The sequence below is a fragment of the Halorhabdus amylolytica genome, assembly GCF_004944975.1.
Taxonomy (GTDB): Archaea; Halobacteriota; Halobacteria; order Halobacteriales; family Haloarculaceae; genus Halorhabdus; species Halorhabdus amylolytica.
Genome location: NZ_SPQG01000014.1, coordinates 1 through 57,307, shown reverse-complemented (window position 1 = coordinate 57,307; position 57,307 = coordinate 1). Strand labels below are relative to the sequence as shown.

The following is a 57,307-nucleotide window of genomic DNA, read 5'->3' as shown; positions in this document are numbered from 1 at the left end:
TCGAACCCGGCCGTGATCGCTGCACCTTTCCCGCGGCGATAGGGGGCCGCGTTGACGTCCACGCCGAGCGACTCGACTCGCTCGATCGTCTCGTCGGTGGGGACGTCGATCTCGATCCGGATGGTGGCCGGCTCGACTCCCTCCTTGAGGGCGTTGACGTATGATTCGAGCGTGGGGATGTCCGGGCGGTAGGCCGGCACCACGACACCGACAGACCGACTCATTGCGTGGAGGTTCGCGGGCGCGAGTAAAAGCAGTTCGACTTCGATACAACTGGATTGGGGTTCACAAGACGTTTAGGTGACTTCTACGTTACCCCGGGTGATGGAATTCGGGCTCGTCGCACTGTGGCTTGCGCTCTATCTCGCGTTGTTGCTGGCCGGGAGTGTCGTCACGGGCTGGTTGTTCCCCCGCTTTGAGGACTACGGGTCCGGCGTCGCGATCCCACTCTCGGTGACGGTGATCTGGCTCGTCACGTTCTTCGTCGGCCGACTGTCGATCACGATCGGCATTTGGCTCGGCGTCGCTGTCCTGGCCGGCCTCACGCTCCTGTCTGGCTCTCGGGGAACTGATATCGATCTCCGTCGCGTGGGAGAAACGTACGTCGTCTTCGCGGCTGCGTTTCTCTTTTTCGTCGGTGTCCGGGTGTTCGCGGCCCCGTTCGGCGCGACAGATCCCGTCATCGCTCCGCTCCCGCTGTCGATCGGCGAGAAGATGCTGGACTTCGGGCTCCTGAAGTCGTTGCTCCGGGCCGAGACGCTCCCCCCGGAGGACATGTGGTTCGCGGGTGAACCCGTTGCTTACTACTACGGAGGCCACCTCATTGCGGCGATCCTCTCCCGACTCACCGGGACGGCCGGCCGTTTCGCCTACAATCTCGCGCTGTCCGGCTTTTATGCGATGCTCGTTACCGCCGCGTACGGCATCGCGAGTAACGTCGCAGCTGATCGACCGATCCCGCGCCGCCTCGCAGGCGGCCTGAGTGTCTTTGCAGTCGGGATCGCGAGCAACCTCTCGACGCCCGGCCGACTTCTGCTTGCCGTCTTGCCGGACGGCGTGGCATCGCCGATCGCCGACTTGCTCGGCGTCGAACTGCGGAATCTGGCGACCGGAATCGGGAACTTCTATTATTTCGATGCGAGTCGCGTCATCTCCGATCGGCGGGCCGACTTCGCGTTCCAGTTCCCCAATGCCGGCCCGGAGGCGACTTCGCCGACGATCAACGAGTTCCCATTCTTCGCGTGGTTCAACGCTGACCTCCACGCGCACATGATGAGCACGGCGTTTCTCCTGCTTGCCGCCGCTATCTGTCTTTCGTATTACCGAACGCCGGAACGGGAGGTCTGGCGACGCCGGGCGCTGCTGGTTGGCGTACTGCCACCGGTCGCGGGATTGCTGGCCGTGACGAACACGTGGTCGTTCCCGACGACGGCCGGCCTCGCCCTCCTGACGGTCGTCCTCTCGCCCTCTAGGGCACGTTCGTTGCTTCCGTCTCGATACGCGAATCACTTCCCCGATACCGGTCTCAGACGGGAGGGAACGTCGATCGTTCTGGGGATCGGCGTCGCCATCGCGATCGTCATCCTGGGCGTTCTCTGGTCGCTGCCGTTCTGGCTGGGGCCGGCCAGCGGACGGACAGTGTCGATTCTCCCGGATCGGTCCTCCCTGGGGGAACTCCTGCTCGTCCACGGTCTCTTTGTGGCGGTCTTCGGCGCGTATCTCTACGGTCGTTCGCGACAGGTGTTGGGCGACCGCGTCAGGAGGGACGCGTTTGCGGCCGTTGTCGTCGTGATCGTCGGCGGGCTGGCAGACTTCGCGGCGCTTGGCCTGTTCGTGCCGCTCGTCGGCGTGAGTTGGTTGCTCGCTCGCTATCGCTCGGACGATCAGATCCCCGTCGTCGGGAGTGTCGACTGGATAGACGACGGGATACACAGCTCGGACCGTGATTTCGTCGGGTTCGAAACTGTCCTTGTCGTGGCGGGTATCGGGCTCGTGACACTGGTGGAGTTCGTCTATCTGAAAGAGGGGAGCGGGCGGATGAACACTGTCTTCAAGGTATACATGCAGGTGTGGGTACTCTGGGGCGTGGCGTTCGGTCCGGCCCTCGCCTGGATCCTCTCGAAACACTTCTCTCGACCGAGTCCGAGCCTGGGTCGCTTGCGACCGACCGGACTGCGGATCGCGCTCGTGGTGCTCGTCGTCTCCTCGGGGATCTACATGCCGCTTGCCGTCTCGAACAACTTCAGTAGCCAGAACCCGACCATCGACGGCCTCACGTACCTCGAATCGGAGTATCCCGAGGAAGCGGCGGCGATCCACTGGCTCGACGATCGTGACGGGCGGCCGGTCGTCCTGATGGATGCTCCCGGCGGCTATACCTGGGATCCGGACAACGGCGAGGGATCGAGTGCCCCGGCGAGTCTGACGGGGCTGCCAACTGTTCTGGGGTGGTTCCACGAGGCTCAGTACCGCGGCGACGGACCGTACGAGCAACGGCTCGAAGACGTCGAGACGATGTTCACGGGAGACCCGGACGAACAGCGATCACTACTCGCGAAGTACGACGTCGAGTACGTCTACGTCGGCCCGATCGAGCGGGACGCGTATCCGGACATGACTGTCACGGAACTCCGGGCCGTGACCGTCGAGAAACAGTTCGAGGGGACGACGATCTACCGGGTCGACCAGTCGGCACTCGACGGCTGAGCGGACAGGAGAGAACGTGGGTAGCTGTCGGCGTCGATCAGGCCGGTTCGACGACCGAGATCGCTCCGGCATCGGCCGAAAGCGTTTCCAGGTGCATCGGGACGAAATTCCGCAACTCGAAGTCCTCTCGGTCGTCCTCGCTGCCGATCGTACACCACAGTTGCGGGCGATCCGGCCCGTGCCAGTCGCCCTGGCGAGCCACCCCGAAGCAGACGTACTCTTCGCCGTCGTACTCGATGACCGCGTCCTTCCGGATCCCGGGGTCCCCGTGGACGATGAGTCGTTTCATGGACGCCGCTTGGCCCAACTGGGCATTAAGAGCTTCGGAGCCTGCAACGAGAGGCCCACGCTGGGGTCGTTTCCACCGTCTGTGAGTGGATGACGGCCCGCTGACGGCGTTGAACCAAACGGGTTTTAAGCGGCGCTGTCCAACCCACCCGCAAGGTCGATATCATGGAGATGCCACGCCGGTTTAACACCTACTGCCCCAACTGCAACGAACATCACGAACACGAGGTCGAGAAGGTCCGACAGGGTCGGGCCTCGGGCATGACGAAGGTCAACGGTCGCCAGCGCGAACGCCAGTCGGGCATCGGGAACGACGGCAAGTTCTCGAAGGTTCCTGGTGGCGACAAGCCGACGAAGAAGACCAACCTCACGTACCGCTGCTCGGAGTGTGGCAACGCCCACCTCCGTGAGGGATGGCGCGCCGGTCGACTGGAGTTTCAGGAATAACCATGCCCGGGAGCTTCTACAGCGTGCGCTGTCCGGACTGTGAGAACGAACAGGTCGTCTTCGGTAAGGCCGCAAGCGAGGTTGCCTGTGCCGTTTGCGGGCATACCCTGGCCCGTCCGACGGGCGGCAAGGCCACGATCGAAGGCGAGATCGTCGAGACCGTCGAGCAACGATGAAGTTCAGCGGCTGGCCCGAACCGGGCGAACTCGTCGTCGGACGCGTCGACGAGATCGAGGACTTCGGCGTGTTCGTCGACCTCCAGGAGTACGAGGACAAACGCGGGCTGGCCCACATCAGCGAGGTCGCCTCCGGCTGGATCAAGAACGTCCGCGACCACGTCAACGAGGGTCAGACCGTCGTCGCGAAGGTCTTAGACGTCGACGAGAGCGCCCAGCAGATCGACCTCTCGATCAAGGACGTCAACGACCACCAGCGCAAAGAGAAGATCCAGGAGTGGAAAAACGAGCAAAAGGCCGACAACTGGATGACCATCGCCTTCGGCGAGGACATCGAGGACGACCGCTACGCTTCGATCGCCGAGGGACTCATCGCCGAGTTCGGATCGATGTACGACGGTTTCGAGGCGGCAGCCATTCACGGTGACGAAGCGCTCGCGGACACCGATCTGAACGACGACGAGATCGACGCGATCGTCGAGGCCGCTCGGGAAAACGTCTCTGTCCCATACGTAAAGGTCACTGGCTACGTCGACCTGGAATGTCCCGCACCCGACGGTGTCGACGCGATCAAAGAAGCCCTGCAGGCCGCCGAAGGGAACGGGCAAGTGCCCGAGGAGATCGACCTGAAGGTCACGTACGTCGGTTCACCCGAATATCGTATCGAGGTCCAGGCTCCGGACTACAAGACGGCCGAATCGGAACTGGAAGCGAGCGCACAGCGCGCGAGCGAGGAGGTCGCCGAGCACGGGGGTACCGCCGAGTTCCACCGCGAGCGCAACGTCGAAGAGGAATGAAAGCCGACATCCGGGTGTGTTCGGCCTGGGAGGACGAACACGATCGCCCGGTCTATACGCTTGCTTCGGATTGTCCTGCATGTGGCGCGCCGACCGTCAACAGTGCACCTGCTCCGTTCTCACCGGAAGATCCCAACGGCGAGTATCGACGCGCACTTAAGCGGCGCAATCGGCAGTAGGCGGTATGGACGACTACGAGATCGAGGCACTCGCCGAGGTCGACCTCGATTCGCCGGTACTGGTCGAGGGACTCCCTGGCGTCGGACACGTCGGAAAGTTAGCTGTCGAGCATTTGCTGGAGGAACTCGACAGTACACTCGTCAGGCGCGTCTACTCGACGCACTTCCCGCCACAGGTATCCGTCGAAGAGGGTGACGTCGAACTCGCCAGCGCAGAGTTCCACGCCGTGACACCCGAGGAGGGTCGTGATCTACTCGTCCTCTCGGGCGATCACCAGGCACAGGACAACGGTGGCCACTACGGGCTGGTCTCGACGTTCCTCGACGTGGGTGAATCCTTCGGCGTCGATGAGATAATGGCTCTGGGGGGCGTCCCGACGGGCGAACTCATCGAAGAGTACGACGTGATCGGGGCCGCGACGACAGACACAGTCATCGAAGAACTCGAAGACGCAGGCGTCGAATTCCGCGAGAACGAACCGGCCGGCGGGATCGTCGGCGTCTCCGGGCTGTTGCTCGGACTGGGTCAGCGCCGTGATCTCCCCGCGTCGTGCCTGATGGGCGAGACGTCGGGCTACCTGGTCGATCCAAAGAGCGCCCAGGCAGTCCTGGAGATTCTGCAGGAGCTGTTGGGCTTGGAGGTCGACTACGGCTCCCTCGAGGAGCGGGCCGACGAGATGGAGGAAGTCGTCCGGAAGATCCAGGAGATGGAACAAGGCCCCTCCAGCCCGGCCGACGAGGACCTCCGATACATCGGGTAAGTCGTCAGTACTTCATCGTCTTCTTCCGGACGTCTCCTCGATCGCTGTCGCTCCCTTAGATTCCTGTACTCATCAGGTGGCTCCGGAGGATGTCTGCCTCGGCGGCCACGGCGAGTGGATCGACCACGAGGACGGATTCGCTCGGCCCGATCTCTCCCTCTTCGATGAGCGAACTCACGCCTGCGAGGGCAACGCCGCCGGTCGCGCTACACTCGACGCCCGCCGTGGCGTTCGCCTCGACTGCGACAGCGAGCGCGTCGTCGTCGGAAACGGCGATCCCACTGCCATCACTGTCTTCGATAGCTTCGAGTGCGACCTGACCGAGTACGGGGTCCGGAACCTCCAGTGGACCGACGATCGTGTCCGGAGCGGCATCCGGTTTGATGTTCGAACCCGGTTTACAGGCAGTCACGATCGGATCGCAACCCTCGGGCTGGGCGGCGTACAGTCGGGGCATCGCTTCGATCAGGCCGGCGTCGACCGCTGCCCGGAGCCCCGTCTCCAGGCCGGCGATCCGGTGGCCGTGACCGACTGGAAGAACGATCACGTCGGGGACAATCCAGTCGAGCCCGGCGAGTAGATCCCAGGCCAGGGTCACGTCACCGAGGCGGCGGAAGGGAGACCGCGGATCGACCGGGAATCCGTGCTCGTCGCTGGATTCGTAGGCCGCGAGTGCGTCGCTGTATCGTCCTTCGACGACCGAGAGGTCGCCGCCGTGGACGTTCGCCATCGCCTTGTTGAGGAACGGCGTTCGCGAGGGGACGTACGCCAGCGACTCGATGCCAGCCCGACCGGCGTAGGCCGCCGCGGACTGTGCCGCGTGGCCGGTCGAGGGAAGGACGACCCGTTCGGTGTCACGGTCGGCCGCCGCCAGAATCGCGAACGCCATCTCCCGATCTGCGGTACTCCCGGTCGGGTTTCGCCCTTCGTCAGCGATCCAGAGCGTCTCGACGCCCGCGTCCGCCGCCAGCGAGGAGCACTCGACGGGCGTCGAGCCGCCCGCGGCCAGTCCGCTGGATTCCGTGGGGTCTAGCCCGAGCAAAGCGGCGAATCGATCGAGTCCCGATCGTCCCGGATCACCCAGTTCGTCGGGCGTATCGGGGAGCACGCTCGGATCGAGTCGAACCCGTAGTATCCCCCCACAGTCGGGACAGGTCACGGTCACGTTACGACACTCGACCAGCTCCGCACAGTCCGGACAGTACAGGCTGGCGGGGGCGACATCGTTCATACGTGCCCATGTGGGCGGGGGCGACAAGTGCTGTCCGGTCGGCCCGAACGCGAGTCCAAGTGCAGTTTCGGCCCCTGAGGATTTTCCCGGTCGGGTACGTAGGGCAGGCCATGACAGGAGTGGTTGTCGCCGGGGGCGGACTCGCGGGACTGGTCGCGGCACGTCACCTCGCGAAGTCGGGTCTGGACGTGACTGTCTTCGAGCGCGAGTCGAGCGTCGGCGGGCGCGTCCGGACGACGCGGGAGAACGGCTACACGTTCGACCGGGGATTTCAGGTGCTGTTCGACAGCTATCCGGCGGTCAGGCGCGAACTCGATCTCGACGCGCTTTCCCTCCGGGCGTTTTCGCCCGGCGCGACGCTGGCGCGGCCGGGTAAGCGCTCGGTCCTGTCGGACCCGTTTCGCGATCCTGGCGCGCTGACGGAGACGCTGTTCAACCGGGAGATCCGGCTCGCGGACAAACTGCGGATCCTGAGGCTCCGCCGCGAACTCGCGAACGCCGACCCGGCGGCGATCATCGACGGCGATCGGCCAAGCCGAACGATCGAGTCGTCTCTGGCTGATCGTGGCTTCTCTCGGCGGTTCGCTGAACGTTTCGTAGCGCCGTTTTACGGTGGGATTACGCTCGATCGGTCGCTCTCGACTGACGCGCGCGTCTTCGAGTACACGTTCAAGATGCTTGGCGAGGGTCGGGCGACGGTCCCGGCCGAGGGCATGGAGGCGATTCCTCGACAACTCGCCGAACGCGCCCGCGGCGCTGGCGTCCGTATCGAAACTGACGCGACCGTCGAGGCGGTGGAGGCAGACGCCGTCACTGTCGACGACGAGACGATCGGCGCCGAGGGGGTCGTCGTCGCGACGGACCCGAAGACAGCCGGGGAACTCACCGGCGTCGACACGCCGGACGGCACGCGGGGCTGTGCGACGGTCTATACGAGCCTGCCATCGTCGACCCCACTCGACACCGGGAAGCGGTTGCTATTGAACGTGGTCGACGATCGACCCAATCAGGTCGCTCAGCTGTCGACGGTCGCGCCGGAGTACGCCCCAGCGGGCGAACAACTCCTGGCAGCGACGTTCCTCGGCGTTCCGGAGACGGACGACGAGGCACTGTTCGAGGAAACCCGCGACACACTGTCGTCGTGGTACCCCGAACGGACCGTGGCTGACCTCGAACATCTGCGAACCGAACGCGTTCCCTTCGCGCAGTTCGACCAGCCGCCGGGATTCCGGGCCGGCTTGCCAGACCCGGACGCACCGGACGGGCAGGTCGTCCTGGCCGGGGATTACACACGTTGGTGTTCGATCCAGGGGGCACTCGAAAGTGGCCGCGTTGCCGCGCGGACCCTCCAGGATAGGATGGGCGTCTGAGCGTCGTCACTGTCTATCGTCGGGGCGGGGACAGGAGTCAGTGTTTGGCGGGTTCCTCGGCGAGCGTCTTCGGGACGAGCCAGCGGGTCAGGACGATCAAAACGCCGATCACGAGCAGCGATACGAGCAGGATGGCGACGGCGGCTTCCATGTGTGTCGATACTCTACCCGGCACCAAAACTGTTGGCAGCACTCAGACGGATTCTTGTAGATTCTTTCCGGATGACGCCGACCCGGGGGGTCGACGGATACCGGTACATCACTCCAATAATCCGTATCAGAGGTGTTCGCGCAACGATCCGAGTGGCGGGAATTCGAGGGTTTCCCCGGATCGTTCGTCACGGACGATCGGCCGGAACGCGTCGGCGTTCCCGATCAGCGGCGAGTGGAAGTCCGCCGTCGTCAGCCCGTTGATCCGGACGCCGGCAACGAGTTCGTTGAACGCCGGCAGGACGAGGACGTCGGCCCCGCGATACGCACCGGCGCCGCGGAGATAGCACGGTCGCTTCTGTCCTTCGATCTCGATCGCCGGATGATCGTGACCGACGACGTACCGGTCGGCGTCGGTCTCGGGGAGTTCGTGGCCGTGAAGCACGACCGTATCGGTGTCTTCGAGTTCGTACTCCGCGGGGGTCGGGCCGTCCCAGAGGGCATCGAGCATGATATCGTGATTACCCGGCGTGACGATCAGGCGACAGCCGTACTCGGTGGCACAGTCCTCGATACGCCCGAAGGCAGACGCGACGCCGGGAGGGAGGGAGTCGAACGATTCTAAGACGTCACCGGCGATGACGACTTCCGTGACGTTGTGGATATCGAGCAGATCGCCGAGGCGTTCGACGATCGCGCGCTCGGACCCCATAGATAGCTCGACGTTAGAGGACTGTTCCCGTCCGAGATGGAGATCGGCGAGGACGAGCGTCTCCCCGAGGATCACCGCACGGTCCCGGTAGGTCGGTCCCATCCTCGGAGGGAAGGGTGACCGGCGGGGTAAACGTGTCGTCGTCAGGGGCGGGGCCCAACGTGTATCCCTCCGTCGATAGGGATAGCGGGGCCCGGCGCGTGTCCATTCGTCGATAAGGATCCCGGCGCGTGTCCATTCGTCGATAAGGATGGCGGGGTTTATAGGCCAGCGTGCCGATCTGCCGGGCATGATCGATGTCCTCGACAACAAGCGGGCGGCGACCCGCTTTCGGATCCTGGTCGAGATCGCCGAGCGCCAGCCAGCGGTCAGCCAGGGCGAGATCGCCGACGCGGTCGGCGTCACCAGCCAGGCCGTCAGCGAGTACATCCGGGACCTCGTCGAGGACGGATTCGTCGAGAAGGAAGGGCGCTCCCGGTACCGGGTCACCAACGAGGGCGTCGACTGGCTGTTCTCGGCGGCCACCGATGTACGACGGTTCGCCGACCACGTCACCGAGGACGTCCTGGGGAGCGTCCAGGAGGACGCGGCGGTCGCCGTCGAGGACATTGCGGAGGGCGAGACCGTCACGCTGTTCATGGACGAGGGGCTACTCCGCGCGAGACCGGGCGAGGACGGCGCGACCGGCGTCGCGACGACCGACGCCGCCGCCAGCAAAGTCGTGGGCGTCACGGGTTTCGAGGGTGTCATCGAACTCCAGCCCGGCGAAGTCGATATCATCCAGGTCCCGCCTGTCCGTTCCGACGAGACGCCCGACAACGAGCGGATCCGCGACGCGACAGGGTCCGCCGACCTCGTGACGGCGGCTGGCGTCGAGGCCGTGGGCGTCCTCCGCGAGTTGGAGATCGAATCCCGGACGCACTTCGCGGCCGGAGAAGTTGCCGCGGACGCCGCGAGCCGCGGGCTGGACGTGGTCGTCGTCGCGACGACCGACGCCGTCGGGCGGGTGACCGACGCGTTGCGGGACAGCGAGATCTCCTATGCCGTCAGGTAGCGTTCGATCGCGTATCCGAACGCTTGAGGCGATGCCGTTCGGAGAACAGGACATGAGTGACGTCGAATCCGCAGTCGAACAGTTCCTGGCACAGTCCGACGCGGCGTTCGAGGACTACGAACAGGGATACACGGACGCGGACGCGACGCTTCGCGTCCTCGAATCACACATCGAAGACCTCCGAGAGACTGTCGAGTGAGCGCCTGACAGCCGGTCGCTAGTGACTTGCGGTGTCGGCCGAACGTGATGCGCTACCGTGGCGAAAACCGGCGTCTGTGCCGGGAACGCCGTCGTTTTACGCGCCGACCCGCTATCGGTTTCCAATGAGTCAGGAGAGCGAGCGTTCCCCGGGCGATCTGACGGCGACCGGAATGGCGCTCAGACACGACCGCGAGTGGGACTACGAGCTCGATCGGATCAGCGACGCCGTCGCGGAGCGAAACGCAAACACCGTCGGATTGCAGTTTCCGGAGGGACTCAAGCGGCGTGGGCCGGCCGTCGCCGACGATCTCCGGCGGACGCTTCCGGATGACGTGACAGTAATGCTCTCGGGTGAGCCCTGTTACGGTGCCTGTGATCTCGACACCGAGTTGATGCGCCACAGCGACGTGTTCGTCCACTTCGGCCACAGCCCGATGAACGAGTCCGAGCAGATCATCTACGTCCCGCTGTTCTCGAACGTCGACGTCCTCCCGATCATGGAGGAGTCTCTCGCGGAGTTCGACGATCCCGACGAGGACGAGGATATCGGGCTGGTCACGACTGCCCAGCACATGAACAAGTTCGAGGAGATGCGAGAATTCCTCGTGGATCGGGGCTATGAGGTCCACACTCGGCGTGGCGACGAACGTCTGACCCACGAGGGCCAGGTGCTGGGGTGTAACTACGCCTCGGCGGACGTCGCGGCCGACCAGATCCTCTACGTCGGCGGCGGGAAGTTCCACCCGCTCGGACTGGCGATGGACCACCCCGAGAAACGCGTCGTCATCGCCGACCCCGTCAACAACGTCGTGGACATCGCCGACGCGGAGGCGCTGATCAAACAGCGTTACGGGGCGATTCACCGCGCGATGGACGCAGATACCTGGGGCATCATTTACTCGACGAAGATCGGCCAGGGTCGCCTCGAAAGGGCTCGCCAGATCGTCGAAGAAAACGACGACGCCTACCTCCTGACGATGAACAACGTCACGCCACAGAAACTCACGAACTTCGGGCTGGACGCGTACGTCAACACGGCCTGCCCCCGGATCACGACCGACGACGGCCCGCAGTTCAAACAACCGATGCTCACACCCGGCGAGTACGAGATCGCGATCGGCGAAAAGCCACTCGACTCGCTCTCGTTCGATACCTTCCACGGCACCTGGTGAGTGGCAGTATCGAACGGTCGGCCGTCCGTGATAGATAGTACCGGAAAGATTATCCTCTATCACGGTCAATTATCGAGGTGTGGCGAGCGTCGCGCGATTCGGCGCCGCTCTCCCGGAGGGAACATCAATGGCAACCTGGTACTGCATGGACTGCTCGGAGTACATCGACGAGCGCATGGCGTCGTGGCACGAATCGCAGGATCACGAGGTTCTCGGGTATCGAGCGCCGCAGTCGATGGAGGACCGACACATGTGGAGTAGCTGAGGCGCTCACCACGAGGTGCTGGCGGTCTCGACGGTGGTCGATGGAGGACCGACACGCTGGCGTCGTGGAGTGGTGGACTGTGGCCCGGTGGGGTCGTCCGGCCGTTTCGATCGGCGGTCTTCCGTCGTCGAAGACTTTTCCCTCGACGGGGGCAACACTCCGACAGACGCGTCGATCGGCGCGTCGGTGACTGATGAGCACGAAACGGCAACTTGCCCAGCAACTCGGCGTAGTCGTCGGGTTCGACAACCCGCAGGCGGACCTCGAACAGTACCGCACGCCGCCGGCAGTCGCATCGCACCTGATCCACCTCGCGGACCTCAACGACGACCTTGACGGTCGGACTGTGATCGACCTGGGCTGTGGGACGGGGATGCTCGCACTCGGTGCGGCGCTACGGGGCGCTACCCGCGTGGTCGGTGTCGACCTCGATCCCGACCCCCTGGAGACGGCCAGGGAGAACCGCCGCCGGGTCGGGACGAACACGGCCGTCTCCTGGCTGCGCGCCGACGCGACGCAGGTCCCGCTGTGTCCCGATGACCCGGTGACAGTCGTGATGAACCCGCCCTTCGGCGCACAGGCCGGCAACGAACACGCCGATCGTACCTTTCTGCGGACAGCCCTGGACATCGCGGACGTCTCCTATTCGATCCATAACGCGGGCAGCGTGGACTTTGTCGAGGCGTTCGCGGGGGACAACGGCGGCACGGTCACGGCCGCCTATCGGTCCTCGTTCGACCTGCCCCGGCAGTTCGAGTTCCACGACGCCGACAGCCAGGAGATCGACGTGGAACTGTTCCGCATCGAATGGATCTGACGTCCGGTATCGAAGGCCGACTGAAAATTGTGTCGGCAGTCAGTCTGACCGGGGATCGGGTACTTTCAGGCGTCCTCTCATTGCCTGGTCGGTGGGACCCGACGGCTGGCCACGCGGAGTTGCGTTCCGTTGATCGATGCGTAGAGTTCCTGGCTGGATCGGTCGAACCTGATCCCGCCGACTGTGACGTTCCCGCCGTCGTCCGGGAGCGGTCGGGCGCCGAGGGTCTCGTTGTCCCGGGCGACGACGACCTCGAACGCTTCCCTAGCCGGGCGGATAGTGACGGTTCGATTGGATAGTATCACGTCGGCGATAGCAGGGTTCGACGTGTAGACCAGCCGTTCGTCCCCGCCGCCGGGACGGAGAAACACGCGATAGGTGACGTTACCGCCGATGACCGACCAACCCGCCCGATAGGCCGCGACGTCCTGTCGCCAGCCGATGCCGCCCAGGAGGACCCGTTCGCTGCCCCTGGCTTCGAGGGCCCGCTTCGAGACCACCTGGTGCCAGAGGTTCCGTTGCTCGCTGTAGACGACGACGCCGCTGGTCCGGACCGCTGTGACCTGATCGAGAAAGGGGACGTCCACGACTGCGAGTTGCTGGTTCGTCACGTTCTCGACGTAGGCGACCTGATAGTCGCGGATTTCGACGGCGTTCTCGGGCATGTCGACCCCCGACGGCGCCGAGAGGTTGACAGCGGCACCGACCATCGACATCCCGATCAGCGAGAAGACGATCACGCCGGCGGCGATCCGCCGCCCCGACGGAAATTCGAACTGCCCGGGACTGACGTCTATACCGGGGAAACGATCGAGTAGCGGGCGATCGGATCCGGAGACTGCGAGGACGATCAGGCCGGCGAGGATGAAGAGAACTGCCGTCCCGATCCCTTCGAGTCGGACGTACTGGTTGTTTCCCAGATACCAGTAGATGCTCCAGAGACCGTTGGCGATGGCGTATACCATCGTCGCCAGCCAGATCCGACCGGGATCGGCCGATCTGTCGCGGCGTCGGATCACCACTGCGGCGACGAGGATCCCGATGAGGAACCCGAATGCGTGACCCTGGACGGCCGTGTTTGCCCACCCTACTCCCGAATACCGGACTGTGGGCTCGGCGATCGAATAGGGGTCGACGAACGTGCCCCAAAGGTGCCAGAGATGACTCCATCCGGCGACGGCGACGATTGTCGCGATCGGATAGCAGACGAGCGCGAACCCGGCCAGGGCGTAGACCACACCCGAAAACCCGATGATCGGCCCCCACGAGAAGGCGGCGGTCACGAGTCCGGCAAGCACGATCCCGCCGGTGAACAGGCCGATCCTGACGAACGGGTTCGACAGACGGACTGTGAACGACTGGGAACCCCGATCGGTCGGGTAGTGACTCCAGGCGTACTCCGCTATCGAGCCGTACACCAGTCCGGAGAGCAGGTTCCCCAGAAGATGGCCCCACCCGAGATGAGAGAATCCTGCCAGCAGCACACCCAGCGGGTACGCGTATGATGTTGCACGGAACGGGAGACTCACCGGATCGTACTGGTTCCCCAGGCCACCCTGGACGAAGAGATAGACGATCACGACGACACCGAGGCCAAGGAGTGTCCCCCACGGGAGTCCGAGGACGAACCGGGTTCGGAGGCGTTGTCCCCAGCGACCGCCTGGGCGGGCGACGCGATACAGGATGGCGATCGAGACGGCGACCGCGCCGAGCAGGATCGCCTGCCAGGCAAACAGGGGAATCGACTCGATCAGCGAACGGATCTCCAGGGCAGCGACGACGGGATCGAACGGGCCGGGAGACGGCGTCGCCGACATGGCCCTCACAACGGCCCGGCGTGGTATAGCACTGACGGCGATCGCGGCCCACAGGATTTTACAGGGAGGGGGGCCGTCTGTATACCTGATGGGAGTGCGTCCACCAGCCGACGATGATCTCAGCGAACCCGACGTCATCGAGTTCGGCATTCCGGCGCTCGACGCTCGCATGGAGAACGTCTCGTTCCCGGCCACGAGCGAGCAGTTGCGATCCGAGTACGGCGACCTCGAAGTGCCGTACAACGCCTCCGGGAGCACGGTAACGCTCCGGGAGGTCCTCACGGAGGTCGATCGTCAGTCCTTCGAGAGCGAACAGGAACTGCTGAACGCTGCACACCCGGTCTTCGAGCGAAAGCGTGCCCAAAATCCCAGCGGCCTGCTCGGTCAACTGCGAGCGATGTTCCCCTTCTGAGGACGATTGGTCGCATTCAGGTCTTTTCGGATCTGTCTCGCGTCCACGTCGGCTCCCCCATGCCACCGACGTCTCGTGACAGCGAGACCAACGATGAGCCGTTCACACCTCGTCGGTTTCCCGATGCTCGCTGGCTTCTGTCTTCGAGACGGTCGGCGTCTCCTCGCCTCTCCCGTACTCGATCGGTCGTCCGGGTTCCTGTTCGAGTCCGTCACTCGTAGACCCGTCTCGATCGTCGGTCAACGCCCGATCGAGTTGGTGCATCTGTTCGCGGTGGAGCTTGACGATCATATCCGAGAGAGTGCCGAACATGAGCAACTGAACACCGAAGATGACTGCGATCCCACCGACCAGTGCGAGGACGTTGTGTGATATCCCACGCGTGACCCACTCGACGACGACATACACTCCGAGGCCGGCGCCCGCGAACAGACTCGCGATGCCGACGCTCCCGAAGTAAAAGAGGGGGTTGTTCGTCTTGGCCATCCGGTACAGCGTCAGGAGGATCACGCTGCCGTCTCGGAATGGGCGCAGATTCGTCTCGGTCTCGTCGGGCCGGGACTCGTAGCGGATCGGCACGACAGCCGTCGTGACGTTGTGTTTGACGCACTCGACTGCGAGTTCCGTCTCGATCCCGAACCCCTCCGACGTGAGGCCGAAACGGTCGACCGATTCGCGGGTGAATGCCCGGTAGCCCGAGAGGATGTCCTGGAGGTCCCGCCCGTGGATGCGAGCGAACGCGCGATTGATGAGACGGTTGCCGACGCGGTTGAGTCGCGTCATTGCCCCCGGTCCCATGTCCGCGAAGCGGTTACCGATCACGTGGTCGGCTTCGCCCGCGAGGAGCGGTTTGAGGAGAGCGTGTGCATCTTCCGGTCGGTACGTGCCGTCGCCGTCCACCATGAGGATGTACGGTTCGTCGATGAGCCGGATGGCCTCTCGAACGGCCTGACCCTTGCCCGAGCCCGACTGCTGGACGACGCGTGCCCCGTGTTTGGCGGCGATGTCCCGCGTGTGGTCGTCGGAGCCCCCGTCAATGACGAGGACGTTCTCGAGACCCTCGTCGTGGAAACCCTCGACGACGTCGGCTATCGCTCCCGCCTCGTTGTAAGTCGGGATCAGGACGCAGACATCGTCGTAGCCCGCCATTGTGGGTTTGTGTGTCGGCGGGGTGGAAAAGTGTGCGGGAATTGTTTTCCGGGCAAGAAGATATCCTCGGTCGTCTCGGGTTCCTTTAGAAGTTTATGTACGAGAAGTGTGTCGTGGTTGTGGTGTGCATGGTTGAAAACGAGCACATGAAAACGGTAGATACATGATCAGAGCACCAGTGATTACTGAACCACAATCATTATGTGAGCTGTTGGACAGAAATTGATGATGGGTCTCAAAATGATATTGTCGAGTCGGAGACGACGGGCGAGTACGGCGTTGTTCGCTGGAATCGTCGCAGGGGTTCTTACTGCCGTATTCTTCGCTCTGTTGCGCCCGAACCCGCCGACGACGTTCGACGTGTTTTACTTCGCGGCGGAGAAGAGCATGTCCGGCCAAGTTGTCTACGAAACTGGACATGGATTGTGGACGTACACACCGGCATCCCTTTTGTATTTTTACCCATATGCACTCCTGTTCGAGTACCAGTCGGCTCTATTCGTCCATCGTGGGTTGAGTATCGTTGTCACTGTGGGCTATGCGTATGCTCTCGTGCGGTTTCTCGGTCGACGGATCGACCTCCAGCGACTGGACCGGATCGCGATCTTCGGGTTCGCGTCTCTGAGTGTGTATCCGATCGTCAACGTGATCAACGCGTCGTTCGTCGGCGTCTTCGCGACCTTCCTCGGTATGGGCTGGCTGTTGATCGAATCGGACTACGATGACGGTGGTTCACTATGGGCACTGGCAGCGATCGTGAAGGGATATCCAGCGTTCTGGGGGGCGTATCTGGTACGAGTCCGTCGCTGGCGAGCCGTTGGTGCAGCGATTCTGACCGGAGTCAGTGCGACGTTACTCGGAGTACTCGTTTTCGGTTTCGACGCGTATCGGCGGTTTTTCACTGTTGCAGGCACGAGTCGCGTCCGCTACGATCAGTTTAGCGGTGGGGCAAGTCCCGACAACGAGGCGGTGACGCCCCTCCGTGCACTCAGTCAGGTGTTTCCGAACGTGGACCCGGCGGTGTGGACCCCTGTGATTCTCGTTGTTGTCGTCTGTATCACGTTGATCGTATACTACCTCGTCCCTGCCGACTCGTTGAGCGACCGTGCGACGCTGTTGCTAGTCACGATTCTTGGCGTCTGGTTCGTGATGCCGACGTCACAAGATCTGGACACGTACATCATCTACGCTCCGCTACTCGTATTGCTTTACGTTGAACGACATCGGACGGTTCAGGCCCTTTACGCTCTCGGAACTATCGTACTCAGCTACAACTTCGGCAGAACTGAACTCCGTGCCGTAAGTGAACTGTTCGGTGTTTCCGACGTTGTCATGCTGGTGGGAGAACCGGTGTTGTCTTTCGCAACAATGCCGATGTACGGATTGGTGATACTGTATCTGGGATGTCTGCTCAAGGCTTGCATCCGTGGCCGAGAGAGTGAACGGACGGAGCGACTCCGAAAGGTCGTCCCGACTCGTGGATGAAAGCGCTTCGCGTAGGCGTTTCGGCCGCGGTATTCCCTGTGTTTGATAGCTCTCAGACGTGTGTACTGACGCCACCGCAGGCGGTAATGGATCCCAAAAATTTTATTCACCCGATACATCGTCTATTGTTCTATGTTACTCGTTCAGCAGTTGTACGACCGACTCCTCCGGCCACATCTCCCGCGAAAAATCGGGGTATTCAATGGCGTCGCCGTTCGTCACCCGAAACTGCTTGACGCGACGGACGAAAACTGGGCTCACAAACCGGGGATGGTAGAAGGGATTGCCCGAGTCGTCGATCCATGTGACACTGTCGTTGAGATAGGCTCCGGAATGGGCGTATTGACTGTTCGAGCGGCCAGAGAAACGACCCGACACGGGAGAGTCTACGGCTTCGAAGCGGGGAAAGACCGCGTGTCGTGGGCTCGAGAAACCGTGGAACTCAACGACGTGGACGAGTGGACATCAGTCACTCACGGACTGGTTGAAGGCGGAGACATGGTCTGGGGGAAAATGGGGGAGCCGAAACGACTCTCAGTCGAGGAACTTCCCGACCATGATGTGCTCATTACTGACTGTGACGGAGGTGAACGGCCGATCCTCAATGGACTCACACCAGATACTGTCCCCGACGCAGTGGTGATTGAGTCACACGGGATGCACGGTGTGCCGACCGAATGGGTCCGCGATCGACTTGCAGCTCTGGGCTTTACAGTCCAAAACGTTCGCCCGACCTCTACGGAAACATCTCCCGACGAAGATAATATGGCAGTTGTGGCAACCCGGGAACGATCAGAGAGACAACAGTGATGCTCCGGGGGAGGGAATTACGAACCTCGTATCGCTACACTCACCAACAATGGTCGTGAGAGGAGAAGGGTGAGTGCCGGAGAGGATGTCAGCCATAGCGTGAGGGGCACAGTCGATGATGTCGAGTTGTGGCTCTGACATACTCGGACACGCGAGGGAGCACGAGCAGGAAGCGTAGCGTGGGAGGAGAACGCAACAGACTGCCACATTGGTACGACTCTTTGTGCCATGCTGGGACGCTTTCGGACGCTGTGCGTCCGCCGTGACACGTGGGGAACGGTCCTTCGTCGAGTCGTATCTCTGCCTATCACATACCGAACTAGACGTTTTCTAGCCGCTTCCCGTCCACAGCTGCGAGAAAATCTGTCGATCGCCGGGCCAACATATCCGACACAGTCTACAATGTCGTCGTACAATTCCCTAGGTCCCAGTATCCGTCAAGGTCATAACCGTTCACTCAGGAGTCCATACCGTACCGATGAATCGCAACGTCGTCCTGCTCGTGCTGGATACTGTCCGGAAAGACGTATTCGACGAGCGGGCTAGCGGTATCCGTGAGCGGTCAACGCTCTCGTTTGAACGGGCCTACGCCCCCAGTTCGTGGACTGTTCCGAGCCACGCCTCGATGTTCACCGGTCGCCTTCCCCACCAGCACGGTGTTCATGCACATAATCCCGATTACCGCGCCCTTTCCCGTGAGGATACATTTCTCTCGGATCTACCTCACCGCCACGTAGGGGCCAGCGCAAACAGTTTTCTCTCGGAACGGTTCAGTTTCGATGCGTGGTTCGATGACTTCGCCCACCTTCACGGGATGGAGGACCTTCTCCCGGGCGGAATCGACACGGCGGAGTTCATTCAAGAATATGACGGTCCTGCAATCAGTCGCCATCTCGCGTATCTCGGTGAGGCCCTCCGAGAGTCGTCTCTGACCCCCAGTCTCGCCAATGCTATGTATTTGAAAATGAACAACGCCACCCTGGGCCGGCCTGTTCCCCGACTGGGGGACTACGGGGCGCGAGCGACACTTCGGGCCGGTCGTCGACTTGCGACTCGTGAGGAACCGTTCTTTCTGTTCATCAACCTCGTTGATGCTCACGCCCCTCACGAGAGACTCCGGTCATACGATACGAGCGTTTCACTTTCTTGGACATCGCGCAAACACAGCGTTTGGGAGGTGAACAATCGTGGGCTGGAACAGTTCCCGCAGTATCTAGACCGGTTTTCCGAACTGTACGGCTGTGCCGTAGAATATCTTGACCGACGGGTTTGTCATTTTTTGGATCGCCTTCGTGAGGCAACTGCCGAGGATACCACTGTGATCGTCACTGCTGATCACGGGGAAGAATTGGGTCGTGAGTCAGAACGAACGTTGGGTCACAAGATACCCTCCGCAGCGATCACCCACGTTCCCCTAGAGGTAATCAATCCGCCGAAGGCGTTGGAGATGGGCACTCTCCAAGAGGTGGTCTCGTTGCTCGATATAGACGTGTTGGTCTCCGGAATCGTGAACGGAGAACGGATATCACTGGAGCGCAAGATCGCTCCGACGGAACGCCTCGGTGACGTTCATCCGCCCGAGCAGCGTCGCGAGTTCTGGAACCGCGGTATTCGAGTCGCGTATACTGACTGTGATTCCTACGAGTGGGATACAACTGGCGCACGCCACCGGTATCGCGTCGAACGGAGCACTGAACACCGTATCGACGACGAGGCGAAGATCCCCTCGTCTGTGTCCGACGAGTACGTCACGGATCTTGAAACCGCAAGGAGAGAGGCCACTTCCGGTGGTGGCCGACTTGCCGACGCTGTCGACGATCGTACCCGGGATCGGCTGGAAGATCTTGGCTATATGTAATTCTATACTCGAACCTGACTGAGCCAGTCGAATCCATATACCCATCTATCGCGCGTATTCTCCTGGAATTTGGGGGCATACCAATCACCGAGCGTCGTGTCTACTTGTACCGTTCTAGAAAGTCCGAGAAGATTCCAGAGGCGGTCACTCGAAGAGTCGGCGAAACAGTCAGCAACACTACCACGTAAACAAGTCCACCCACACCGACAAGCCCCACCACCTTGTACCACTGGTTGAGAGTGAATAGCTGGCGACTGCCCCATACAATTGCACCCATCACCATTCCAGCTCCGGCTTGTTCGAGGAACGGTCGAGTAATCAGAATCGGCCTGTCAGTCAGCTTCGTGACGACGTAGGTCCGGCTCAGATATACGAACGTTTGTGTCAAGACCGTCGCGACGACAATGCCTATCGGTCCGTACAGGTACAGGAGGCTGATGCCAAGACTCACGTTCAACACGAGCCCAGTCAAGGAGATACGAAAGTTCGTTCCGGGTCGGTTGAGCCCATGGATGACCGAGGTCCGCGGTGTCGTTTGCGTGACCAGTAACTGGTACAGTGTGAGACCGGCAAGGAAGAGTCCTGCCCCAGCGTACTGGTTGCTGTAGACAGTCACGACAATGGTTTCGCCGAGTACGACGCTCCCAATAAAGAGGGGTATCGCCAGGATACTGCTAAACGACAGTGCGTTCCGGAGATCAGTATTCCACCCCTCCCCACGGGATTCAAGATTCGATATTCGCCCCATCAGACCCGTCGTGATGACTCCCGAGAGGAAGATAGCGGGCATCGAAAGCGACAGTGAGACGCGGTAGTCCCCAGCGGCACTCGCGGTTGCCAGCCACCCCAGCAGGACGATGTCCATCTTCGAAAGAGTGGTGCTGACAAGTCCATTTGGAATCGACCACTTGGCAAACGTCATGATCGATCGAAGTGAATCGACTGAAGGCCTTCTCGGCCGGACGTTTATCCATCGATAGATCAGCGGAATCGTCAGGAGGGCGGCGAACGCCGTCCCAGCGATCATCCCCCAGACCTCTAGCCCGAGGAGGACGAATCCGACCTGTAAGAACACTTTGAGTATCGTTCGGACGACTTTCGACCATGTAGATAGCGAGAAGTTCTCACGACCAGTGAGGATGGTCTTCAGTGCTCGATATGCAGACATCGGAACGAGCAGAACAGGGACTGCTAACGGAAGCAACGCATTTTCACTTACCAACGTTAGCACGACGAACGCGAGCGGGGCACCGAATACGGCTGTTACCGTCACTGTCAGGAGCACTGATCCTATCGCCTCGTGTTCGTCGAAGCTCGTTTCGGTAAGACGTTTCTTGCAGGCCGCGGCCCAGCCGTTGACGGGATTTTCGAAGAAGTTAGAGACAGCGAGGGCGACGTAGAAGAGACCGTATCCGCTTGGGCCAAGCGTACGGGCGAGAATCACAGAACCGGCGAGACCGACAACGGCCGTCACAACCTCACCGACGAACCCAAGACTCACCTGCAACCCGAACTCAGTATCACCGACTTCTTTGTCACTCATTGGTTCACATTCGGTCCATCAGAACCGCTATAACGGCCGTTTCTCAGAGGCTATACAGTCACTGGTCCGTACCGGTAGTACAGACCGTTTCGTCGGCGATACAGCCTTATCTTCGAATATTTCGATTGTACGCTCGTTTGTGTCTGCGTTGTCGTACGTCGGGAATCCGACGACGAAGTGCGTCGGTCTTTCCTTCCGGGAATTCATACCTTGTACCCGAGGCCGCGGAGTCGTTCGTCGACGACCTCTTCGTCGGTTTCGACCGACGTGACCGAACCCGTCTCGACTCGCCGACGCTGGCCGTGTTCCGAGACGGCCCACGGGACTGTCACCAGATCCGGATGCCGTACTCTCGACGGATGCATGTAGCCTCGGATGGGGAAGGGACATAGCCACTCTCCGAATAGTTCGCCATGGTCTGCGGTGAATATCGACCGTCCACTAAGTTCCTCGGCTAGCTGTGTCGCGTAGTGGTAGACGTACTGGAGGTTCTCCTCATAGGCTTCCCAGACCTCTTCCCGTGTGACTTTTCCCTCGCGGATGGCACCGGGATGGAGGTCGTCGTCTATTTCTTCACGTCGTGTACCATCGGCGTTCCCACAGACTGGCGCATGGGGCTGGAAATAGTGAACGATGAGCCGTTTGTTGGGATACTGTTCGTGCATCTGGCGGGCAACCTCGTTAACCCTATCGGGGTGGACAGTCCCGTTCTCAGCACTGTCGACTTCCCCAAGGACGATGTTACTCTTGAGTTCCGACTCGTCGACGTCGAAGTCGTCGACCCAGATATTGACGAGGTCGTGGAAGTTGTCCGAGGCAGTCTTGGCAATCCAGGGATTACCCGAAAGATAAACCGTATCGGGAAACTTTCGACCAGTGAAGGTTGCTTCCATCCATTCCGGACTAGACGATCCCGGTGAGACGACGCGTTCGTACTTGTCGAACTGGTCGATGCCGATGGTATCCTCGAACATATCCGCGCGGCAGGCATCGAGAATGAGGAGATTGTCCCAGTCTTGGTCCATGTAGTTGATACCACTTTGCCTGTGTATCTTCCCGATAGCCGGCCCAGCGACGCGGGAAACGAATCGCGTGTGCCACCACCCAGGATCCCTCCAGTGCTTCCGTATCTGTTCAAGTGCGTATCTTACCTTCATGATTCAGTCCCGACGACGTGCACCATCATCCCGCTCCGCCAGCACTCACGCTGCTTCACGTTCTTTGACGTCTCGTTCACTGCGTAGGAGAGTTTCATACGATCACCCTATTACGTCGCGGCTTTCTAATCACGATTGTGAGGGAAGTAAGTACTGAGTCAATAGATACTTTTCTAATCACGGCGAAATGAACAGTGGGTGCCGGATCAAGAGAAATGTCACAGACAGTCTCCGTCGTCACTCCAGTCTACGACGATCACCACCTGCTCGACAGGGCCGCAGAGAGCATCCAAGCCCAGACGTACGACGATGTCGAGTGGGTTATCGTGGACAGTTCTGGTGAGGATCACGTCAAGTCGCGTGCCGATACATACATCCATCAAGCGCCGCGTGGTGTCTCGGCAGCCAGGAACGCCGGGATGCGTGCGGCTTCGGGTGAGTACATCGCCTTCCTGGATGCGGATGATTGGTTCACGGAGGAGAAACTTTCACGATGTGTCGAAGCGGATGCAGATTTCGTCTACACCGACGTGATCGAACATACTGGGGACACCACGGAGTTTCGACCAGCCATGTTACTAGACTCTGAGGATCCTCACGTAGACTTCTTCGTGAACGACGGTATCACTGGAAACATTGCAACATCCTCGATCGTCGTAACAGCCGATGTAGTCGATGATAAACAGTTTCCCAGTGATATCAGTGGTGGCGAGGACTACCACCTGTGGACCCGTGTGCTCCGTGACGCTGCCACAGTAGCACACATTCCGGAGGCGCTAACCCACGTTCGGATGCGGGACCGCTCGCTGAGCTCCGATGTGGAAATGATGTACCGCAACCGGATGAAAGCGATAGATTCACTGGAAGAGCAACTCCCCGAGATCGAGGCGTCCTCCGACGACCGACGGATCGTCGAGCGACGATCTCTATCACGTCAAAGTATTGAACTTTCTAAGCGTCCGCACCGTGACGTTCTCCTCAGAAACATACGGGAGGGTGACATCAAGTCGGCTGTCCTACTGCTCATCACGTTTCTCCCGGCCTACAGAGCAGAAATTCTCAGAAGGCTCAGCTAACTGTAGAGGTCCTTGTGGACCTCCGCCACTCTACTCATCGAGTGTTCGCTCCGATAGCGCTCGATCTCGTCAGTGAAATCCCGCTCCAATGCCTCACCCACCGTGGTGAGTCCTGCCTGGATATCGCCCTTCGGATAGGTCAACGGGAAGCCATACTCGGATTCTAGCTGCTTGAACCGATCAAGGTCCGAGGTGACCACCGGGACGTCGTACGCGACACACCAGTTGATGATCCCGCTCTGGGTAACGACATTGTACGGCAGTACGGCGACGTCCATGGCACTAAACAGCCTGTGGAAGTCATCTTCGTCCAAGACCCCGGTCATCTGCATGCCGTCCGGAATCCGTCGACGGATACCGTCGGCGTAGCTCCGGTGGGAGTCGTCCTGGGCGCCGCCACCGATCATGAACGTGTACTTGTTGGACTCCCGGGCCATCTCCACTACGTCTTCGAATCCCTTTTGGGGACGGACGTAACCCGGTCCGACAACGAGTGTCTCGTCTGGATCGACGCCGAAGTGCCGTTTCGCTTCCGCCTCGTCGGTGTGACGGACGTCAGTCTGTACGCCGTGCGGGATCACCCGTGCGTTCACGTCGGCTGTCTTCCGGAACTCCTCTAGCGTCTCCTCGGAGAGAAAGAGGCCTTCGTCCGTGATCGCCGCGAGCAGTCGGTTGTTCGCGGTGACGTAGATCCGTTTCAGGTTCTCCAGCGGCGGATCGACCGTGTCGTCGGACCACGCGCTATGGAAGGTAGTGATTACGGTGACGTCGTCGATCTTTCGTTTCGCCCAGATCGCCAGCAGAAACGGCCAACTCCAGACCGATTTCGGGCCGTAAATTCCGTATTCGTGCTGGAGGTGAATAGTGTCGCTGTCATCGCGGAAGATAGCGATGCCACGGCGGATGTAGTCCAGCGGGTTCCGCGACCGGAGTGGGACCCCGAATCGCTCGATGTCAACGTCCATGGATGACTGTAGAGACGACGTATACGTTTCGATCCCGCAGTCCTCCCTCTCGGCCGTCGCAATCATCGTCACCTTGGGTAGGGACATCAACCGATCACCTCCCCGGTCATGGTCTGCAGACCCTGTTCGGTTCGAATCCGTCGAATCGATCGCTCACACGGATCAGACCGCCGAGCGGAGTTGAGGGTTGTTCCGCGGCCCCCCCACCACGCCCCGGAGCATCGCGGTCGGTGTCCGATACAGCGATACGTTGTATCACCGTCCATGAGATTCCGCTCATAGCATAATAAGGGTTCTGCCAATATGTATTTGGAAGCGAACGATGTGTATATCCCTTCTCTGGCATAGGTGTGGGGCCATCGCAAGCAATTCTGTTCATGATACAGGGAACCAGTGGCACAATAGCCTGTGTTAGCCTCTCCAATAGAACGCCGACAACTGGTTGTCGATCGACTTCCGCAATCGTGTTTCAAAACGACCACTACCGAATTGATCGTCTATCCTGGCAGGTTCAATGGTTACCTCTTCGTTTTCCAGGCGCCGTATCGCCGATCGAATGTCGCCCGAAGACCCGTCGTGCGTATACCCGTTTTCCCCATCAGTGACGTACATCTCGGGGAATCCTTCGTCCCGAGCCAGCACGGCCTTGCCGCTGGCGTTGGCCTCGATTGGGACAATACCGAAGTCCTCGTTGCGCCCATTGAATACAACTGCACGACAGTTGGCCAGCAGGTCGTACTTCTCGGACTCCGGAACGAAACCGTGGTACTCCATATTCTCGGCGCGGTGGATGCGGTCGAGAACGGAGTGTTCGACGTCACCTTCGCCGCCGGCGAAGACGATTCGATGGTCCGTCCCGTCGAACGCCTCGACAATCTCGGGAACGCCTTTTTCCTCATCGAGTCGACCGAGGTGGAGGTAGTACCCTTCGTCTTCACCGACGTAACATGCCTCAAGATCGACAGGAGGATAGACGACTGTCGAATCCCGTTCGTAATATTTCCGGAGTCGACGGGCCACCACGGGACTGTTCGCCAGGTAGTGGTCGACACGCGGATCGATCGCCACGTCCCGCGTTCGGAGATGTCTGATGAGCGGTCGGGCGAGCTGTCCGACGATCGAATCCTTCCGATCGTGATAGAGGTCGTAAAACCACCGCGGAGGGGAGTGGCAGTAGTTCAAATGCAGCGTGTCGTCCGGCGTGATGACTGCCCGGGTCGTCGAGCCTGACGTGATCAACACGTCGGGATCGCCGAAATCACGCCAGTCGATGTCTTCCCACAGCGCGTATTCGAAGACCCGATCCGCGCGGCTCTGGAGACGACGCAACGGCCATGGGGACAGCGACGGCAAGACATCGTGGAAGGACACCTCACCATACGGATTGGGGGTATCCGGTGACGGCGTTCCCATAGTATAGATCGTGTTCACGTCAAGCGCGTCGGCCATCTGGGTCACGAGGTACTCGGCCCCTCCCCACGTGTTGACGTGCCAGTGGGCAATAGCGATATTGAGGTCCTCAATCGAGAGATCGGCCATATCCTGATCTGTACCGGTCGATCAAAAAGTCTGTCGTCAGCGATACTTCGTCATCCCATAGAGGTAGCCTGTTCCAACCACGGCTGTCAACACGAAGAGCATCAACAGCTGTACCCCTTTCTCGACTGAAGGGTCCTTGAGAAGTTCAGCGATACGGTCCGGAGTGTATTCCCCGAATAATGCCCCGAGAAAGTCCGATTCTTCGTCACTCGACTCTCCAATAAGGACTTCCATCGCTCGCTTCGAGTACCCCTGCCAGAATGCTCGATCGAGCAACCACTTCGGATCAGTCCGGTATTCGAAGACCTTGTGTGCGACTTCGGCCCGCGGATTGTACCAGACGCTCTGCCCGTGCTTCTGCCGTAAACGCGCACATAATTCAGTTTCGCCGCCCTGGAGATTAGCGTCACCCTGGCGACCCCCGATCTCGGTATCGAACCCGGCGAGTTCTAGAAAGACGTCACGCCGAAAGGAGATGTTCGATCCGAACGTGTTGCGCACCTCGCCAACCGCATCCCTGTCACCGTCAGGCCCGAACCCGCGATGGGTTACTCCAACGAGCCAGTAGAACTCCTCGGGCAGATAGTCGGGCTTGCCAGCTACCCATTGCGGTACCATTTTGCCGCCGACTGCGAGTGCATTCTTTTCCTCGTATCCTCTGACGAGTCGCTCGATCCAGTCAGGTGCGGCAATCGCGTCGTCGTCGAGGAAGGCGACTACCTCGCCGGAGGCCGCCTCGGCCCCAGCGTTTCGGGCCTTGAGCAAGCCCTGATTCTCCGTAAGCCTGACGAGCGTTACGTCGTCGTCCTCGCCGAAATCAGTCCGGAACTGTTCGAAAACCGCATCGCTGCCGTCGCTGACGAGTACCAACTCTACGTCGTCGTACGTTTGGGACTGGACGCTCTCGGCCGCTTCGGTGAAATCGTCGTAACGGTCGAGCGTGTGCGTACAGAGGACGACGGAGACACGCATGTACTGTGATGGGCCAGTCTACGAGATAATGGTTGGCTTTCGACGATCCAGGCGGTCTATCGATCCAACCCTCGATATGACCATCCGGGGACTTCATAAGGCTTATGCGCGCGTTGGCAGTTTCCACGCCTAATGAGTCTACGGAGGGTCTTCGATAGATGAGTGTGCTGGACGAGCGGTTCACCGACGATTCGGTCGCTGGACGGGCGGTCGACTGGCTGTCGACGTGGTATCACGTCTTCGTCGTTGTCGGCCTGTTCGGCTTCATGTTCTGGCTGCGGGCGCGAACGTGGGAGAATTTCGTCGTCGACGGCAATATCCTCTTCAGTGGTAACGACGCGTGGTATCACCTGCGGCAAGTCTCCTATACGGTCACGAACTGGCCGAACACGATGCCGTTCGACGCCTGGACGGAATTCCCCTTCGGCACGTCAGTCAGCCAGTTCGGGACGTTTTACGATCAGCTCATCGCCACCGCTGCCCTGATCGTCGGACTGGGCAACCCCAGCGATCAGTTGATCCGGATGGTCCATCTCTTCGCACCGGCAGTCTTCGGCGCGGCGATCGTCGTCCCGACGTATTACCTGGGGAAACACGTCGGCGACCGGATCGGAGGTGTGATCGCCGCGGTGCTGGTCGCGCTCTCGGGCGGTGAACTGCTGCGACGGAGCCTCGTGGGGTTCTCCGACCATCACGTTGCGGAGGTTTTCTTCCAGGTGATCGCCGTTCTTGCCATATTGATCGCCCTTCGCGTCGCCCAACGGGAGAAGCCGGTCTACGAACTCTTCGTCGACCGGGACTGGGAGTCGTTGCGTCGTCCGCTTGGATGGAGTGCGATCGCGGGCGCGGCACTCGCCCTCTACATGTCTGTCTGGCCACCGGGCACCCTCCTCGTCGGCATTCTCGGAGTGTATGTAACTCTCCAGTTGCCGCTTGCCTATCTCCGCGGTGAGAGTCCCGAACACGTCGGAATCGCCGCTGGTACTATCTTCGGCGTCGCTGGCCTCCTCTCGTTAGCCAGCTTGGATTCCGTCGGACTCGGGATGACCGAAACCTCGCTGGTCCAGCCTGGCCTGGCGATCGCCGGTGTGCTGTGGGTCGGTGCCCTCTCCTGGTTAGCCCGTGTCTGGGACAGTCGAGATCTGGACACCTGGCAGTATCCTGTGACCGTCTTTGGCAGTCTCATTGTCGGTGTCGGTCTCGTCGCAGTCCTCTTGCCGGACGTGTTCTGGTACTTCGTCGATCAGCTTCTCCGGTTCGTCGGGTTCGCCTTCAATCCACACACCGGGTCGGCCGTCACCGTCGGCGAAGTCCAGCCGCTCCCCATCGGACAGGCCGATACGTTGATCTCCTGGCTTGGGATCACGCCACTGATCGCGGGGATCGGCGTCGTGCTCGCGCTCGCCCACCAGTACACCGACGACGAACTCGACCCGGCGTACCTGTTCGTGGCCCTGTGGTTCGTGCTCTTCGTCGCCGCGACGTTCACCCAGCAGCGCTTCGCGTACTACTTGACCGTCCCGGCGGCGACGATGACGGCGCTTGTCGTCACGCGACTGTTCCGGTATCTGCGTTCGTTCAGCGAGACCGACGGTGTCGAAACGTACCAGCTATTGGTCGTCGGCAGTGTGGTCGTGGCACTCGTCGTCCCGATGGTCTTTCTCGCTCCGACCGCCCTCGATCGCTCCGCACAGAACGGTCCCGGTGGTATCCAGGGCTGGCAGAGCAGCCTCGAGTACATGGAAACCGAGACGCCGGCAGTCGGCAACTACGGCGGCGCCGGCAACGCCGATCAGATGAACTTCTACGGAACCTACGAGCGCACGGACGACTTCGAGTACCCGGATGGCGCCTACGGCGTGCTGTCGTGGTGGGACTACGGGCACTGGATAACCCAGGAGGGGGAACGGATCCCGGTCGCAAACCCGTTCCAGGGGAACGCACGCCAAGCAGCATCGTTCCTTATCGCGCAAAACGAATCCCAGGCCAGTGACGCCCTCGAGGTAGTGAGCGAGGAGACTACCGACGCCCAGACTCGATACGTGATGGTCGACTGGAAGATGGCGACGACCCACGGCGGGTACCCCGGTATGGCCTGGGGGAAGTTCTTCGCACCGCCGAATTTCGTCGACGGTGTCGACGAATCGACGTACTTCCGGCGGGTTCGCGGACTCGCCCAGACCCAGCGGGGAACCTCCCTCACAGGCAGGTACTTCACCGTTCACAAGCAGGCCTACTACGAGACGATGGTCGTCCGGCTGTACCGCTATCACGGCAGTGCGGCTTCGACGACCAACGCGATGGGGACCGCGCTGCCCAGCGGTCAGATCCCGGTCGTCGACTGGGAGGATACGGAAGTAGAACTGACCGACGGAAGCCAGGCCACCTGGCACATCCCGGCCAGAAACCAGAACGGTTCGGCACAGTCACTGCGGCTGTTCGACAATCGGACCGCCGCCGAACAGTTCGTCGAGCAGGACGGCACGGCCCAGATCGGTGGTCTCGGGAAGATTCCCAGCGAACCTGTCCCTGCCCTCCAGCACTACCGGCTCGTGCAGGTCGACGACATGAGTCAGAACCCGTTCATCGCGAGCCAACCCGGGCTGGCCCAGTTCGCGCGCAACCAGCAGCTCCAGTCGGGTGTGGATACCCGACAGCTGACCAGCTTTGCGGAGCCGTACTCCGCCTGGACGAAGGTCTTCGAACGCGTACCTGGGGCGACCGTCGAGGGTGAGGGACCGGCGAACGCGAACGTCACGGCGTCCGTCGAGATGGAGATACCGAACAGCAACCAGACGTTCAGGTACCGGCAACAGGCCGAGACCGGTCCGGACGGGCAGTTCTCGATGACGCTCCCTTACTCGACCGAGGGCTACGAGAACTGGGGTCCCGAGAACGGGTACACGAACGTTAGCGTTCGCGCGACGGGCCCGTATCAGTTCACGGTCGGCGGTAGCTTCAACGAGACCGGCTACCTGATCCAGTACACGGGGCAGGCAAACGTCACCGAGGCACAGGTGATCGGCGAGGACGAGTCGCCCGTGACTGTCGAACTGCAGCGACAGCAACTCGGACAGATCGGCGGCGACGAGGGTGAAGACGGGGGCGAGACGGGGGACGGAGACGGCAGCACTGACGGGTCCGGGAACAGTACGGACGGATCTGAGTCGCTCCCCGCCGATCCCTCGGCCACGATAGACGAGCGTCGGTTCGTCGAAACGGCTCCGGGCGGGACAGTTCCGATCGAACCGTGACGGACCGACAGCGGGATCGACCGGGTGTTCGAGCGTGGTTCGTCGTCTACCTGAAAGGCGTCGCGATGGGGGCCGCCGACTCGGTCCCGGGCGTCTCGGGTGGGACGATCGCGTTCATCACCGGCATCTACGAGCGGTTGATCGCGGCCGTCGCCGCGTTGGATCCGCGAGCGGCCAGACATCTGCTCCGGATTCACAGCACGAAGGGGAGACAGTCTCTCAAGGGTCACCTCCTCGCCATGGACATCCCGTTCCTCGTGGTCCTGGGGACGGGCGTCCTGACGTCGATCGTTGCCGTCTCGCGTCTCATGCACACGGCTATCACGACCGCTCCGGGGCTGACGGGAGCCTTCTTCTTCGGGCTGATCGGGGCCTCCGCCGTCGTCCTTCGAGAGTTACTCGCGCTCGATTCTCCCGGTCGCGTCGCCGCCGGCGTCGTCGGGTTCGGGACCGCGTTTCTCGTTGCGGGGGCAACGCGGGACACTGGCGGGGGCGATCCGATACTTCCGATCGTCTTCGGTGCCGCGGCGATCGCGGTCTCGGCGATGATCCTGCCCGGCGTCTCGGGCGCGTTCTTCCTGTACCTCTTTGGCCTCTACGAACACTTCACCGGGGAACTCAAGGCGTTCGTCGACGGACTCATCGGACTCGTCACCGGGACCTGGACCGTCGAGGAGGTGCTCGCGCCGGCGACGACAGTCGCCGTGGCGGGCGTCGGTGGTCTGGTCGGGCTACTGGCGTTCGCACGGCTGATCCGATGGGCACTGGACAACTACAGGGCCGCGACGCTGACGTTCCTGATCGCCCTGATGGTCGGCTCCCTCCGGAAACCGGCCGGCGACGTGCTCGGGGCCTCGGCGAACGCAGGACCGATGTGGCTGGCTGGCGTTCTCGTGGCCGGAACTATCGGGGCCGGCGCAGTCCTCGCGCTTGATCACTCCACGCAGTCGCTAACGTATTGACGATCACGGCCAGATACGGAGAGACTCGATTTCATCATTTTCAGATCAAACTCATCCTCTCACCAAGGTATATGGTGATCGAAGAACATGGATTGATATGGGGTGAAAGAATGAGCAGTACCGAGGATTCACCAGCCGAGGAATACGGGAGCGTCGAGATCAACGATCGTGGTCGACTGACGATCCCAAAGGAGTTGCGTGAGGCACTACAGATCGATGCCGGGACCGAGTTCACTGTCGTCCGGGAGGGCGGAGATATTCGACTCGTTCGGGACCTTCCCGAGTTACAGACGCTCACTGCGGGTAAATCGGACGAGGAATGGGCCGAGGATGCGTTCCGTGACGCCGGTGAGGCGACGTTCGGGGGACGGTAAATGCGGCTCGTTCCCGACGTCAACGCGCTCGCGATACAGTTGATCGAGGACCATCCGGGACACAGATACGTTGCCGAGCAGCTCGTGCCCGCGCTGCAAGGTGAACACACGCTGGTGTCGTTCGGGTACCTTCCACTCCGCGTCCAGTGGGTCCTGGAAGATCTGGACTTCTCGACGGTCGAGGCACGGAACGCGGTCTCGTCGCTGTTGGAGTACCCCCTGGAGTCCGTGGTTGTCGAGACGCGAACAGTCCAGCGAGCCTACGAGATCAGCGCCGAGAAGAACCACGACGTCTACGATTGCTTCTACATCGCTATCGCCCGGGAAGCGAATGCGGACCGGATCGTCACGACCGATCGTGACTTCGAGGCACTTTGCGAGGACGAGTCGTTCGAATACACGAACCCCGTCCCCGAGGACGTTCTGAAGAAGTTCCACCGCTTTTGAGGACTGGGTGGAACGGTCTTCGGACTGTTCTCAGTACCGATCGTCTCGAAGCCTTTTCCCGACGACCGGGCGGACCCAGGTTATCGAGACGCCGTCCCGCGCCGGTCGGCTCGAACAGTCCCCTCCCGCGTCGTGTCGTCGGATCGATAGCGAACCGAGTCGGTAGCGTTTTCCGCGCAGTGGGCCTGCCTCGGGACATGCGCATACTCAACTATCTCGATTTCGAGCGGTATCTTGGCTCTTCCGGGATCACCACGGCGGCCAGTCATCAACGGACCGCGCTGGCCGAGCAGGGCGTCGATGTGGAAACGTCGCCGTGGGACGGTCGCAACCCGCTGACGGCCGGCCTTTCGCATCTCGGTAGCGGTTCACCGTGGACTGAGTTCGACGTGGCCCACTGCAACCTGATCGGCCCGGGGTCGATCGCTGTCGCGAGACACGCAAAGCGCCACGACATCCCCCTGATCCTGCACTCTCACGTCACCGCGGAGGACTTCCAGGAGAGTTTCCGTGGATCGAACCTCGTCTCCAAGCCCCTCGGCACCTACTTGCGGTGGTTCTACTCCCAGGCCGACCTCGTACTCTGTCCCAGTGAGTACACCGAGCGCGTTCTGGAGTCGTACCCGGTGACGGCCCCGATCATGCCGATGACCAACGGCGTCGACTTAGAGAGTCTGGAAGGCTACGAGAAGTTCCGCGCCTCCGCCCGCGAGAAACACGACCTCGACGGCGTCGTGGTCTTCGCGGTCGGGCAGGTCTTCGAACGCAAAGGGCTGAGCACCTTCTGCCGGGTTGCCCAACAGACCGACTACGAGTTCGCGTGGTTCGGTCCCTACAGCACGACGCCGCTGGCCTCTTCGACGGTCAAGCGCTGGACCACCAACCCGCCGGAGAACGTCACCTTCACCGGCTGGGTCGAGGATATCCGCGAGGCCTACGGTGCGGGAGACATCTACCTGTTCCCCACGAAGACGGAGAACCAGGGTATCGCCGTCCTCGAAGCGATGGCCGCCGAGAAAGCGGTCGTCATCCGGGATATTCCGGTCTTCGAGGAGTTCTTCACCGACGGCGAGGACTGCCTGAAGGCCGAGACGGACGCGGAGTTCCGCGAGGCCGTCGAACGACTGGCCGAAGACCCCGATCTCCGGGCACGCCTGGGGGAGAACGCCCGCGAGACTGCCGAGGAGCACAGCCTCGACCGGGTGGGCGAACGACTGGTCGACATCTACGAAACGCTGCTCGAAGGCGACGATCCGACGACGGGCTGAACTCTGGCGGCGGTCTGCTGTCGGAAGGGATCGACCGTACAGCACACGGATCGCGAATATCAAGTATCGGCACCCCGTTCCGGAGATCAATGAGCAACGATTCATCCCCGGATAACGTGCTGTTCGTTGTGCTGGATACGGTCCGGAAGGACCACCTCTCTATCTACGGGCACGACCGGCCGACGACCCCGAACTTGGCCGAATTCGCCGAGGACGCTCGGATCTACGAGCAAGCTGTCGCGCAAGCCCCCTGGACCGTTCCTTCCCACGGATCGATGTTCACGGGTCGATATCCCAGCGAACACGGCGCAACTCAGGAGAATCCCTACCTCGAAGGGGAGACCACTCTCGCCCAGTCGCTGTCAGCGGCCGGCTACGAAACGGCTTGTTTCACCTCTAACGCCTGGATAACTCCATATACGCACCTCTCGGATGGCTTCGACGAGCAGGACAACTTCTTTGAGTTGTTGCCGGGAGAGTTCCTGTCGGGGCCGCTGGCCCGAAGTTGGAAGGCGCTGAACGACTACGAGGTCCTCCGGAAAGCCGTCGCCGGGCTGATCAACGTCGGCAACTACTTTCATAAGTACCTCGAGAGCGAGGGTGACGACTCCAAAACCCCGAAAGCGATCGAGAAGACGAAGGCCTTCATCGACAGTACCGACGATGACTTCTTCGCGTTCGTCAATCTGATGGACGCCCATCTACCCTATCACCCACCCGAGGAATTCCGCACGGAGTTCGCGCCCGGCGTCGATCCCGACGAGGTTTGTCAGGACACAAAACTGTATAACGCTGGGGCCTACGATATCGACGACGAAGAGTGGGCAGCGATCCGGTCGCTGTACGACGCCGAGATTGCCTATATGGACCACCACGTCGGCCAGTTGTTCGACTGGCTGAAAGAGACGGGTCGCTGGGAGGAGACGGCCGTTGTCGTGTGTGCCGACCACGGCGAACTGTTCGGCGAACACGATATCTACAGCCACGAGTTCGCGCTCTACGAACCGTTGATCAACGTTCCCCTGCTGGTCAAACACCCGGACTTGCCGACCGGTCGGGACGCCACACAGGTAGAACTCCTCGACCTCTATCACACGGTCCTGGACGTGACAGGCGTGGATCCACTGGGAACCGAGTTCGATCCGACGCGGTCGTTACTGTCCGCGGAGTACCGCCAGTTCAGGGACGGTGCATTCGCCTTCGCCGAGTATCACTATCCCGTGATCGAACGGGAGAATCTGGAGACGAAGGCGTCTTCGGAGGGGATCGAGATTCCCGAGAATTCCCGGTTCGACTCGCGGATCCGGGCTGGGCGGACGCCCGACGCGAAGTACATCCGAAACGAATGGATTCGTGACGAGGCTTACCGACTGGACGACGACCCCGGGGAGGAACGGGACTTGATCGACACCGACGACCCGGAGAATGCGAGGGTCGAGGCTGCTCTCGAACGCTTCGAGGAAGCAGTCGGAGGCGAATGGAAGGAAGTCCAAGGTGGTGACGTCCTGGGGGACGTCGGCGCGGAGGCCAGAGAGCAACTCGACGCACTGGGATACGTCGAGTGATCGGGACGCACCGGGTACGGGACTGTTCGCTGTCCCGAGATAGTCACTACTAACTGCACCCCCTGGGACAGAGGTAACTACCGATGGAGACAGTCATGGTCCTGGTACGGTCCTCCGTGCACGTTCTGGGGGTGAGACGCGATGGTCGCTGAGGCGGGTTTCTTCGCGGTCGAACTGTTACTCGTGGCCTTCGCGGGCGGGGCGATCGGCGCGGCGATCGGCGGCACCGCCGCTCTGAGTCTCGCTGGATTCACGATCGTCGTGGGCGAAGCGGGCAACTACCTGGCCGGTGCCACACCGGGCGATCCGGCTGCGACGGGTCTGACGGCCTTGATCGGTTACGGCCCCGCGTTCGGTCCACATGTCGCCTTCGCGGGTGGCGTCGCGGCCGCGGCCTACGTTGGCCGTCGGGAACGTCCCGATTCGGACTTCCCGTTTCACAACGCAAAGGACGTTTACCGGGCGATCGGCGTCCGTCCGGACGCGATGCTAGCCGGCGGTGCGTTCGGTGTGGTGGGTTACTGGATCGCGACGCTCGTCTGGACTGTCGGATTGCCCGTCGACCCGGTCATGACGAGCGTCGTCATAACGGGGCTTTTCGCCCGCGTCGCCTTCGGCTACCCACTCGTCGGTCAGATCCGCAACGGCATTCTCGACATGTCTCCGTACGAGCGCGGGGAGATCAGGACCGCCCTGTCGGGCGACGACGAGGGCGACGGTACCGTTCGCCCGGCGGTCGAACCGTGGGCGACCCAGCAGTACGGCTGGCAGGAACAGGCGGTACTGGGACTGGTTGTCGGGATCTTCGCGGCCTACGTCGCTTCCGTTACCGAGAGCTACTACCTGGCGTTCGGGATCGCCGCAGCGTCGATGGCGTTCCTGGTGATTGGGGAGCGACGGATCCCCGTCACCTACCATCTTGCCCTCCCCGCGAGCATCGCCGCCCTGTCGTTGCCCAGCGCGGGGGCGGAACTCGCGCTGCTGGTCGGAGCGGTGTTCGGCGTCGCGAGTGCGCTCGTCGGCGAACTCGCCGGACGCGTGCTCTATGCGCACGCCGACACGCACGTCGACCCGCCGGCGGTCGCGATCGTCCTCACAACGTTGCTGATCGGCCTGTTGACGACGTTCGGGATCTTCAAGCAGGGCCTGATTCCCGCCCTGTGATCGTGAGGGTACAAACGACACGAATTGTTCACAGAATGCGTTCGCAGCATCTCTCGGAGAACGACTTCATGAGTCGTGAGAGCACTGACAACGTTCGTTACCGGGCGGGCCGATCAGAACTCTTCGACGCCAATCCAGCGGTCCCCGGGCCCGCGCGGACACCACGACCCGTGACGCTCACGACAGGTTTCGTCCATCGCCCAGCCACAGACGCAGCGTTCGCGTTCCGATGGATCGAGCGGTCGTCGACAGAGTTTACACTTCGTTGTCATTGAGTGTGGATATGACATCGAGGAATATAATTGTACGTGTTCGATCGCTTTCCGGACGGGGCGACGACCCCTCATACGGATTATTGTAGATTATTTTCCGATGACGCAGACCCGGGGGTCGACGGATACCGATACATCACGACAATAATCCGTATCAGACGTCCGCGACGGGGTTGTACGCCCCGTTGATGTCCCACTCGTGGAGACAGTGGGGCTGTCCGCGTGTGGCGTTTTCCTGGTCAGGAACGCGCCAGACGCCCAGATCTTCGTCCCAGACTTCCGTCCGCCCGCAACGCTCACACTCCCGCTCGGTCGGCGGTACGATCTGTATCATAGTACCCTCTACGTGTCGCTGCTTATCAAGCCCGCGGGACAGACCGTTTCCGGTGGTCTCGAACCCGCGACTATGGACACTCGCCGAGCGTGGCTCCGGCGATTTGGCATGGCGAGTACACTCGCGATCGTCGGCTGTCAGGAGGAGACGACGACAGTATCGGCGAATAATCTCGCGTTCGGTTCGCCGGCGTTCGACGACAACGGTTCGATCCCGGAACAGTCCACGGCCGACGGAGCGGACCGTTCGCCGCCCCTGACGATCGAGTTCGTCCCGGACGGCACCGAGACCGTGGCGCTGATCGTCGAGGACTCGGACGCGGACGACTTCGTCCACTGGGTGCTCTGGGACCTACCGGGGACACGGCGGGAGATCCCCGAGGGACTTCCTGCATCCGGGACAGTGCCGAGGATCGGAGACGCCAGGGGACGAGCGACTTCGGGACTGTCGGCTATCGTGGATCCGCCCCGCCGGAAGACGACGGTCCTCATACGTATCGGTTCACGATGACTGCGCTCGAATCGGCGCTGTCGATCGAGCCGAGATCTGGACGATCAACCGTGCGCTCCGCGATGGACGGCACGCGACTTGGACAGACCACGACAACAGCGACCGACGATCGTTGATTGACGGTCACGAACGCGACGGACGAGTACCAGCCCAACGATTGACCGTCACGGATACGGCGGACGGACAACGGCTCGACGTTCGAGGGGGAACGTACCTCTCGCAGCCTCGATCACGGCCCGGAGCGGTCGCCGCTCGTCCGACGAACCGGCCGAGCAGTCGGTTGATTCGGGGACGTGAAACCGGTGGACTTTCACCGTCGTCCGGCCGTTTTTGTCTACAGGGTTCCGATGACGGACATGGGCCACCACACGTTCGACGCTGACGGTGCCGAACGGCTGGAGGACGAGTCCAGATACGCCTATCTCTCGGTCGATGAGTTGCTCGCCGCGCTGGATCCGGGGCCCGATGATCGAGTCGGCGACCTGGGGAGTGGCACGGGATTTTACACCCGTGCGATCGCGCCGCAGGTCGGGCGGATCCTCGCGCTCGACCTCCAGCCGACGATGCACGCCGCCTTCGAGGAGTTCGGTGTTCCCGTGACCGTCGACCGGGTGACAGCGACGATCGACGCGATGCCTGTCCGGATGGACGCACTCGCCGGCGCCTACTCGACGATGACCTACCATGAGTTCGCCAGCGACGAGGCTCTGATGGAACTGACACGGGTCGTCGAGCCGGGCGGCCGAATCGTGATCGCGGACTGGTCGGCGTCCGGGGCTGGCGATCGTGGGCCACCGCTGTCCGAGCGATACGATGCCGAGACCGTCGCCAGACACTTCGAAGACCACGGGTTCGACCTTGAACGCGTCGCGGACCGCCGTGAGACGCTCGTAGTCGTCGCCCGGAACCCAGCGGAGCCAACCCGACAATCGTAAGGAACTCGGGACTGGTAGAACGGACGATGAGCGACCCAGTCGGGGAACCGCCGGACACGTCGGGGCAGGGATCGATCCGTCTGGTCGGGACTGCCCACGTCTCCGAGGAGAGTGCCGAGCGCGTCAGCGAGACCATCGAGTCGGAACAGCCGGACATGGTGGCCGTCGAACTCGACGAGGGCCGCTACCGACAGCTCAAAGGGGAGTCCCCCGAGGACATCCAACCCAGTGACCTTCTGGAGGGCAACACCGTCTTCCAGTTTCTGGCTTACTGGATGCTCTCGTACGTTCAGGCGCGGCTTGGCGACCGCTTTGACGTCACGCCCGGCGCGGACATGATGGCGGGCGTCGAGACTGCCGAGGCCGAAGGGATCGACGTGGCTCTGGTCGACCGGAACATCCAGACGACGATCCAGCGTTTCTGGCGACGTCTCACTGGCATGGAAAAGCTGAAACTCTTCGGGGGCATGCTCGTCGGCGTTGCCGGGCCCTGGACGGCCGCCTGGACGATCGGCCTGACCGTTGGCCTGTTCGTGGCCGTCATCGCCACCATCCTGGGTGGCGTCTCACTGGTCGGCTCGATCGGTGCTCTCGGACCGCTGGCGGGCGTGATCGACGTCCTCGGTGTGGCCCTCGGTGTCGGGGCGCTGCTCGCGATCCCGCTCGCCTTCGCGCTCACGAGGAGTGCCGGGGACGACATCGAAGACGTCGAAGAGTTCGACATCGAGGAGCTGACTGACACTGACGTCGTCACGGCGATGATGGAGGAGTTCCGGCGGTTCTCGCCGGGCGGAGCCGAGGCGCTGATCGACGAACGCGACGCATACATCGCCCACCAGTTGTTGGGGCTCCGAGAGGCTGGGGCGTCGGTCGTCGCCGTCGTCGGTGCGGGCCACCGCGAGGGGATCGAACGGTATCTCGAAGACCCCGAGACGCTCCCGCCGATGGATGAACTGACCGGGACCATCTCCGGACGGAGGTTCTCGGTGTACAAGCTGTTGGGGTATCTCTTCACGCTCGGGTTCGCTGCGTTCTTCCTCCTGTTGTTGCTCGGCGGTGCCGAGCAGGGATGGTTGCTGCGGCTGTTCGCGCTGTGGTTCCTCGTCAACGGCGTTATCGCCGCCGGACTGGCCCGGCTGGCGGGCGCCCACTGGACCAGCGCGGGGGTCGGCGGCGCGGTCGCGTGGTTGACCAGTGTCAATCCCCTGCTCGCGCCGGGTTGGTTCGCCGGCTACGTCGAACTGCGTTATCTCGACGTCAACATCGGCGACATCAACAGACTGAACGAACTACTCGACGATCAGGAGTTGCCGATCCCGGAATTACTCAGACAGATGCGGGAGGTGCCGTTGTTCCGGTTGATCCTCGTCGTCGCGCTGACGAACGTCGGGAGCTTCATCGCTAGCGTGCTCTTTGCGACGACCGTCCTCCCGGTCATGTTCGCGGAAGTCGGTGGCGTCGACCAGGTTGCCACACACATGCTCGACGGGGCTCGTAACGGTGCAGAGCTGCTCTGGGGACTCGTGTCGTGACCATGCAGATCCGATTCGGCCGACGCGAACTGCTGGATCTGTTCGCCGCCTGGATCGCGCTGAGCGTCGCGTTCACGCTGTTCCTCAACCCCTACTTGCTGCAGGGTGCGACCGTTGGGCCCGTCGAGGAACTTCTCATAACGTTCGCCCGACAGCTCCTGACGAGCCTGGGAACGGTTGGCGTCGCGTTTGTCCTCCACGAACTCGCACACAAGGTCGTCGCCGTCCGGTTCGGCCAGATCGCGGCCTTCCGGGCCGACTATGGCATGCTATTTTTGGCCATCGTCTCCGCGCTGGCCGGGTTCATCTTCGCCGCGCCCGGAGCGGTCGTCCACCGGGGTCAGATCACGCTCCGGGAGTCCGGGTTGATCGCACTGGCTGGCCCGGTGACGAATCTGGCGCTCGCGGGCGCGTTTCTCCCGGTCGCGCTGCTGACCGGCTCGACCGTGAGCGACGTCGCCGCCTTCGGCGTCACGATCAATCTCCTGTTGGCCGGGTTCAACATGTTGCCCTTCGGACCGCTTGACGGGAAGACCGTCCTTCGCTGGAACCGCGTGCTCTACGCCGCCGTGGCGGTCCCGTCGATCGTCCTCGCGGTAGCCGCCCTGCTCGGCCCCGGGTTGTGAACTGCACGCGATCGATGACCGTCCTGTTCGGCCCTGGGCTTTGAACGCGGCTTCGGTAGCTCCACTCTTCGCGAACGATACGCTCTTTTCGTCGCCGCGAGACCATGGCGCATGGTCGAGTATCGCCGCGTTTCGCCGTCGGAAGCGGACAAGTACGAACGTATCCGGATGTACGCCTTCCATCCGGACAATGGACCCTGGGACGAAGGTGACGTCGACCGCGCGAGTCCGGGCGAGCGCTACGGACTGTTCGAGGACGACGAACTCCGAAGTATCTCTCGGCAGTACACTTTCGACGCCCGATTCCGGGGCGAGTGGATCACCCTCGGCGGGCTCGGCACGGTCGCGACGCCGCCGGAACACCGCCATAGCGGGTACGCCCGACGAATGCTCGGTGATGTCGTGGGGACGTACGCGGCGGAGTCGATCCCGCTCGTCGCCCTCTGGCCGTTCGAGACGGCCTTTTACCGTCAATTCGGCTGGACGACCGCAAACAGGGTGAGTACCTACGAGTGCGACCCGGACGCGCTCGTCGGTATCGGTGATGACGAGGGGACGTTCCGCCCCGTCGAACCCGAGGACTGGCGTTCACTCCAGACGGTTCACCTGACCGCCGGCGAGGGCGAGACGTTGTCCCTGCGTCGGAGTGAGACCTGGTGGCGCCGACGGATCTTCACCGAGTGGGGCGACCGACGGCGTCACGTCTACCGGTACGACCGTGACGGGACACCTGCGGGTTACGTCGTTCATTCTCTCGACGACGATCACCTCCAGGTGGCGTACATGGCCGGTATCGATCACGAAGCCTATCGCGAACTCCTCGGGTTCCTCGGCGATCACCGGGCACAGACCGATCGGATCACTTTCGAGCGGGCGGAGGAGTCCGAACTGTTCGCCCTCGTGACCGAGCCGAACGCCATCGAGTGTACGGTCGAACCTGGGCCCATGGTTCGCGTGACTGACGTAGAAATGGCACTGGAGACAGTGCCGTATCCGGACGATGTCGAGGGGACGGTAACTCTCGCTGTCGACGATCCGCTCGGCTCGAACAACGACGAAACCGTCCGCCTCCGGGTCGAGGACGGGATCGGCGAGACGATCCGGAATCCAGACGGGGATCCCGACGCACGGCTGGATATCGGTACCCTCTCGGGGCTCGTCGTCGGGAGTCACGACGCCGCGACGGCAGTCCGTCGTGGCGGAGTGACCGTCGAGAGTCCGGACGTCCGTGGGCGCCTCGACCGGCTGTTCCCACCCGAGAAGGTGTTCCTCCGGGAGTTCTTCTGACCTGCCAAGCGGTGGGCTTTTGCCCGTACCGCGCGGTCACTCGGGTATGACCGATACGGATCCGAAGGGCGAGGACGGTCCATCCGGGGCCGATCCGGACCCGGCCAGGGAGGGATTGACCTACGCGGAGTCGGGCGTCGACATCGACGAGAGCGAGGCCGCCACTGAGGCGCTGATCGGCGCAACCGAGGGGTTCGAGGGCGACTTCGCCGGGTTGGTCGACATCGGTGAGCGGTACCTCGCGCTGGCCACTGACGGCGTCGGGACGAAGTTGCTCGTCGCCGAGGCACTCGATGATTACTCGACGGTCGGCATCGACTGCATCGCGATGAACGTCAACGACCTGGTCGCTGCGGGGATCGAACCGGTCGCGTTCGTCGACTACCTCGCCGTCGAGGAACCCGATCCGATGACGAACGAGCAGATCGGTGAAGGCCTTGCCATCGGAGCCGAACTCGCAGACGTCGCGCTGGTGGGCGGTGAAACGGCAGTCATGCCCGACGTGATCGATGGCCTGGACATCGCCGGGACCGCCGCCGGTCTGGGACCCAAAGATGGACTGTTCCCCGGCGAGGCCGAGGTCGGCGACGCGATTGTCGGCTGGCCATCCAGCGGGATCCACTCCAACGGCCTAACACTCGCCCGGGAGGCCGTCACTCGCGAGGGGGAGTACACCGATCCCTTCCCGCCGACCCCCTCGAAGACGATCGGCGAGGAGTTACTGGAACCGACGCGGATCTACACCGACCTGCTCGATCCGCTCCGGGAACATGGCGCGCACGCAGCCGCACACGTGACTGGTGGTGGCTGGACCAACCTCACGCGGATGGGTCCGTATCGGTACGTGATCGAGGAACCCTTCGACGCCCCGCCAATCTTCGAGTTTGTCCGGGAGGCGGGGGACATCGACGATGCGGAGATGCACCGTACGTTCAACATGGGGACCGGGTTCGTGGCCGCCCTCGATCCGGACGACGCCATGAGTGTCGTCGAGTCCACGGCTGACGGACGGATCGTCGGCCGTGTGGCGGACGGGTCGGACGGTGTCTCGATCAGCGGACTCGAACTGTCTTGAGCGACACCGGCCACAGAAGGTCGATCTTCCTTGCTTGATCCCCCAGCAGTCGATCAGCTGACGTGGGCGGCGATGTCCGCGTCCGTGATGATGCCGACCGTCTCGCCGTCCTCGACAACCAGGACCGCGGCGTGGTGGTCGAGGTACGTGTCCACTTCGTCGACGGTCGCGTCGCGTTCGACGGTCGTGATCGACTCGTGCATGACCTCGGCGACGGGGAGTTCGCCGACGTTGTCCTCCTCTCGCTGGCGAATGTCGACGTTGCCGATCAGCCCTTCCGGTCGACCGTCTCTGACGACTGGCACCTGGGAGTAGCCCTCGCTGTCCATCAGTTCCTTGGCTCCTCGGACGCTGTCGTCCGGGGCGACGTTGACGACCGGGCTATTCATCAGGTCCTCGGCCCTGAGGATGCCGCCCTCGGCTTCTTCGAGTGCGTCCACGATCCGCCTGAGCGTCGAGAGGCGCGGGTCGACGTCGCCGCCCTCGATCCGTGCGATCAGTGGCTGGGAGACGTCTGCGCGCTCGGCGAGTTCGCTCTGGGTGAGATCGAGATCGTTGCGGCGTTCGCGGAGGTCCTGGGGCGTCGGCAGTTCCATATCGCTGAATAACCATGGGTTATACAAAAAGGCACCGGCAGTCCGTGCGGGGTCGGTAGTGAGCGGGATGTCATCGCTTGGCCGTCGCCGTCCCTGCCGGAATCACCCGTCACTCACTGTTCGCTCTCGGTGGGGGGCTCTTCGTCCTCCGCGAATTCGACCGTCTCGATGACCTTCAGCGGCACGTCCCGAAGGGCGCCGCCGATCTCGCTCTTGGCGATACGCTGGGCGTGTTCTGTACTCTCGGCGTTGAAGACCTTCATCTCCAGGACGAGGCCGACGAGTGCGGTATCGGCCGCGATGAACGCCGAGTCGAACGGTTCGGCACACGCCGGACAGGTCGTGGCGCCGACCTCGACCTCCACGTAGTCCATGTCCTGGTCGTTGAGCCGCTTGCCGGCTTCGCTGACCGCAACCCCGATCGCGTCGTCGATGTCTTCGACGTCTCGAACCAGCCAGGCTGCTTCCATCGCCACGAGGTAGTTCATGTTCGAACACAACCGGCGCGCCTATTCGTGCTTTTTGATTCGCCGACGGGCGCACGTCATCCCGATAATGGCTATAACTTATGGCTACGCACCGCCGTTCCAATCACCCTCTTATGTACCCGGACCGATCTATCCCGTCTCGATTGGGAACAATCCAAGCACACTTTAATCGCAATACTGCGGCACGATCATCCATCATAATCTATAAAACTACCAGATTGAAGCTAGAAATACTTATATACCTCCGTCGGTCGACCTTCACCGAGGACAATGGACGTACTGAACCGCGCCAGCCTGTTCGTGCTGTACCAGTTGAGCCTGCTCGTCGGAATCCTGCTGTTGCCCGTCGCGATCGGCCTCCGTCGGGCGGGGCTCTCGTTGCCGATCCACCGGGTCGTCGAACGCCTCGGTGAAGCGTACGACCGAACCGCCGCCGAACCGTGATCGGACATTCCCGAGCGCGGTCGATCACACGCGTCGATACGTGGTTTTTTCTTCGCCGGGTCAGTAGCCCGCGCTGATGTCCGATCACCACTTCGATAGTGATTTCTCGCTCAGACAGCCGGGGATCGACTCCCTGGACGACGGTGGCTCTCCGGTGTACGAGCCCGAACTCGGTTCGCTCCCTGACTCGGGGACCGACCGCGAGGTCACCGAGACCGGAACGACGACTATCGGCATCACCACGGCGGAGGGCGTCGTCATCGCGACGGACATGCGCGCCAGCCTCGGCGGCCGCTTCGTCTCGAACAAGCGCGTCCAGAAAGTCGAACAGATCCACCCGACGGCGGCACTGACGCTGGTGGGTAGTGTCGGCGGTGCCCAGTCGTTCATCCGGACACTCCGGGCCGAGGTCAACCTCTATGAGGCGCGTCGCGGCAGTGAGATGAGCATGCAGGCCCTCTCGACACTGGCCGGCAACTTCGCCAGGGGCGGCCCCTTCCTTGCGATCAATCCGGTTCTCGGTGGTGTCGACGACGACGGCCATCACGTCTACTCGATCGATCCCGCTGGTGGCGTCATGGAAGACGATTACACTGTCACTGGCTCGGGACTGACCGTCGCTTACGGTACCCTGGAGGACCGCTACGAGACGGACATGAGTAACGACGAGGCGGTTGACGTGGCCGCCACAGCGGTCCAGGCGGCCGCCGAGCGCGACACCGGTTCCGGGGACGGGCTGTACGTCGCCGAGATCACCGACGAAGGCGTCGAGATCGAAGACTATCCCGACTTCGAAGGGATCGAATGACGGCCCGGGGACCACACCTGACTACGTGATGGCCACACCTGACTACGTGATGGCCACACCCGGCTAGGGACCGCCCAGACGAGTTCGGATGTCGGCCCCGATCGGGGGTGAAAGGTCACACCTGTCTACTGGGATGTCGAGATGAAAATACGCGTTCACTGAACGTTTTCCGCGGGAATCACATCCGTCCCCAGGCCGAGATGGCCCGGGAGAGCGAGGAGACGTCCGCGATCCAGCGAGTAGCGATGACCTTTTTGAGAAGTTCCGCGGCCATGCCGTCGAACGTCTTCACCGGCGAGTACAGCACGTCCGTCGCGACGGCCTCGTCGCCGACCGAGACGACGGTCCCTTTGTCCTCGAAGCGCCATTCTTTCAGTGGCTGGCCCCGGATCGAACGGGCGATGTTCTCGGCGGCGACGTCCGCGGCTTGCCAGGCTGCCTGGGCCGTCGCGGGCGCGGGTTCGTCACCGGGCTGCTCGACGAGGGCGGCGTCACCGATGGCGAAGACGCGCTCGCCGTCGGTCTGGAAGGTCGTCGTTGCCTTCAGTCGGTTGCTCTCCCGGTCCTTGGAGATCGAGACATCGTTCATCTCCTGTTGACCGGTGATGCCCCCGGTCCAGATCAACACGTCGTAGGGAATCTCCTCACTGTCTTCGAGGTGGACCGTCTCCGCGTCGACACCCTCGATGAACTTGCCTGTCCTGATCCGCACCGAGCGATCCCTGAGGCGCTCGTGGATCGCCCGCTGGAAGTCCCGATCGTTGCCCGGAACCACCGACTCCAGTCCCTCGACGAGGATGATCTCGATGGGGGCGTCGTGTTCGTCGCGGTAGGCCGCGATCTCACCGGCGACCTGGACGCCGGTCTGGCCGGCACCGCCGACGAGTATCCGTGCCGGATCGTCGTTCGACGTGCTCCCGGCCGCGTCGACGATCGCGTCGTGGATCGCCAGGGCGTCGTCGAGGCTCTTCAGCGTCAGCGCGTGTTCTTCAAGCCCGTCGATGCCGAAGAAGGCTGTCTGACTGCCGACCGCGACGAGCAGGTAGTCGTAGTCGATCGACTCGCCGTCGGCGAGATGAACTGTCCTCGCGTCGGTGTCGACGGTCTCGACGAGTCCCTCACGGAACGTGGTCGTCGGGGACTTGATCTCCTCGATCGGGATCGTGATGTCATCCCGGACGCTCGGATCGCGGATACAGCGATGGACCTCGTGGAGGACGAGGTGATATGGTCGCTCGGATATCCAGGTGAGATCGACGTCCGCGCCAAGCTCCGATTCGAGGCGTTTGATCGCCCCTGCGCCCGCGTATCCGGACCCAAGGACGACCACCCTCTCGGTCATACTCACCCGTCAGTGAGGGGTGGATACAAAGGCTTTGAAGTCGCCTTCCGATGGAATGGTACGGGTTGACGTGGTCGGGGTATCCGTCACGGTCCCAACGACGTTCCGGTCAATGTTCGGGCGTCTCGGCCGGCGCGACCATGTCGTCGATCGTCAGGATGAGTTTGTTGCCAGTGTCGTCCTTGCCGTCCAGCGTGCCGACGATCTGGAGTTTCGACAGCGGCGTCGGACCGACGGTCACACTGTCACCCTCCTCGTAGTCGGCGAGCGAGCCCTGCAGCGTCACTTCCGCCCGACAGTTCTCCGGGTGGTGAACGCTTGCGAGGTTGATCTCGGCGACGTTGGCCTCCTCGATGCGTTCGCCGTTGTGGAACAGCGGGACTTCCGCCGCGTGGTCCATGTCCTGGATCTGGAGGGCGTCGTAGGCCGTCGCCGTCGGTTTGTATCCACCCTTCGGCCCCGGAACCCCCTCGACGAGCTGTAGCGCTTTCAGCGACTGCATCTGGTTGCGGATCGTGCCCGGGTTGCGGTTCACCTTCTCGGCGATCTCCTCTCCCTTGACGGCGTTCTCTGACTCTCGATAGAGGTTGACAAGTTCCTGCAAGATGTTTTTTTGACTCGGCGTGAGTTCGATTGATGACATGAGTCATTTTTCGTGATAGCCGGTCTTAAATGCGACGGTGACAGAGCCCCCTGAAAACTGACGTTGACGGCTCGATCGAGGAACAGACCCGTCCATCCTGACCTGAAGCGGCAACGTGTCGAGGAAGTCACGGTTGCCAGTCAAATACGTCGCTTTTCCCGTTGCCAGTCTAATACGTCGCTTTTCCCGCTGTTCGCTCTCGATTGATCGCTCACGTTCGTCGAACGTGTTCTTCCCGGGCTAACTGGCAGGATCCGGTGACCGTTCACATCCGTTTACGGGCAAGAATGTTCCCATCCGCGATAGCGTGGTCGCGTTCTCAATCCTCCATCATGGCCTGCGGGATGACCTCGACCGTCGCGACGTTGTCGCCGGCTTCGAGTTCCATGATCGTGACACCCTTAGTGTTGCGGCTGACCGTCGAGACGTCGCCGACTGGACAGCGCATGATCTGTCCACATTCGCTCATGACGACGAGATGATCGGCATCGGCGACGGCTTTGACCGAAGTGACGGGTCCGTTCCGGTCGCCGGTCTTGATATCGATCAGCCCCTTCCCGTAACGCGACTGTGACCGGTATTCCGAGAGGGGCGTTCGTTTGCCGTACCCCCGTTCGGTCACGGTCAAAAGCGCCCGCTCGTCGGCCTCGCCAGTCGCGACCAGTCCGGCTACCGCGTCGCCATCTCGAAGGTCGATTCCCCGGACGCCACGGGCACTTCGTCCCATCTGGCGGACGTCGCTCTCGTCGAACCGGATCGTCATCCCACTTTCCGTCGCGATGACGAGATCGCGATCGCCGTCGGTGACCGCAACGTCGACCAGGGCGTCGCCGTCTTCGAGCTTTGCGGCGATGATTCCCGTCGAGAGGATGTTCTCGAACTCCGCACAGCAGGTCCGCTTGACGTATCCCTGACGGGTCGCCATCGTGATACACTCGTCGTCACCGAACTCGTCGGTCGAGACGACTGCCGTGATCTCCTCGCCGTCGTCGAGGTCGAGCAGGTTGACGGCTGATTTTCCGCGGGCAGTCCGGGACATCTCCGGAATCTCGTAGGTCTTGAGTCGGTAGACCTGTCCGTGATTCGTGAATGCGAGCAGATAATCGTGCGTGTTGGCACGGAAGACCTTCGAGACGCGGTCACCTTCCTTGGGATCGGCGCCGATGATCCCCTTGCCGCCACGGTGCTGGGGATCGAAGCGCTCGACGGGCATCCGCTTGATGTAGTCGTCCTCCGTGACGACGACCAGACAGTCCTCTTCCGGGATGAGGTCCTCGCGGGTGACCGTCCCGTCGTCCTCGACGATGCTCGTCCGACGGTCGTCGTCGTATTCGTCCTTGATGGCCCGGAGTTCCCCCTTGATCACGTCGAGCAGTTCGCTCTCGTCGCCGAGGATGGTCTCCAGACGTTCGATCTCTGCCTGGACTTCCTCGTACTCCGTCTCGATCTCGGTGGCCTCCATCGACGTGAGGCTCCCCAGTTGCATCCGGACGATATGCTGGGCCTGTTCCGTGGAGAATTCGAAGGTCTCCTCGAGTGCCGCCTTGGCCTCGTCGCGGTCCGCGGAATCCTGGATGAGATCGACGACCTCCTCGACGTTCTCTAAGGCCTTCAATCGTCCTTCGAGGATGTGTGCACGATCCTCGGCCTCGGCGAGGTCGTACTCCGAGCGTCGGCGGACGACTTCTTTGCGGTGGGCAACGTACTCCTCGAGAGTCTCCTTGAGGGTGAGCACGCGCGGTTCGCCGTCGACGAGAGCCAGGTTGATCACGCCGAAGGTCGATTCGAGGTGATGATCGAGCAACTGGTTCTCGACGATGTCGACGTTGGCTCCGCGCTTGCACTCGATGACGATCCGGACGCCGTCCCGGTCGGACTCGTCCCGGAGGTCCGAGACACCCTCGATGATACCCTCGTTTACGTCGTCGGCGATCCGCTCGACCATGCGGGCCTTGTTCTCCTGGAAGGGGATCTCCGTGATCACGATTCGCGGGCGGCCCGATTCCATCTCGTCGATCTCGTACTCGGCACGGACGGTCAGTCGGCCGCGGCCGGTGGCGTAGGCCGAGTGGATCGCGTTCTTCCCGACGATGTTGGCTCCCGTCGGGAAGTCCGGCCCCTTGACGTACTCCATGAGGTCGGTCACTTCGGCGTCGGGATTGTCGATCAGGTGGATCGTCGCGTCGATGACCTCGCCGAGGTTGTGCGGCGGGATGTTCGTACTCATCCCGACAGCGATACCCGAGGACCCGTTGACCAGCAGGTTCGGGAAGGCCGCGGGCAGGACCTCGGGTTCCTGGAGGCGGTCGTCGTAGTTAGCGGAGAAGTCGACAGTGTCTTTCTCCAGATCTTCGAGCAACTCCTCGGCGACGGGAGCCATCCGTGCCTCTGTGTATCGCATCGCGGCGGCCGGATCGCCGTCCATCGATCCGAAGTTACCCTGGCCGTCGACCAGAGGATACCGCATCGAGAAGTCCTGGGCCATCCGGACCAGGGTATCGTAGATCGCGCTGTCCCCGTGGGGGTGGTAGTCACCCATCACCTCGCCGACGACCGACGAGGATTTGCGGTGCGAGGACCCGCTTGTGACGCCCATCTCGTGCATCGCATAGAGGATGCGCCGGTGGACGGGCTTGAGGCCGTCCCGGACGTTCGGGAGGGCACGGCCGGCGATGACGCTCATCGCGTAGTCGATGTAGCTCTGCTCCATCTCGTCTTCGACCCGGACGTGTTCGACGCGCGCGGCGTCGGCAGTCACGTCCGGTCCTTCGGGTAGATCCGAACTCATATGTCGACCCAGTTAGCTTCCGGAGAGTTCTCCTTGATGAACTGCTTGCGGGGTTCGACGGCGTCACCCATCAGCACCGAGAACATCTTGTCCGCTGCCGCGGCGTCCTCGATGGTAATCTGCTTCAGGAATCGGTTCTCGGGGTTCATCGTCGTCTCCCAGAGTTGTTGAGGATTCATCTCGCCCAGTCCCTTGAACCGCTGGACCTGAGTGGGGTTACCGTCGCACTTCTCCGCGACGATTTCGTCGCGCTCGGCATCGGTCATCGCGTCGTAAGTCTCCCCACGGTACCGAATGCGGTACAGCGGCGGCCGGGCCGCATAGACGTAGCCGGCTTCCAGCAGTTCCCGCATGTGCCGATAGAAGAACGTGAGCAGCAACGTTCTGATATGAGCTCCGTCGACATCGGCGTCGGTCATCATGACAATTTTCTTATATCTTATATCGTCGATATCGAATTCGTCGCCGATCCCCGTCCCGATCGCCGTGATCATCGCCCTGATCTCGTCGTTCTCGAGGATGCGATCGAGCCGGTGTTTCTCGACGTTGAGAATCTTGCCCTTGATGGGCAGGACAGCCTGATTTTCGGGATTGCGGGCCTGTTTGGCGCTGCCACCCGCGCTGTCGCCCTCCGCGATGAACAGTTCGGCCTCGTCGGGATCGCGCGTCTGACAGTCCGAGAGCTTCCCGGGTAGCGCCGTCGACTCGAGGGCGCTCTTCCGACGGGTGAGTTCTTCGGCCTTCTTGGCTGCTTTGCGAGCTTTTGCGGCCTCGACTGCCTTCCGCACGATCGCCTGGGCGACGTCGGGGTTCTCCTCGAAGTACGTCCCGAGGTTCTCGTGCATCGCGCTTTCGACGACCCCGCGGACCTCGCTGTTGCCGAGTTTGGTCTTGGTCTGACCTTCGAACTGCGGATCGGGGTGTTTCACCGAGATGACGGCTGTCAGCCCCTCGCGGATGTCCTCGCCCTTGAGCGTGTCGTCGAGGTCGGAGAGCAGATCGTTGTCGGTGGCGTAGTCGTTGACGACCCGCGTCAGCGCCGTCTTGAACCCGGTGAGGTGGGTCCCGCCCTCGCGGGTGTTGATGTTGTTCGCGAAGGCGTGGATCGAGCCCTGCAACTCGGCGGTGGCCTGCAGAGCGACTTCGAGTTTGATCCCCTCGCTCTCGTCGGCGAAATAGACCACTTCGTCGTGGAGGGCGTCCTTGGTCTCGTTGAGATACTCGACGAACTCCTTGATCCCACCCTCGTACTGGAAGGTCTGTTCGTTCCCGTCGCGTTCGTCTTCGAGTGTGATCTTCACCCCGGAATTGAGAAAGGCCAGTTCGCGCAGCCGGTTTTCCAGCGTCGAGAACTGGAAGTCCGTCGTCTCGAAAATCTCCGCATCGGGCCAGAAACGGATCGTCGTCCCCGTTCCGTCCGCGGGAGTGAGGTCTCGGACCCGTTCGATGGTTCCGGCTGGCTCGCCGTGATCGAACGATTGCCGCCAGACGGCCCCGTCGCGTTTGACTTCGACCGCTAACTCCGCCGAGAGGGCGTTGACGACCGAGACCCCGACGCCGTGGAGCCCGCCCGAAACCTGGTAGGACTTGTTATCGAACTTCCCGCCGGCGTGCAGGACGGTCATGATGACCTCGACGGCGGGTGCGTCGTACTCTTCGTGGGTGTCGACGGGGATGCCACGGCCGTCGTCGGTCACCGAGACCGAGTCGTCGTCGTGGATCGTCACACCGATGGTCTCACAGTGACCCGCTAGGGCCTCGTCGATGGCGTTGTCGACGACCTCGTAGACGAGGTGGTGTAACCCCCGGGAGTCGGTAGATCCGATATACATCGCCGGCCGCTTCCGGACGGCCTGCAACCCCTCCAGTACCTGAATCTGCCCGGCACCGTACTCGTTATCGTCGCTCATAAAACACTGTCTCCGGGTAACGTCTAAGGGTACTTAAATTTCACGTGCGCGCGCGTGAAACGTCATCGAATTATATGAAGAAATAATACAAACAATTTATCAGTCGTGGGCTCTTCGCGTGGTACATGGCAGCTCGCGAGAACGGGAGTGTTGGTCTTGGTTTTAATAGGGGATTGTCCCTCATCAACCTCCCGATTAGGGTCACGGTGGGTGGGGACACCGTAGTCGGTCGATTGATCGCAGGAGGGGACGGTGATGAGTGACTTCGACGATTCGACGCTGACACCGCAGTTGAAGCGCTTCGGGCTCTCGGATACGGAGATTCGAACATATCTCGCTGTTCTGGAAAGCGGCGAGGCGAAAGCGAGTACGATCGCCGACGCGACGGGTGTCTCGAAGCGGTACGTCTACAGCGTCTGTGAGGAACTCGAGGATCAAGGGTTCGTCGAGGTCAACGATCACGTCGTCCCGACGAAAATCCGCGCGAAACCGCCGGAGGAAGTGGTCGAACTCCTCTCACAACGTCTCGAGGAGATCGAACCGGCGCTGAAACGTCGTTATTCCGAGTCCGAAAGTCGACCGCAGCGCTTCGACGTGATCAAGTCGAGGGTCACCGTCCTCAAGCGGATCAACGAGTACATCGATCAGGCCGAACGCCGTGTGGCGATTTCGATCCCCTACTCGCACTTCGGACGCGTGACCGAAGCTTTACAGGACGCCGTCGAACGCGGCATTCTCGTGTTACTGCTGGTGACGAATGGCGAACCGGACGAAGAGGAACTCGTGGGTTACGACCGACCGATTGGGAGCGTCGTCAGGACCTGGAACGAGTCGATTCCGGTGATCGTCAGTGTCGATCACGACCTGGGACTGATCTCCTCCTCGGAGGTGATGTCCACTGCCAACAGCGACGAACAGGCCATCTCGCTGGTCCAAGAGCGGATCGTCCCGACGCTCTATGGCTCGTTCATGGCCAACTTCTGGCTGTCGGCCGAGCAACGCCGGGTGAACGATCCGGCGCCGTTGCCCCGGACCTACGGCAGTTTCGAGCAGGCCGTCTTCGAGGCGACCTTGCGATTGCGAAACGGGGACGACATCACCGCCTGTGTCGAGACCCTTCCCAACGACGGTGAAGAATCGACCGAGACGATCACCGGCCGGGTCCTCAACACCCGACAGGGGATCGTCGACCCGATCAACAACGAGTTCCCGATCGAACACTCCTTCGTCCTGGAGACCGACGACGGCGAGGTGACTGTCGGCGGTGCGGGGGCGTTCCTGGAGGAGTATCAGGCACGGACCGTCACCCTCGAACTGACCGACAAGTAAGGCTTTCCGGGGCGGACCGTCACCCTCGAACTGACCGATGAGTGAGGGTTCCTGGCACGCACCGGGAAGACTTTAACCGCGGGACGGTTGCTCATTCGAAAGGATGGCAGGGAGGCAGTCGACGCTCGGTGAGGAGGGGATCGCCGAAGAACTGGCCGAGAGTCAACGTCAGATCTCCATCGCCGAGTTCTTCGAGAAGAACAAGCACATGCTCGGGTTCGACTCGGGAGCCCGGGCGCTGGTCACGGCTGTCAAGGAGGGCGTCGACAACAGTCTCGACGCCTGTGAGGAAGCCGATATTTTTCCAGACATATACGTAGAAATAGAAGACTTAGGCGACTACTATCGGCTGGTTATCGAGGACAATGGACCGGGAATTACGAAGGAACAGCTTCCGAAAGTATTTGGAAAATTATTATATGGCTCTAGATTTCATGTCAGGGAACAGAATCGCGGTCAGCAGGGGATTGGAATCTCCGCGGCCGTGCTGTACTCGCAATTGACGTCCGGCAAACCGGCGAAGATCACCTCGCGGACGAAGGGGAGCAAAGCGGCCCAGTACTTCGAGTTGATCATCGACACCGACGACAACGAACCGGAGATCAGCGTCGACGAAACGACGACGTGGGATCGTCCACACGGGACCCGCATCGAGATCGAGATGGAAGCCAATCTCCGGGCCCGCCAGCAACTTCACGACTACATCAAGCACACGGCCGTCGTCAATCCCCACGCCCGTATCGAGTTCCGCGATCCGAAGATGGACGAGGCGGCCAAGTTTGAGCGTGCTGAGGGCGCGGCACTGCCGGCCGAGACCGAAGAGATACGGCCTCACCCCCACGGCGTCGAACTCGGCACGCTGTTGAAGATGCTGGAAGCGACTGACTCATATTCGATCTCGGGGTTCCTCCAGGGAGAGTTCACCCGCGTCGGCGCGACGACTGCCGAGAAGGTCCTCGATAACTTCCGGGATCGTCACTTCGGCCGCGAGATGGCCTGGCGACCGCCACAGGATCACGAAGGTGACGTGGAGGTGGCCGTCCGGGCCGCAGTCGCCAACAAGGGCAAGGATGCGACGAAGTCCTTCGCCCGGGAGGTGGCTGACACCATCGGAGAGCGCGAGCGGATCGCCCACCACGAACTCCGGGAAATCGTCGACGAGGCGGCCGAAGACGTGGCCGACGGGTTCGGGACGACCTTCGGGAGTACGGTCCGGGAAAAGGCCACGGCCGCAGCCTGGGCCGAGGTCGTCGGCGACACCGACGACGGCGAGCCCCGAGAGACGCTTGCCTCGGACCTCTATGGACTGGTCGACGACGCGACGAGTTCCCGAAAGGACGACGCCACGCTCTCGGGGCTGGCCGACCGGATCGCCGCGAAGTTCCTCGACAGCGAGGACGAGCGCCATCGCTGTACCCGGGACGAACTCGACGATTACGTCCAGCGGGCCGCCGAAAATACCGAGGAATACGACGACGCGACGATCGGCGAAACCGCCCGGGAGAACGTCCGTGAGGAGATCTGGGGCGCGATGGTGACGGTCCCCGACGATCCGCCGAACGTCTCGACCATCGCCGACGACCGGGACAGTGCCTCGCAACTCCTGGAGGCGATGCGGGAGACCGATATCATCTCGCCGCCGACGGACTGCCTGGCGCCGATCACCGAGCGACTGGTCGAGGAGGGATTGCGCAAGGAATTTGACGCCGACTTCTACGCGGCGGCGACCCGGGACGCTTCGGTCCACGGCGGCGATCCGTTCATCGTCGAAGCCGGGATCGCCTACGGCGGCCAGTTGGAGGATGGTGGTCCGATCGACGTGATGCGTTTCGCCAATCGCGTCCCGCTGGTCTACCAGCGTGGGGCCTGTGCCACGACGGACGTCGTCAAGACGATCAACTGGCGCAACTACGGCCTCGATCAGCCGGGCGGCAGCGGCATTCCGAGCGGTCCGGCGGTCGTGATGGTCCACCTCGCCTCGACGAACGTACCCTTCACCAGCGAATCGAAGGACGCGATCGCGAACGTTCCCGAGATCGAAGACGAGATCGAACTCGCCATTCGGGAGGCCGCCCGCGAACTCAAGTCCTTCCTGAACAAGCGCCGGTCGATGCGTCAACGCCGGGAGAAACAGGACAAACTCGGGACGATCCTCCCGGAGATGGCGACGAAACTCTCGGAAGTGACCGGTCGCCCGACGCTGGACATCGACGATTCGCTGGCACGGATCATGAACAACGTCCTCCTTACCCGCGAGGTCGAGGACGGGACGGTCCGGCTGGTCGTCGAGAACAACGACTCGACAAACGCGGAGCCGGAGATCACCGATATCGTCACTGTCGAACCGGACAGCGTCGAGGCCGACGGCGACGACGCCCGGGTCGTCGAGATGGACGGCGAATGGTTCCTCAAGTGGTCGCCGACCGTCGCGAGCGGCGAGGAGGCGGCCCTGACCTACGAGATCGACGGCGAGGCGAGTTTCGACGTCTCGGTGGATGGGATCGAAAGCGCGAAACTGACCGTGGACGGTGAACAATGAGTACTGACACAGACGAGACGGGAACGGAGACGGAAGGCGACGCCCGCGAGCGGTTGCTCGCGCTGGCGGCGCAGTTCTACGACCAGTTCGAGCAGGGCGATGTCCCGCACATGGACGTTCCCACGCGGACGAAGAGCAACATCGAGTACGACCCCGAACAGAAGGTCTGGGTCTACGGCGATCGGAAGAGCACCCGCTCGGCCAACAGCGTCCGGGGTGCCCAGAAGCTTCTGAAGGTCATCTACTCGATCGACTTCCTCGCGAACCAACTCGAAGAGGACCGTTCCTCGACCCTGCGTGAACTGTACTACCTCAGCGAGTCCTGGGATCTCGATGAGGCGCAGTTCAACAGTCAGGACGAGTCCAACCAGCTCATCGAAGACTTAGAGATCGTTTCGGACGTGCGCCGCGAGGAGTTCCACATGCGTCCCGAGGAATCGGGCGCGAAGGTGATGGGTCCCCTCCGGCTCCGCGAGCAGACCAACCGCGGGGACAGAGAGATCCACTGTCAGGACGACGTGGGCCAGGGCGGGTACCAGATCCCCAACGACCCCGACACGATCGAATTTCTGGACAACGACGCCGACTTCGTCCTCTGTGTCGAGACCGGCGGCATGCGCGATCGGCTCGTCGAGAACGGCTTCGACGACGAGTACAACGCCCTGGTCGTCCACCTTGGCGGCCAACCCGCCCGTGCGACCCGGCGGCTGACCAAGCGCCTCCACGACGAACTCGATCTGCCGGTGACGGTGTTCACTGACGGCGACCCGTGGTCCTACCGGATCTACGGCTCGGTCGCCTACGGGTCGATCAAGTCCGCCCACCTCTCGAAGTACCTGGCGACGCCACAAGCGCAGTTCATCGGCGTCCAGCCCGAGGACATCGTCGAGTACGACCTGCCGACCGATCCCCTCGCGGATTCGGACATCAACGCCCTCGAATCAGAACTGGAAGACCCCCGCTTCCAGACCGACTACTGGGAAGAACAGATCGAACTGCAACTCGACATCGACAAGAAGTCCGAACAGCAGGCCCTGGCCTCCTACGGCCTAGACTTCGTGACGGATACGTATCTTCCGGAGCGACTCGACGAGATGGGTGTCCTGTAGGCCGACACGAGGAGATCGGTGACCGCAACCTGCGTACCACTCGGTTGTCTCAGCGTGAAATGGTTTGAAGATACTGTTAAGTCTGTCCACTCTCGGACCGTGCGTCGAGTTAGTGCAGTGAAGTTACGCCGCAACGAAACTAAATTCTATATTCTCTTCATTTATGGTGATGTGAATGCCATATGCTTCATCCGATGGAGTGTCCCATTCAAACTGGATTTCCTGGCCGTCCTCAGTGGACACACGAATTTGATGTACCCCCTCTCTTTCGATTGGATTTTCGTACGCGTGATTGCCATCTTTCGGTATCGTGATGGTATTATTTAGGATCTCTCGGTTGTCGGAAAGACGAGTAACTACCGTGGTAATTGTAGTTTCCCGATTCCGGTAATTGAAAATCGCCAAGTCAGGTACATCGTGATTCTCAAACCCGAGACAACCGGCAGAGGCTACGGCTGTTACTCCCGATAAATGGAGGTACCCTCGTCGTGTCAAGGGAGATACCATAATAATTCAAAAGCTGCCCTTGGTAAATACTTTGTCTGAGCCTTGTTTAGACGGTTAGATTCGATCAGTCTGAAGGTTGTTCCACTAGTA

At 61.8% G+C, this 57,307-nt stretch carries 54 protein-coding genes and 1 pseudogene (1 of these 55 cut by a window edge); 36 read left to right on the top strand and 19 right to left on the bottom strand.

All coding sequences use genetic code 11. The features are described 5' to 3' along the window. Positions 1-224: the 5' end (the start) of a glycosyltransferase gene (locus E3374_RS14545; protein ID WP_136689686.1), read on the bottom strand. 550 nt of this gene lie to the left of the window's left edge; the window shows 224 of its 774 coding nt (coding positions 1-224); the start codon lies at positions 222-224; the stop codon falls past the left edge of the window. Between the two features lie 100 nt (positions 225-324). Here E3374_RS14545 and E3374_RS14540 point away from each other — a divergent pair, with 100 nt between their 5' ends. Further along, positions 325-2,706: a DUF2298 domain-containing protein gene (locus tag E3374_RS14540; protein ID WP_136689685.1), complete on the top strand. Its 2,382-nt coding sequence runs from the start codon at positions 325-327 to the stop codon at positions 2,704-2,706. A 37-nt stretch (positions 2,707-2,743) separates the two neighbouring features. Here the strand turns inward: E3374_RS14540 and E3374_RS14535 are convergent, their stop codons facing one another. Then, complete coding sequence (locus E3374_RS14535; protein WP_136689684.1) at positions 2,744-2,995, bottom strand: HAH_0734 family protein; 252 nt, start codon at positions 2,993-2,995, stop codon at positions 2,744-2,746. 164 nt (positions 2,996-3,159) lie between these two features. On the opposite strand from E3374_RS14535, the gene E3374_RS14530 reads away from it, so the two are divergent. The 5 genes from E3374_RS14530 to E3374_RS14510 are packed head-to-tail and all read left to right on the top strand — an operon-like array spanning position 3,160 to position 5,354. Further along, positions 3,160-3,441, top strand: coding sequence for a 50S ribosomal protein L44e (locus tag E3374_RS14530; RefSeq protein WP_136689683.1), 282 nt, complete (start codon positions 3,160-3,162; stop codon positions 3,439-3,441). 2 nt (positions 3,442-3,443) lie between these two features. Continuing rightward, positions 3,444-3,617 (top strand): 30S ribosomal protein S27e, encoded by a 174-nt coding sequence (locus E3374_RS14525; RefSeq protein WP_136689682.1) that lies wholly within the window; start codon positions 3,444-3,446, stop codon positions 3,615-3,617. After that, positions 3,614-4,414, top strand: a complete 801-nt coding sequence (locus E3374_RS14520; protein ID WP_136689681.1) for a translation initiation factor IF-2 subunit alpha — start codon at positions 3,614-3,616, stop codon at positions 4,412-4,414. The genes E3374_RS14525 and E3374_RS14520 overlap by 4 nt, the downstream gene beginning before the upstream one ends. Then, positions 4,411-4,593, top strand: a complete 183-nt coding sequence (locus E3374_RS14515) for an RNA-protein complex protein Nop10 (protein WP_136689680.1) — start codon at positions 4,411-4,413, stop codon at positions 4,591-4,593. The genes E3374_RS14520 and E3374_RS14515 overlap by 4 nt, the downstream gene beginning before the upstream one ends. A 5-nt stretch (positions 4,594-4,598) precedes the next feature. Continuing rightward, positions 4,599-5,354, top strand: coding sequence for a proteasome assembly chaperone family protein (locus E3374_RS14510; protein ID WP_136689679.1), 756 nt, complete (start codon positions 4,599-4,601; stop codon positions 5,352-5,354). A 55-nt stretch (positions 5,355-5,409) separates the two neighbouring features. Here E3374_RS14510 and E3374_RS14505 read toward each other — a convergent pair whose 3' ends face one another. Then, entirely contained in the window at positions 5,410-6,585 is a 1,176-nt protein-coding gene (locus E3374_RS14505; RefSeq protein WP_136689678.1) for a threonine synthase, read from the bottom strand. Positions 6,586-6,695: 110 nt separating this feature from the next. Between E3374_RS14505 and E3374_RS14500 the strand changes: the two genes are divergently transcribed. Then, positions 6,696-7,955, top strand: a complete 1,260-nt coding sequence (locus E3374_RS14500) for an NAD(P)/FAD-dependent oxidoreductase (protein ID WP_136689677.1) — start codon at positions 6,696-6,698, stop codon at positions 7,953-7,955. A gap of 277 nt (positions 7,956-8,232) precedes the next feature. On the opposite strand, the gene E3374_RS14495 is transcribed toward E3374_RS14500, so the two are convergent. Further along, a complete protein-coding gene (locus tag E3374_RS14495; RefSeq protein ID WP_136689676.1) occupies positions 8,233-8,919 on the bottom strand; it encodes a metallophosphoesterase in 687 nt (228 codons plus the stop codon). A gap of 187 nt (positions 8,920-9,106) precedes the next feature. Between E3374_RS14495 and E3374_RS14490 the strand changes: the two genes are divergently transcribed. The 5 genes from E3374_RS14490 (at position 9,107) to E3374_RS14480 (ending at position 12,326) form a co-directional block, all read left to right on the top strand. Next, positions 9,107-9,871 (top strand): DUF7839 domain-containing protein, encoded by a 765-nt coding sequence (locus E3374_RS14490; RefSeq protein ID WP_136689675.1) that lies wholly within the window; start codon positions 9,107-9,109, stop codon positions 9,869-9,871. Between the two features lie 52 nt (positions 9,872-9,923). Further along, positions 9,924-10,070 (top strand): hypothetical protein, encoded by a 147-nt coding sequence (locus tag E3374_RS17270; RefSeq protein WP_169051870.1) that lies wholly within the window; start codon positions 9,924-9,926, stop codon positions 10,068-10,070. 124 nt (positions 10,071-10,194) lie between these two features. Continuing rightward, complete coding sequence (gene dph2 / locus E3374_RS14485) at positions 10,195-11,244, top strand: diphthamide biosynthesis enzyme Dph2 (RefSeq protein ID WP_136689674.1); 1,050 nt, start codon at positions 10,195-10,197, stop codon at positions 11,242-11,244. A gap of 127 nt (positions 11,245-11,371) precedes the next feature. Next, positions 11,372-11,509, top strand: coding sequence for a hypothetical protein (locus tag E3374_RS17265; protein ID WP_169051869.1), 138 nt, complete (start codon positions 11,372-11,374; stop codon positions 11,507-11,509). 193 nt (positions 11,510-11,702) lie between these two features. Beyond that, positions 11,703-12,326: an METTL5 family protein gene (locus E3374_RS14480; protein WP_136689673.1), complete on the top strand. Its 624-nt coding sequence runs from the start codon at positions 11,703-11,705 to the stop codon at positions 12,324-12,326. Between the two features lie 77 nt (positions 12,327-12,403). Here E3374_RS14480 and E3374_RS14475 read toward each other — a convergent pair whose 3' ends face one another. After that, complete coding sequence (locus E3374_RS14475; RefSeq protein WP_136689672.1) at positions 12,404-14,143, bottom strand: rhomboid family intramembrane serine protease; 1,740 nt, start codon at positions 14,141-14,143, stop codon at positions 12,404-12,406. 88 nt (positions 14,144-14,231) lie between these two features. Between E3374_RS14475 and E3374_RS14470 the strand changes: the two genes are divergently transcribed. After that, positions 14,232-14,555 (top strand): DUF5789 family protein, encoded by a 324-nt coding sequence (locus E3374_RS14470; protein WP_136689671.1) that lies wholly within the window; start codon positions 14,232-14,234, stop codon positions 14,553-14,555. Between the two features lie 102 nt (positions 14,556-14,657). Here the strand turns inward: E3374_RS14470 and aglJ are convergent, their stop codons facing one another. Beyond that, positions 14,658-15,704, bottom strand: a complete 1,047-nt coding sequence (gene aglJ, locus E3374_RS14465; protein WP_136689670.1) for an S-layer glycoprotein N-glycosyltransferase AglJ — start codon at positions 15,702-15,704, stop codon at positions 14,658-14,660. A gap of 225 nt (positions 15,705-15,929) precedes the next feature. Here aglJ and E3374_RS14460 point away from each other — a divergent pair, with 225 nt between their 5' ends. The 3 genes from E3374_RS14460 to E3374_RS14450 all read left to right on the top strand — a co-directional run bounded on the left by E3374_RS14460 (position 15,930) and on the right by E3374_RS14450 (position 19,857). Next, positions 15,930-17,189, top strand: a complete 1,260-nt coding sequence (locus E3374_RS14460; RefSeq protein ID WP_136689669.1) for a glycosyltransferase 87 family protein — start codon at positions 15,930-15,932, stop codon at positions 17,187-17,189. Positions 17,190-17,339: 150 nt separating this feature from the next. Beyond that, positions 17,340-17,999 (top strand): SAM-dependent methyltransferase, encoded by a 660-nt coding sequence (locus E3374_RS14455; RefSeq protein WP_169051867.1) that lies wholly within the window; start codon positions 17,340-17,342, stop codon positions 17,997-17,999. Between the two features lie 478 nt (positions 18,000-18,477). Beyond that, positions 18,478-19,857 carry a sulfatase-like hydrolase/transferase gene (locus tag E3374_RS14450; protein WP_136689667.1) on the top strand — a complete coding sequence of 460 codons (1,380 nt, stop codon included), beginning with the start codon at positions 18,478-18,480 and terminating at the stop codon, positions 19,855-19,857. A gap of 100 nt (positions 19,858-19,957) precedes the next feature. Here E3374_RS14450 and E3374_RS14445 read toward each other — a convergent pair whose 3' ends face one another. Beyond that, positions 19,958-21,400 carry an oligosaccharide flippase family protein gene (locus E3374_RS14445; protein WP_136689666.1) on the bottom strand — a complete coding sequence of 481 codons (1,443 nt, stop codon included), beginning with the start codon at positions 21,398-21,400 and terminating at the stop codon, positions 19,958-19,960. A gap of 203 nt (positions 21,401-21,603) precedes the next feature. Then, a complete protein-coding gene (locus tag E3374_RS14440) occupies positions 21,604-22,425 on the bottom strand; it encodes an alkaline phosphatase family protein (protein ID WP_136689665.1) in 822 nt (273 codons plus the stop codon). A gap of 347 nt (positions 22,426-22,772) precedes the next feature. On the opposite strand from E3374_RS14440, the gene E3374_RS14435 reads away from it, so the two are divergent. Next, the gene (locus E3374_RS14435; protein WP_136689664.1) at positions 22,773-23,633 is read left to right on the top strand and encodes a glycosyltransferase family 2 protein; all 861 of its coding nucleotides are present in this window, start codon (positions 22,773-22,775) and stop codon (positions 23,631-23,633) included. Here E3374_RS14435 and E3374_RS14430 read toward each other — a convergent pair. The 3 genes from E3374_RS14430 to aglG form a co-directional block, all read right to left on the bottom strand. Beyond that, a complete protein-coding gene (locus E3374_RS14430; protein ID WP_136689663.1) occupies positions 23,630-24,685 on the bottom strand; it encodes a glycosyltransferase in 1,056 nt (351 codons plus the stop codon). The two genes, E3374_RS14435 and E3374_RS14430, sit on opposite strands and share 4 nt — an antisense overlap. A 324-nt stretch (positions 24,686-25,009) precedes the next feature. Next, entirely contained in the window at positions 25,010-26,137 is a 1,128-nt protein-coding gene (locus E3374_RS14425) for a glycosyltransferase (RefSeq protein WP_136689662.1), read from the bottom strand. Positions 26,138-26,173: 36 nt separating this feature from the next. After that, positions 26,174-27,109 carry a glucosyl-dolichyl phosphate glucuronosyltransferase gene (gene aglG / locus E3374_RS14420; RefSeq protein ID WP_136689661.1) on the bottom strand — a complete coding sequence of 312 codons (936 nt, stop codon included), beginning with the start codon at positions 27,107-27,109 and terminating at the stop codon, positions 26,174-26,176. Between the two features lie 158 nt (positions 27,110-27,267). Between aglG and E3374_RS14415 the strand changes: the two genes are divergently transcribed. The 7 genes from E3374_RS14415 (at position 27,268) to E3374_RS14385 (ending at position 36,143) form a co-directional block, all read left to right on the top strand. Continuing rightward, positions 27,268-30,363, top strand: a complete 3,096-nt coding sequence (locus E3374_RS14415) for an oligosaccharyl transferase, archaeosortase A system-associated (protein WP_136689660.1) — start codon at positions 27,268-27,270, stop codon at positions 30,361-30,363. Beyond that, the gene (locus tag E3374_RS14410) at positions 30,360-31,325 is read left to right on the top strand and encodes a DUF368 domain-containing protein (protein WP_248299499.1); all 966 of its coding nucleotides are present in this window, start codon (positions 30,360-30,362) and stop codon (positions 31,323-31,325) included. Before E3374_RS14415 ends, E3374_RS14410 begins: the two co-directional genes overlap by 4 nt. A 110-nt stretch (positions 31,326-31,435) precedes the next feature. Next, complete coding sequence (locus E3374_RS14405) at positions 31,436-31,699, top strand: AbrB/MazE/SpoVT family DNA-binding domain-containing protein (protein WP_136689659.1); 264 nt, start codon at positions 31,436-31,438, stop codon at positions 31,697-31,699. Beyond that, on the top strand, positions 31,700-32,146 hold the full coding sequence (locus E3374_RS14400; RefSeq protein WP_136689658.1) for a type II toxin-antitoxin system VapC family toxin: 447 nt from the start codon (positions 31,700-31,702) through the stop codon (positions 32,144-32,146). 197 nt (positions 32,147-32,343) lie between these two features. Continuing rightward, the gene (locus E3374_RS14395; RefSeq protein WP_136689657.1) at positions 32,344-33,414 is read left to right on the top strand and encodes a glycosyltransferase family 4 protein; all 1,071 of its coding nucleotides are present in this window, start codon (positions 32,344-32,346) and stop codon (positions 33,412-33,414) included. Between the two features lie 89 nt (positions 33,415-33,503). Continuing rightward, positions 33,504-34,979 (top strand): sulfatase, encoded by a 1,476-nt coding sequence (locus tag E3374_RS14390; protein ID WP_136689656.1) that lies wholly within the window; start codon positions 33,504-33,506, stop codon positions 34,977-34,979. Between the two features lie 141 nt (positions 34,980-35,120). Beyond that, a complete protein-coding gene (locus E3374_RS14385) occupies positions 35,121-36,143 on the top strand; it encodes a hypothetical protein (RefSeq protein ID WP_136689655.1) in 1,023 nt (340 codons plus the stop codon). A gap of 113 nt (positions 36,144-36,256) precedes the next feature. Here the strand turns inward: E3374_RS14385 and E3374_RS17260 are convergent, their stop codons facing one another. Both E3374_RS17260 and E3374_RS14380 read right to left on the bottom strand, forming a co-directional pair. After that, positions 36,257-36,415, bottom strand: coding sequence for a hypothetical protein (locus tag E3374_RS17260; RefSeq protein WP_169051866.1), 159 nt, complete (start codon positions 36,413-36,415; stop codon positions 36,257-36,259). Positions 36,416-36,569: 154 nt separating this feature from the next. Beyond that, entirely contained in the window at positions 36,570-36,749 is a 180-nt protein-coding gene (locus tag E3374_RS14380) for an HEWD family protein (RefSeq protein ID WP_136689654.1), read from the bottom strand. Positions 36,750-36,821: 72 nt separating this feature from the next. Here E3374_RS14380 and E3374_RS14375 point away from each other — a divergent pair. From E3374_RS14375 to purM, 7 genes and pseudogenes are all read left to right on the top strand, one after another. Continuing rightward, positions 36,822-37,133 (top strand): annotated as a pseudogene (locus E3374_RS14375) (YbhB/YbcL family Raf kinase inhibitor-like protein); the annotation flags it as partial. Continuing rightward, positions 37,085-37,375 (top strand): hypothetical protein, encoded by a 291-nt coding sequence (locus tag E3374_RS18110; protein WP_136689725.1) that lies wholly within the window; start codon positions 37,085-37,087, stop codon positions 37,373-37,375. The pseudogene E3374_RS14375 and the gene E3374_RS18110, both read left to right, overlap by 49 nt. Positions 37,376-37,615: 240 nt before the next feature. Beyond that, a complete protein-coding gene (locus E3374_RS14365; RefSeq protein WP_136689652.1) occupies positions 37,616-38,194 on the top strand; it encodes a class I SAM-dependent methyltransferase in 579 nt (192 codons plus the stop codon). Positions 38,195-38,220: 26 nt separating this feature from the next. Further along, positions 38,221-39,726, top strand: coding sequence for a TraB/GumN family protein (locus E3374_RS14360; RefSeq protein WP_136689651.1), 1,506 nt, complete (start codon positions 38,221-38,223; stop codon positions 39,724-39,726). A 2-nt stretch (positions 39,727-39,728) separates the two neighbouring features. After that, positions 39,729-40,352, top strand: coding sequence for a zinc metalloprotease (locus E3374_RS14355; RefSeq protein WP_136689650.1), 624 nt, complete (start codon positions 39,729-39,731; stop codon positions 40,350-40,352). Positions 40,353-40,463: 111 nt separating this feature from the next. Then, positions 40,464-41,639 carry a GNAT family N-acetyltransferase gene (locus tag E3374_RS14350; protein ID WP_136689649.1) on the top strand — a complete coding sequence of 392 codons (1,176 nt, stop codon included), beginning with the start codon at positions 40,464-40,466 and terminating at the stop codon, positions 41,637-41,639. A gap of 46 nt (positions 41,640-41,685) precedes the next feature. After that, the gene (purM, locus tag E3374_RS14345; protein WP_136689648.1) at positions 41,686-42,714 is read left to right on the top strand and encodes a phosphoribosylformylglycinamidine cyclo-ligase; all 1,029 of its coding nucleotides are present in this window, start codon (positions 41,686-41,688) and stop codon (positions 42,712-42,714) included. A gap of 53 nt (positions 42,715-42,767) precedes the next feature. Here the strand turns inward: purM and E3374_RS14340 are convergent, their stop codons facing one another. Further along, a complete protein-coding gene (locus E3374_RS14340; RefSeq protein WP_136689647.1) occupies positions 42,768-43,310 on the bottom strand; it encodes a CBS domain-containing protein in 543 nt (180 codons plus the stop codon). Between the two features lie 113 nt (positions 43,311-43,423). After that, complete coding sequence (locus E3374_RS14335) at positions 43,424-43,798, bottom strand: DUF555 domain-containing protein (RefSeq protein ID WP_136689646.1); 375 nt, start codon at positions 43,796-43,798, stop codon at positions 43,424-43,426. A 270-nt stretch (positions 43,799-44,068) separates the two neighbouring features. On the opposite strand from E3374_RS14335, the gene E3374_RS17255 reads away from it, so the two are divergent. Both E3374_RS17255 and psmB read left to right on the top strand, forming a co-directional pair. Further along, a complete protein-coding gene (locus E3374_RS17255) occupies positions 44,069-44,242 on the top strand; it encodes a hypothetical protein (RefSeq protein ID WP_169051864.1) in 174 nt (57 codons plus the stop codon). A 76-nt stretch (positions 44,243-44,318) separates the two neighbouring features. Beyond that, positions 44,319-45,050, top strand: coding sequence for an archaeal proteasome endopeptidase complex subunit beta (psmB, locus tag E3374_RS14330; protein WP_136689645.1), 732 nt, complete (start codon positions 44,319-44,321; stop codon positions 45,048-45,050). A 178-nt stretch (positions 45,051-45,228) separates the two neighbouring features. Here psmB and E3374_RS14325 read toward each other — a convergent pair whose 3' ends face one another. The 4 genes from E3374_RS14325 to gyrB form a co-directional block, all read right to left on the bottom strand. Beyond that, a complete protein-coding gene (locus tag E3374_RS14325) occupies positions 45,229-46,392 on the bottom strand; it encodes an NAD(P)/FAD-dependent oxidoreductase (protein ID WP_136689644.1) in 1,164 nt (387 codons plus the stop codon). Positions 46,393-46,501: 109 nt separating this feature from the next. Beyond that, positions 46,502-47,035: an Rrf2 family transcriptional regulator gene (locus E3374_RS14320; protein ID WP_136689643.1), complete on the bottom strand. Its 534-nt coding sequence runs from the start codon at positions 47,033-47,035 to the stop codon at positions 46,502-46,504. Positions 47,036-47,354: 319 nt separating this feature from the next. Then, positions 47,355-49,823 (bottom strand): DNA gyrase subunit A, encoded by a 2,469-nt coding sequence (gene gyrA, locus E3374_RS14315; protein WP_136689642.1) that lies wholly within the window; start codon positions 49,821-49,823, stop codon positions 47,355-47,357. After that, the gene (gene gyrB, locus E3374_RS14310) at positions 49,820-51,733 is read right to left on the bottom strand and encodes a DNA topoisomerase (ATP-hydrolyzing) subunit B (protein WP_136689641.1); all 1,914 of its coding nucleotides are present in this window, start codon (positions 51,731-51,733) and stop codon (positions 49,820-49,822) included. Before gyrB ends, gyrA begins: the two co-directional genes overlap by 4 nt. Before the next feature lie 255 nt (positions 51,734-51,988). On the opposite strand from gyrB, the gene E3374_RS14305 reads away from it, so the two are divergent. The 3 genes from E3374_RS14305 to E3374_RS14295 all read left to right on the top strand — a co-directional run bounded on the left by E3374_RS14305 (position 51,989) and on the right by E3374_RS14295 (position 56,710). Then, positions 51,989-53,062, top strand: a complete 1,074-nt coding sequence (locus E3374_RS14305; RefSeq protein ID WP_136689640.1) for a TrmB family transcriptional regulator — start codon at positions 51,989-51,991, stop codon at positions 53,060-53,062. A gap of 103 nt (positions 53,063-53,165) precedes the next feature. Further along, on the top strand, positions 53,166-55,601 hold the full coding sequence (locus tag E3374_RS14300) for a DNA topoisomerase VI subunit B (protein WP_136689639.1): 2,436 nt from the start codon (positions 53,166-53,168) through the stop codon (positions 55,599-55,601). Beyond that, positions 55,598-56,710, top strand: a complete 1,113-nt coding sequence (locus E3374_RS14295) for a DNA topoisomerase IV subunit A (RefSeq protein WP_136689638.1) — start codon at positions 55,598-55,600, stop codon at positions 56,708-56,710. Before E3374_RS14300 ends, E3374_RS14295 begins: the two co-directional genes overlap by 4 nt. Positions 56,711-57,307: the final 597 nt, after the last annotated feature.

Coding starts and splice junctions, on each gene's coding strand:
- E3374_RS17255 (WP_169051864.1), top strand. CDS start 44,069: ATGGACGTACTGAACCGCGCCAGCCTGTTCGTGCTGTACCAGTTGAGC.
- E3374_RS14335 (WP_136689646.1), bottom strand. CDS start 43,798: ATGAACTACCTCGTGGCGATGGAAGCAGCCTGGCTGGTTCGAGACGTC.
- E3374_RS14430 (WP_136689663.1), bottom strand. CDS start 24,685: ATGTCCCTACCCAAGGTGACGATGATTGCGACGGCCGAGAGGGAGGAC.
- E3374_RS14395 (WP_136689657.1), top strand. CDS start 32,344: ATGCGCATACTCAACTATCTCGATTTCGAGCGGTATCTTGGCTCTTCC.
- psmB (WP_136689645.1), top strand. CDS start 44,319: ATGTCCGATCACCACTTCGATAGTGATTTCTCGCTCAGACAGCCGGGG.
- E3374_RS14340 (WP_136689647.1), bottom strand. CDS start 43,310: ATGGAACTGCCGACGCCCCAGGACCTCCGCGAACGCCGCAACGATCTC.
- aglJ (WP_136689670.1), bottom strand. CDS start 15,704: ATGGCGGGCTACGACGATGTCTGCGTCCTGATCCCGACTTACAACGAG.
- E3374_RS14515 (WP_136689680.1), top strand. CDS start 4,411: ATGAAAGCCGACATCCGGGTGTGTTCGGCCTGGGAGGACGAACACGAT.
- E3374_RS14360 (WP_136689651.1), top strand. CDS start 38,221: ATGAGCGACCCAGTCGGGGAACCGCCGGACACGTCGGGGCAGGGATCG.
- E3374_RS14350 (WP_136689649.1), top strand. CDS start 40,464: ATGGTCGAGTATCGCCGCGTTTCGCCGTCGGAAGCGGACAAGTACGAA.
- E3374_RS14520 (WP_136689681.1), top strand. CDS start 3,614: ATGAAGTTCAGCGGCTGGCCCGAACCGGGCGAACTCGTCGTCGGACGC.
- E3374_RS14510 (WP_136689679.1), top strand. CDS start 4,599: ATGGACGACTACGAGATCGAGGCACTCGCCGAGGTCGACCTCGATTCG.
- E3374_RS17265 (WP_169051869.1), top strand. CDS start 11,372: ATGGCAACCTGGTACTGCATGGACTGCTCGGAGTACATCGACGAGCGC.
- E3374_RS14495 (WP_136689676.1), bottom strand. CDS start 8,919: ATGGGACCGACCTACCGGGACCGTGCGGTGATCCTCGGGGAGACGCTC.
- E3374_RS14425 (WP_136689662.1), bottom strand. CDS start 26,137: ATGGCCGATCTCTCGATTGAGGACCTCAATATCGCTATTGCCCACTGG.
- E3374_RS14440 (WP_136689665.1), bottom strand. CDS start 22,425: ATGGACCAAGACTGGGACAATCTCCTCATTCTCGATGCCTGCCGCGCG.
- E3374_RS17270 (WP_169051870.1), top strand. CDS start 9,924: ATGAGTGACGTCGAATCCGCAGTCGAACAGTTCCTGGCACAGTCCGAC.
- E3374_RS14460 (WP_136689669.1), top strand. CDS start 15,930: ATGATGGGTCTCAAAATGATATTGTCGAGTCGGAGACGACGGGCGAGT.
- E3374_RS14355 (WP_136689650.1), top strand. CDS start 39,729: ATGCAGATCCGATTCGGCCGACGCGAACTGCTGGATCTGTTCGCCGCC.
- E3374_RS14500 (WP_136689677.1), top strand. CDS start 6,696: ATGACAGGAGTGGTTGTCGCCGGGGGCGGACTCGCGGGACTGGTCGCG.
- E3374_RS14325 (WP_136689644.1), bottom strand. CDS start 46,392: ATGACCGAGAGGGTGGTCGTCCTTGGGTCCGGATACGCGGGCGCAGGG.
- E3374_RS14380 (WP_136689654.1), bottom strand. CDS start 36,749: ATGATACAGATCGTACCGCCGACCGAGCGGGAGTGTGAGCGTTGCGGG.
- dph2 (WP_136689674.1), top strand. CDS start 10,195: ATGAGTCAGGAGAGCGAGCGTTCCCCGGGCGATCTGACGGCGACCGGA.
- E3374_RS14505 (WP_136689678.1), bottom strand. CDS start 6,585: ATGAACGATGTCGCCCCCGCCAGCCTGTACTGTCCGGACTGTGCGGAG.
- E3374_RS14365 (WP_136689652.1), top strand. CDS start 37,616: ATGGGCCACCACACGTTCGACGCTGACGGTGCCGAACGGCTGGAGGAC.
- E3374_RS17260 (WP_169051866.1), bottom strand. CDS start 36,415: ATGACAACGAAGTGTAAACTCTGTCGACGACCGCTCGATCCATCGGAA.
- gyrA (WP_136689642.1), bottom strand. CDS start 49,823: ATGAGTTCGGATCTACCCGAAGGACCGGACGTGACTGCCGACGCCGCG.
- E3374_RS14415 (WP_136689660.1), top strand. CDS start 27,268: ATGAGTGTGCTGGACGAGCGGTTCACCGACGATTCGGTCGCTGGACGG.
- E3374_RS14305 (WP_136689640.1), top strand. CDS start 51,989: ATGAGTGACTTCGACGATTCGACGCTGACACCGCAGTTGAAGCGCTTC.
- E3374_RS14530 (WP_136689683.1), top strand. CDS start 3,160: ATGGAGATGCCACGCCGGTTTAACACCTACTGCCCCAACTGCAACGAA.
- gyrB (WP_136689641.1), bottom strand. CDS start 51,733: ATGAGCGACGATAACGAGTACGGTGCCGGGCAGATTCAGGTACTGGAG.
- E3374_RS14300 (WP_136689639.1), top strand. CDS start 53,166: ATGGCAGGGAGGCAGTCGACGCTCGGTGAGGAGGGGATCGCCGAAGAA.
- E3374_RS14475 (WP_136689672.1), bottom strand. CDS start 14,143: ATGTCGGCGACGCCGTCTCCCGGCCCGTTCGATCCCGTCGTCGCTGCC.
- E3374_RS14525 (WP_136689682.1), top strand. CDS start 3,444: ATGCCCGGGAGCTTCTACAGCGTGCGCTGTCCGGACTGTGAGAACGAA.
- E3374_RS14480 (WP_136689673.1), top strand. CDS start 11,703: ATGAGCACGAAACGGCAACTTGCCCAGCAACTCGGCGTAGTCGTCGGG.
- E3374_RS14540 (WP_136689685.1), top strand. CDS start 325: ATGGAATTCGGGCTCGTCGCACTGTGGCTTGCGCTCTATCTCGCGTTG.
- purM (WP_136689648.1), top strand. CDS start 41,686: ATGACCGATACGGATCCGAAGGGCGAGGACGGTCCATCCGGGGCCGAT.
- E3374_RS14435 (WP_136689664.1), top strand. CDS start 22,773: ATGTCACAGACAGTCTCCGTCGTCACTCCAGTCTACGACGATCACCAC.
- E3374_RS14445 (WP_136689666.1), bottom strand. CDS start 21,400: ATGAGTGACAAAGAAGTCGGTGATACTGAGTTCGGGTTGCAGGTGAGT.
- E3374_RS14405 (WP_136689659.1), top strand. CDS start 31,436: ATGAGCAGTACCGAGGATTCACCAGCCGAGGAATACGGGAGCGTCGAG.
- E3374_RS14535 (WP_136689684.1), bottom strand. CDS start 2,995: ATGAAACGACTCATCGTCCACGGGGACCCCGGGATCCGGAAGGACGCG.
- E3374_RS14470 (WP_136689671.1), top strand. CDS start 14,232: ATGGGAGTGCGTCCACCAGCCGACGATGATCTCAGCGAACCCGACGTC.
- E3374_RS14450 (WP_136689667.1), top strand. CDS start 18,478: ATGAATCGCAACGTCGTCCTGCTCGTGCTGGATACTGTCCGGAAAGAC.
- E3374_RS14320 (WP_136689643.1), bottom strand. CDS start 47,035: ATGTCATCAATCGAACTCACGCCGAGTCAAAAAAACATCTTGCAGGAA.
- E3374_RS14490 (WP_136689675.1), top strand. CDS start 9,107: ATGATCGATGTCCTCGACAACAAGCGGGCGGCGACCCGCTTTCGGATC.
- aglG (WP_136689661.1), bottom strand. CDS start 27,109: ATGCGTGTCTCCGTCGTCCTCTGTACGCACACGCTCGACCGTTACGAC.
- E3374_RS14390 (WP_136689656.1), top strand. CDS start 33,504: ATGAGCAACGATTCATCCCCGGATAACGTGCTGTTCGTTGTGCTGGAT.
- E3374_RS14295 (WP_136689638.1), top strand. CDS start 55,598: ATGAGTACTGACACAGACGAGACGGGAACGGAGACGGAAGGCGACGCC.
- E3374_RS14400 (WP_136689658.1), top strand. CDS start 31,700: ATGCGGCTCGTTCCCGACGTCAACGCGCTCGCGATACAGTTGATCGAG.
- E3374_RS14385 (WP_136689655.1), top strand. CDS start 35,121: ATGGTCGCTGAGGCGGGTTTCTTCGCGGTCGAACTGTTACTCGTGGCC.